Below are 54,519 nucleotides of genomic sequence, written 5' to 3'. Positions count from 1 at the left end.
TTCGGGGCTGGCGTCGGCGGTGGGGGTCAGTTCGCTCATGGGCGCTCCTCAATAGGGGGGGTCAGGCTTGGACGTTGGGGCTGATGGCTTGGACAATCTTGACCGCCACCTGGCTGCCCATGGCACCCACTTCAACGTCATAGACAGGCATGTCTTCAATCAGTGCTCGGGCTGATTCGGGTTTTTTGAAAGGCAAGACATCGCCCGGTTGCATGGTTTGCAGCTGCTGGAGCGACAAATGGAGCTTGCCCAGCAGGATCTGGATTTCCAGATCGGCGTCCTTGACGGCGTCGGCCAGCTGACTGCGCCAGACTTTGTCGGACTCCTCGTTACCGTCGCCGGTTTGCACTCGGCTGCGCAGCAAGTCCCGCACGGGCTTGAGTGCCACATAGGGAATCACCATGTCGATGAAGCCAGCACCTTGATTGGAGGCATCGGACTCGAAGCGGCTGAGTACCACGAGGTCGTTTTCGTCGGCAATCTGGGCGAATTGGGGGTTGATTTCCGAGCTCACGTGCTCGAAATCGATGGGGGCAACCGGTGACCAAGCCTCTTTGAATGAGCGAAAGAAAACTTGCAGGATGATCTTGATGATGCGTGTTTCTGTCGGTGTGAACAGCCGACCCGGTGGCAATTGGCCCACGCCTCGGCCGAACCCGCCAAAGAAACTGTCCAGTGAGCTGAAGACCACGGTGGGTTCGATCACCACCATGGCATAGCCACGCAAAGGCGCCATGCGGATGATGTTCACCGACAAGGGGGCTTTGAGGTCTTTGATGTAATCGCTGAAGCGAACGATCTGGGCGCGGCTGGGGTTGATCCGGGGGCTGGTACGCAACACCTCCAGCATGCCCAAGCGGAACATCCGGATGAATCGTTCGTTGATCATGTCCAGCGAGGAGACATTCACCCCGAGGCTGCTGTCTTCGGCCGCCAAATCGTGTTTGCGCACCTGGGCGTCCAGGTTGTAGCCGGTGTCGACGTCCAGACTGCCGTCACTGATGCCGGCCGACAAGGCGGCCAGTTCATCCGGGGACAACAAGGGTTGGTTTTCAGCCATAGTCAGAGTTTCTTTTCAAGGACTTGCAGACTCACTGCACCACAAAACTGGTGAAGAAAACCTCTTCGATGCCGCCGAAGTCTTCGTATTTCTGCAAGACCGCGTTCATTTCTTCGCGGATTTTGGCGGCCAGGTCCTTGCGGAACTCGGGCTTGGCCAGGTCGGCTTCGGTCATCTGGCGCATCGCATCGAGGGCGACCGAGCGCAGCGCGAACTCATGTTTTTTGGCATTCTTGAACACGCGCTCGTCGTAGTGCGTCATGATGGCCAGGTTCAACTGGATGACTTTGCGTGTGTTGGTCAGGTTGGAGACCAAGGGCTTTTCCAGCTCCATGTAGCTGTTTTCAAAGCGCTGGAGCTCGGGCGACTCCTTGGCTTTCTTTTGAGGGGAAGCGTCGCTAGCCGCTGCCTTGCTGTCGGCGGCGCCTTCTTCCAGATTTTTAAGGGCCAGTTCGGCGGCAGCGGTGTCTTTCTTATCAAAGAAACCGGTCACGAACATCGTGCCCACGGCTGTGCCGACCAGCAGCAAAATGGCCACCAGCGCGATCACCACGATTTTGATCAGAGGCGATTTCTTCTTGCCTTCAACTTCGATTTCTTCGTCTGCCATGTTGATTCCTTGATTGATTGCGCGTCAAACCAGCACATCCCAGCCGTCTTCGCCCATTTTCATGGGTGAGGCGCTGACGGTGGGTGCGGGTGCTGATTCTGAACCTTCCACTCCGGTATTTGTCGATTTTGACATTTGTCCGGGTGTCGACTCTCCGCCACGTTGTCGGGTTTGCCCGTCACCTACCTGCATGGAAGCAACATCCATGCCCATTTGGCTCAGGGTGTCTTTGAGTTTGCTCATGCCGTCTTGGAGAAGTTCCCGGGTCATGGCCTGGGGGGCCGTGAAAACGGCATCCAGCTGACCGCTGAGCATCTTCATCTCCACCTCGATATGGCCGAGGGTGGCCGGCCTCAGGGAGATTTTGAGGTGCCACTGGCCTTTTTCAATTTCGGACAGTATGCGCTGCCCCACCGCTTGTCCCATTTTTTCAGCCAGGTTCTGCACGTTTTCACTGCGTTGTGTCAGTGCCGCGTCGGGGGCTGCTGCATTGGCTTCTGCGTTTTGCGCTTGTTGGCGGCTTGCAGCAGCGAGGTCGTGGCGGTGTGTGCCGTTGCTGGGTGTGGGTCCAGCACCCGAGGGGGCAGAGGAGCCCGCTTCGGCCATGGCTTGGCTGAGACTTTCCAGCAGTTCAGGCGTGGCTTCTTCGCTCAGGTCCAGATCGCTCAAAGCCATACCCGTCTTGGCTGCCTCTGTCTCCTTGAGGGCGGTCGCACTGAGTGTGTTGCGCAGCATCCAGACAGCTGCTGGAGCCGCTGGGGGCATCATGTGGATCTGTATATCAGAGACGTCTGACGAGCCGTCAGGTTTAGGGACGTTGATGCGGGCTTGTTCTGTATGCAGGCTCATGGCCCACAGGGCGGCATTGTTCAAACCGCTGTTGAGCACGGGCATATCGGGCTTGAGCGCTGTGCCTGTTTTCATGGCCTCACCGTTTGGGCTGGCGGCAGAGGCTGCCGCAAGAGGCTCTGATAATACATCCGAAGTACTCATATTTGTGATCGGAATCAAGGGGGCAACCGCTGCGACCAGGCTGGTGTGGTCGCCTGCTTGGGTCAGTCCACCGACCGGGCTTTGAAGTGGGGTAGCCAAGCCGGGGGTTGTGCCCATCAGCCACTGAACCGCGGTTTCGTCGAGGCCTTGCGAGCGGGCGAAGGCTTCAAGGCTTTGCTCATCCGGGGCTGTGATTTCAGCGGTGATGACATTGAGGTGTGGGCCCAAGTGGACGGCTTTGAGTGTGTCGCTCCCGAGGACCGCCTCGAAGCCAGTCAGCATCACCGGCCCATCGGCCAAGGCTTGCCCTGACAAATCAACGCCTGATTCTTTAAGAGGGCCCATGGCCTCTGTCATCACTTGGCCAAACTCGGTGGCTTCCTGACGCGTGCCAAGTTCATTTTTGAGTTCCAAAGAATTATTTGGGAGGCTGCTCGTGGCTCGGTTGGGGGTTTCTATCAGTGCGAAGGTCATCGGTATGGCGTCTTGTGAGAGGTTTGGGCGAAGTCAAACAGGTCAAACGCAGCGGCTATTTTTTGCCGCTTGCGTCCGTGATCACCTGATTGAGCAAGTTGCGCACCAGCTTTGCGGGCTGGGAGTCGGGACCATGGGTCAGGGGTGTCGATCGGTGTGGCATGTACCTTGCTTCAAGGTGTTGAAACATTTACACCTCGACTCTCTTTTCACTCTGTCAGCAGCCACTTCCACATGACCACATTGACCCTGTCAGCCATCCGACAGAACTTTGCCCGCTACGACCTGGCTGGTTTGGGTTTGCCTGTTCTGGTCCTGTTGATCATGGCGATGTTGGTGGTGCCACTGCCGCCCTTGCTGCTGGACATCTTGTTCACATTCAACATCATGATCAGCTTGGTGGTGATCATGATCGCGATTGGCACCCGCAAACCATTGGAATTTTCGTCTTTCCCCTCGGTTTTGCTGTTTGCCACCATGCTGCGGCTGGCCTTGAACGTGGCCTCCACCCGCGTGGTGCTGGTTCACGGCCATGAGGGGCCTGATGCCGCAGGTAAAGTGATTGCGGCGTTCGGCGAATTCGTCATCGGTGGCAACTATGTGGTGGGTTTCATCATCTTCGTGATCTTGATGATCGTGAACTTCTTTGTGGTGACCAAGGGTGCAGGCCGCGTCTCAGAGGTCAATGCCCGCTTCACCCTGGATGCGATGCCCGGCAAGCAGATGTCGATCGATGCCGACTTGAACGCCGGTGTCATCGATCAGGAAACCGCCAAAAAACGCCGGGAAGAATTAGCGCAGGAATCTGACTTCTTTGGCTCTATGGACGGTGCCTCCAAATTCGTGAGTGGCGATGCAATTGCGGGTCTGTTGATTTTGATCATCAACATCGTCGGCGGCTTGGCCATTGGCATTGGCCAGCACAACTTGGCCGTGGGCGAGGCGACCAAGTTGTATGTCCTGTTGACCATCGGTGATGGTTTGGTTGCTCAGATTCCTTCTCTGTTTCTGTCGCTGGCTACCGCCATCATCGTGACCCGGGTGACGACTTCCGAGTCGATGACCGAGCAGGCAGGCAGCCAATTCTCGAATGTGCCGGCCTTGTTCATTTCGGCCGGCATTTTGACCATCATGGGTTTGGTGCCAGGTATGCCTCACCTGGTGTTCCTGACGCTGGCCGCCGCCACGGCTGGGATGGGCTTCATGGTCATGCGCAAACAAATGGTGCTCGAACAAAGCACGGCCACACCCGCATTGCCTGTGAGTGATGCGCCCAAAGAGTTGGACTGGGATGATGTCGAGCAAGTTGACTTGATCGGTTTGGAAATTGGCTATGGCTTGATCCCCTTGGTCAACGTCGAGTCTGGCGGCCAGTTGATGACGCGTGTCAAAGGCGTGCGCAAAAAGCTCTCGGCGGAATTGGGCTTTTTGGTACAGCCTGTGCGCATCCGCGATGCGCTCAATCTGGAGCCCGACGCCTACCACATTGTTTTGAACGGCGTGGTGCGTGGCCGAGGCGAAGTCAAGGTGGGTCGCGAACTGGCGATCAATCCGGGCAAGGTGTACGGCAAAGTCGAAGGTCAGGCCACCAAAGAGCCAGCCTTCGGTCTGGAAGCAGTCTGGATCGAGCCCGCCTGGCGTGACCAAGCCCGCGCTCTGGGTTACACCGTGGTGGATCCGAGCACAGCCATCGCCACCCACATGAACAAGGTTCTGCGTGATAACGCCTCGGAATTGATGAGTCACGACGAAGCGCAGAAACTGCTCGACAAGTTGGCTGCGAAATCGCCCAAGTTGGTTGAAGAATTGGTGCCTGGTAAGTTGTCCTTGGGTGTGGTGACCCGTACGCTGCAAAATCTGCTGCAAGAGTCGGTGCCGATCCGCGACATGCGCACAGTCGTCGAAGCCCTGACTGAAGTCTGTGGTCGCACACAAGACCCTGACCAATTGACCCAGTTGGTTCGACCCAAGCTGGGCCGCATGATCGTGCAAAGCCTGACCGAGAACCGCGAGACCTTGTCGGTTCTGACCCTCGATCCTCAGCTGGAACAGTTGTTGCACAACGTCTTGCAACAAAACACCAACTCGGCCGGCATGGTGCTCGAGCCTGGTTTGGCTGAAAGCCTTTTTTCCGCACTGCGCGAGAGCGCCCGAGCCACCGAAGAGCAGGGCCTGCCCGCCGTGCTGGTGGTTTCGCCAGCCATTCGACCCTGGATGTCCAGAGCCGTGCGTTACCGAGTCAATGACCTCACGGTCTTGTCCTACAGCGAAATTCCGGATGACCAGGCTGTCAAGGTGATCAACACCGTTCAAGCCGATCCACGCAACAACCCCACTGTGACCAAAGCCTGATAAATCATGGAACTCAAACGCATCATTGCCCGAGACAGCCGCTCAGCCAACGAGAAAGCCATCCAGATGTATGGCCCCGACGTCCTGATCATCTCCAGCCAAAGGGTGGACCAGCAAACCGAACTGATCGTGGCGGTCGATGTCGGTAGTGAGCCTGTGCAGGCCGCAGCGCCCGCGCTGTCGGAGGTTAACGCCACGGCTGCTGCACAAGACGCCGCTTTCTTGGCCGACAAAGATGCGTCTTTGCCTTTTGCTCAGGTATTTCAAAACGCAAATGCCCAAGCTGCAGCAGACCTGCAGGAAGAGGAGGCAGCCACTCTGGATTTTCAGACGGCTGAGGCCGGTTTGCGTGCACGCGGTCTGCCTGTGCAGCCTCAAACCATGGTCGCAGAGAATCCCTTGGCGCCTACCCGCGCCCCCATCGACGCCGCCTTGCAAGAGGCAGCAGCCCAGGCAGCACACTATGAGCGGCAACGCAGCCAGGAAATCGTCGAGATGCTGCGCCAGGAAATGTCGGCTTTGCGCAAAGAGTTTGCGCTGTCCCGTCAAATGCAGCCTTGGCAGGCCGCCCAAGGCTTGTCGCCCGATGTCCAGAAGCTGACCATGGCCATGCAGGAGGTGGGCATGCCGGTGGCTTTGCGCAGTTTGCTGACCGACAGCATTCAGGGCCTGGACACGCTGGGCGAGGCTTGGCCTGTGATTGAAGGTCTGTTGACCGACGCCATCAGCCGCCCAGCGACCCAGGTGCCCGATGTGGGAATGCATGCTTTGTGCGGGCCTTCAGGTGCGGGTAAAACCTCGATGCTGGGGCGCTTGGCCTACGCAGCAGCTCAGGCGCACGGTGCTGAAAAGCAGGTCATGATCAGCTATGGCGATCAGCGCCCCGGTGCGTGGTCGCAAATCCAGTTGTTGGCTTCGCAAGCAGGCGCATCGTGCTTTCGCGCTGCCGACTTGGCCATGCTGCAAACCTTGCTCGACGAGTTGCAGGGCAAAACGATTTGGATTGATACCCCGGGCACCGATTTCGCAGCCCATGCGCAGCAGTTGAAACAGTCCTTTTCAGTGCTTGGCATTCACGCGGTGTTGCCCGTTGATGCTACAGTGACCAGTGTGCAAAAAATCCTCCAAAATTCTGAAATTCGATGGTCATCCTTGATGTTGACCAAAGTGGACGAAGCCGCCTACCCATGGCCTTTGATCAAGGGTCTGTGCGACCAGCCGCTGGCCGTTTCTTGCATGGCCGGGGACAGCAAGATCAATGTGCCCCCGCTGCGTTTTGGTCCCGAGCGCTTGATTGAGCTGGCGATGACGCCCCTGCAGGCGCTGCTGCCAGAGATCGCACATGTGCATGCCGATGCGAAGCCTGCCAAGGCGGCCCGCAAGCCCCGTGCCAAAAAAGAGGTGGCATTGGCCCCTGAAGTTCTACCTAAAACCCGTGCCCTCAGGGCGCGGGCTGTGACGGCCAAGTCGTCTGCCAAGGCTGTTCATGGATAAAAAAAGTTTTCCCCAAGTCATCGGTGTAGCCAGCGGCAAAGGGGGGGCCGGTAAAACAACCGTCTCCATCAATTTGGCGGTGGCATTGGCCATGCGGGGCCAGAAGGTGATGCTGCTGGACGCAGACTTGGGCATGGCGAATGCGCAAATTGCCTTGGGCGCACATGCACCTTTCAACATCAGCCATGTGCTCAACGGCAGCAAAACCTTGCAAGAGGTGTTGATCACCACTGCTCAGGGCGTCAGGCTGGTGCCTGGGGCCTCTGGTTTGCGCGATATTGCTGCACTCGATTCGGCGCAAATCGCCAGCATGATCCATGCGTTTGACACCCTCGATGAGCCCGTGGATTATTTGGTGGTCGATGTGGCTGCGGGCATTGCCCCTGCCGTCCTCGAGTTCATGGCCGCTTGCCAGCGTCGCTTTGTGGTGGTGTGCGACCAGCCCTCTTCGATTGCCGACGCGTACGGCTTGATCAAGGTCATGGCCACCGAGCAATCGCTGGACGAGATTTACCTGATTCCCAATATGGTGGGCAATGCCCACGAAGGTCGGCAGTTGTACCGACGCCTGAACGATGTGTGCACCCGTTTTCTCGGGGTGTCGATCCGTTACTTGAACGCCATCGAGGGCGATGAGTTGGTGCTGCAGGCCTTGCGCAAATACCAGTCGGTGCTGGATTACGCCCCCGGCAGCGCCGCAGCCAGAGATTTCCGTGCCTTGGCCGAAGCCGTGACCCAATTGCCCCCGGTCCAGTCGGCTTCTGGTCGCATGCAATTTTTCATGGAGCGGATGCTCCATGTCCCCACGGGCGAGTGAGCGCATGAACAGCAATGTCTCCCTGTACGAAGAAGTCGGCAACCGGCACGAATCGCTGATCCTGGCGCACATGCCCATGGTCAAGCGGGTCGCCGTGCACCTGAAGGCACGTCTCCCGCCTTTCATGGAGCTGGACGAGCTGGTTCAGGTGGGGATGGTGGGCTTGATTGAGGCCGCACGCTCATTTGATCCGACCAAAGGTTTTGAATTCGAGCATTTTGCGCTCAGTCGCGTGCGCGGAGCCATCTTGGACGAAGTGCGCAGGCAGTCTTTCTTGCCACGCTCGGCTGTGGCCTTCAACAAAAACGAAAACGAAGCCGTGCATGTCTTGGCTGCCGAGCTCGGCCGTGCGCCGACCCAAGCCGAATTGGCCTTGTATATGGGCAAGGAAATTGAGGAGTTCCATAAAGAGCGGGGACAAGCCAAGCGTTTTGAAACCTTCTCCATGGAGGTCGTCAACGACGAGGTGATGAGCATGCCTGGCGACAGCGCCATGCAGCCCGAGGTCATCGTCGAGGAGGCGGAGTTTATGGAAGCGGTGGTCCAGGCCATTGACCAATTGCCCGAGCGGGAGAGGATGGTCATGTCGCTGTACTACGTTGAAGAACTCAATTTGAAGGAGATTGGCGAGGTTTTGGGGGTCAGCGAATCAAGGGTGAGTCAAATTCTTTCGACAGTGGTGAAGAAGTTGCGGCAAAATCTGCAAATCTCTTAAAACTAATTGAATTTTCAATGCTCAGTATTTTCAATCGCAACAATCCTGCCGACGAGATGAAACGCGCTGTGGCAGCGTTTGAAAAAGTGGTGTCTTTGGATTCTGACTCACGCGAAGCACGGAGTTTACGCATGCGCATGGGCATGCTTTGTCGTGCGCATCTGGACAAGACATTCATTGCCGGGGCTGAACAAACGGCGGCTTGGCAGGAGTTGGCTACCTTGTCGATTGCGGCTGGTAAGCCTGTACCTGACCTACCAGTTGCTTCTAAATTTCAAAAAATACGCGCAGGTGAGTCTGATATTTATGCTTACTTGCCCGAAGAGTATGTGAATGAGGTTTTCGGTATGGGTGTGCGGTACCAAAAAATGGAATTGTCTGCACAAAAAGCCATTGAAGCCATGCAGGCCTTGGCCAATCAAATCAGTTATTACGATCTGCGTTTGCAAGAACCCTTTCAGGTCTTGAGTTTCTTGCGTGACGAGTTGGCGGCGGAAGAGGGCTCGCAAGCCAATGCGGATGGCACAGATCAAAACGAATCTCCTTCAGGCAGCCCTGGCTCCCCTTAATCCCCATGGAAGCCTTGGTCAACGCTCTGATGGCGATCGGCCTGCTGCTGATCTTGATATTGGTCATTTACCTGATTGACCGTGTCAATGCGATCGAAAAAGAAACGCGTAAGGTGATGACGTCCATCAGCGAAAAGTCGGCAACTGCATCGACCCCATTCATGGGCTTGTCCTCCAAAAGGCTGTGGGATACCATGACAGGCCGGGCAGCCGAAGGACTGGACGCACAAGCCATCGCAGAACTAAGAAGCCAGTACCAAGTGGTGCTTTCCAAGCACATAGAGGCGCTTTACCAGGAGGGCTTCAAAGACGGGCAGCGGGGCATGTCGGGTGAGACCAAAAACACCAAACAAATTTCCACATCCAAAGGGCTGGTGGAGTCTTGGATTCCCTCGGCGCAGGCCAACGCCTTGTACCAATGCGGCCTCAACGCTTCGCAAACGCCTGAGGCGGAATGGGGCCCTATTCGGGCCTCCATGGATGAAGCGGGTCAATTCTTGATGGGTAAAACCCAACTCGATGCCAGCAGCCCTTTATCTGACTGGCTGATGCCTGTTCTCAATCCCACCGCTTCTCCCGGTGCAGCGCAGGGTCCTCAGGCGGTTTTGGCTCCAGCGGTAGAACCCGCGGGCACGCCTGGCTCCGTGGCGAGCTGAAAGATATTTGGCCGATGGGCTGGTACCGGACTCAAGTTTTCCGGGATCCCGCCGATTCCTCTGTTACTGAAGTAGTAAAGGGGTTTTTTCAATGCGTGCCTATTCCAAGTTTGCTGAAAGTTACGGTTCTGTCCAGGTCTCTACAGGTGTGGCGACAGCAGACAATGTTCAGCTGATCCAGATGCTGTTTGATGGTTTGCTGGAGAGTTTGGCGACCGCATCGGGCCACATTCAGAACAATGCCATTGAGGAAAAATCCAAAGCGCTGGCTCGTGCAGGCCGCATTGTGGTGGGTTTGCAAGGTGCGCTGGATTTTGAGCGCGGCGGCGAGTTGGCTCAAAATCTGAACGAGTTGTACGCCTACATCACGCGTCGACTGTTCCACATCAACGCCTACAACGATTTGACGGCGCTGGAAGAAGTCAAAACCCTGATCAAGGACATTTCGCAAGCTTGGCAGACACTGCCCAGCCTGTTGGCCGATACCGGTCGCAAGACACACTACGCCAACTGATGGGGATTCCCTGTGAACGGGTTGGCCGATTGGTCTGCCCGACAGGGATCGAACCTGTGACCCACAGCTTAGAAGGCTGTTGCTCTATCCAACTGAGCTACGGGCAGAAAGTGCAAGATCTACAGAAACACAAAAGGCCCTGACGGGCCTTTGTTGTTTGTGTGTCTGTGGCCAGACTATTGGCATTTTCTTGGGGTTTGAATATCAAGAAATGGTCGGAGCGGCGGGATTCGAACTCGCGACCCTCTGCTCCCAAAGCAGATGCGCTACCAGGCTGCGCTACGCTCCGACAAGCGATATTCTAACCCTCAAAAACCCTGTTCTTGGCCTCGCGGCCAAAAAAGTCAGCTTCCCCGTGTGATCGGCATGCCCAAATCACCGGGCAGTGCCAGTTGTTTGGCCAGTTCCAGCTTGGCCAGCGAGTTGCGGTGCACCTCGTCCGGACCATCTGCCAGGCGCAGGGTGCGCTGGTGGGCGTAGGCATAGGCCAGCGGGAAGTCTTGCGACACACCGCCACCGCCGTGGGCCTGAATCGCCCAGTCGATGATCTGGCAAGCCATGTTGGGGGCCACGATCTTGATCATGGCGATCTCGGCCTTGGCCACCTTGTTGCCGACGGTGTCCATCATGTATGCGGCTTTGAGCGTGAGCAGGCGGGCCTGTTCAATCATGCAGCGCGACTCGGCGATGCGCTCTTGCCACACGGTCTGGCGAGCCACTTCGCGGCCAAAGGCCACGCGCTCGTTCAGGCGCTTGCACATCAGCTCGAGGGCGCGTTCGGCGATGCCGATGGTGCGCATGCAGTGGTGGATGCGGCCAGGTCCGAGGCGGCCTTGGGCGATTTCAAAGCCACGGCCTTCGCCTAGTAAGATGTTCTCAGCCGGTACGCGCACGTCTTTGAGCAACACTTCCATGTGGCCGTGTGGCGCATCGTCGTAACCGAACACCGACAAGGCGCGGACAACCGTGATGCCTTTGCTGTTGGCGGGCACCACGATCATGGACTGCTGCTCATGTCGGCCTGCGTCGGGGTTGGTCTTGCCCATGACGATGTAGACCGCGCAGCGTGGGTCGCCTGCACCAGACGACCACCACTTGCGGCCGTTGATGACATATTCGTTACCTTCGCGGCGAATTTCACATTCGATATTGGTGGCATCCGACGAGGCCACATCGGGCTCGGTCATCAAGAAGGCAGAGCGGATTTCGCCGCGCAGAAGGGGTTCGAGCCATTCGTCCTTGAGGCTTTCGCTGGCGTAACGCTCCAGCGTTTCCATGTTGCCGGTGTCTGGGGCTGAGCAGTTGAACACTTCTGCCGCAAAGGGCACTCGGCCCATGATCTCGCACAGAGGTGCGTATTCGAGGTTGGACAAGCCTTGCGGTGCGCGTGTCGACTTGGGCAAAAACAGGTTCCACAAACCGGCGGCCAGGGCTTTGGGCTTGAGCTCCTCAACGATTTTGGTGGGGACCCAAGCATTGCCTTTGGCGCGGTTCTCAGCGATTTCAGCGAAAAAGCGTGCCTCATTGGGGTAAATGTGCTCGTCCATGAAGGCCAGCAAGCGCGCTTGCATGTCTTTGACCTTGGGGGTGTATTGGAAATCCATGGTCTCTCTCCTGAGGGTTGGGTGGTGGTTTTGTAAAAGTGATCAGGCTTGGCGGGCAAAACGCCAGGCCAACTCGGCCATGGGGCGGGCACCCGCACCCGAAGTTTTGGCTTGGTCGCTGGATGCGGTGCCATCTTCGACGCGTTTGGCAATGCCTTGCAAGATGGCCGCGATGCGGAACATGTTGTAGGCGAGGTAAAAGTTCCAGTCTTTCGCCAGCGCTTCAGGGGTGGTGAAGCCGGTGCGTTCGCAATAGCGGCGGATGTATTCGGCTTCGGATGGAATGCCCAAAGCAGCCAAATCAAGCCCGCCAATACCTCGGAAGGTGCCGGGACTGATGTGCCAAGCCATGCAGTGGTAACTGAAATCGGCCAGCGGGTGACCCAGCGTGGACAGCTCCCAATCCAGAACCGCCAGCACGCGGGCCTCGGAGGGGTGGAACATCAGGTTGTCCAGCCGGTAGTCGCCGTGCACGACGCCGACCAGGGATTCGTCTTTGGCGCTGTCCGGGATGTTTTTCGGCAGCCACTCGATCAACTGGTCCATCTCTGGGATGGGCTGGGTGATGGATGCGGCGTACTGTTTGCTCCAGCGGCCGATTTGGCGCTCGATGTAGTTGCCCGGTTTGCCGTAGCTGGACAGGCCTTGTTTGGCCACATCGACCTTGTGCAACGCCGCCAGCACGCGGTTCATTTCGTCGTAAATGGCACCGCGCTCGGCAGGTGTCATGCCAGGCAGGGACTGGTCCCACAGCACGCGGCCTTGCACGAACTCCATGACGTAAAAGGCGCGGCCGATGACGGATTCGTCGTCACACAGCACATGCATTTGGGCCACGGGCACATCGGTGCCGTGCAGGCCTTTCATCACGGCAAATTCGCGCTCGATGGCGTGGGCCGATGGCAGCAACTTGGCCACTGGGCCGGGTTTGGCCCGCATCACGTATTGGCGCGAGGGGGTGATGAGCTTGTAGGTGGGGTTGGATTGCCCGCCCTTGAACATTTCCACGCTCAAGGGGCCCACAAAACCGGGCAGTCTGGCGCTGAGCCAGGCTTCCAGGGCTGGGATGTCGAAGGCATGGGTGCCCGTGACAGGCCGGGTCCCCACGAAATGGTCAAAAGCACTCATGGGGTTACCCGTCGAAAATCAGTGATCGCCGCATTCAGCGGCGAGAGGGTGGAAGTGGGGCGTGTCAGTGGTCCGCGTTGACGATCAGCAGCAGCGCATCGCGGTCCAGCACCACCAAGCCGCCCGGCTCGATGCGGATGATCTGCTCGCGCTCCATTTGTTTGAGTTCCTGGTTCACGCGTTGGCGCGATGCCCCCAACAGTTGCGCCAGTTCCTCTTGCGCCAGCTGCAAGCTGATGCGGATCGCTTTGGCGTCCGACAAGCTCGGCACGCCGTAGCTGCGCAGCAAGTGGTTGAGTTGCTTGGCCAAGCGAGCACGCAGCGGTAGGGTGTTGAGGTCTTCCACCAAGCCGTAGAGCTGTCGAATGCGGCGCGACTGCAGGCGCAACATGGCTTCGTAAAACTCGACGTGCTGCGACAAAATCTTCTTGAAGTCGGCCTTGGCCACGTTGAGCGTCGTCGTGTCGCCGTGTGCGTAGCAGTCGTGCGTGCGGCGATCCCCATCGAATATCGACACATCGCCGAACCAGATGCCCGGCTCCACATAGGTCAAGGTGATCTGCTTGCCCGATACCGAGGTCGAGCTCACGCGCACAGCGCCCTTGGCACAGGCGATCCACTGCTCGGGCGGGTCTCCCCGTGCCGCGAGCATGTCGCCGTCCTTGAAACGTTTGACGTAAGCGCATCGAAGTATGTCGTGACGAAGTGAAGGGGAAAGGGTTGAGAACCAGCGACCACCATTGATCGCTTCTCTTTCCTCCATTGTCAGAATCGGTTCGTCCATGCTCTGTCCTTTGAGTGACTGTGAATCGTTTTTTTGTCGCCTGGGGGACCAGTCGCTTTATTCGTATTCGGGTTTTTGCTTGTTTAAAAACGCACCGATGCCGATGCCGGCGTTGGGGTGGTGCAGGTTTTTGACAAAGTGATCGCGCTCTCGCGCCAGTTGCGCATTGAGGCTGCTGCCGTCGGCATCGCCGAGCAGCTCCTTGATGCTGGCCAGCGCGTTGGGTGCGCGGGCGTTGAGTTGTTCGCTCAGCTGCATGGCGATGTTCAGCGACTGACCTGCATCGGCCAGCCGGTTGACCACGCCCAGTTGTTGCAAGCGCTCGGCCCCAATGCGCTCACCACACATCAGCAGTTCGGTGGCCAGCTGGCGCGGCACCGCGCGAGACAGGCTCCAGCTGCCGCCACCGTCGGGCGACAAAGCAATCGAGCTGTAGGCCATCACGAACACGCTGTTGCGGGCCGCGACGATCAGGTCGCAAGCCAGCGCCAATGAAAAACCGGCACCGGCCGCTGGCCCTTCGACGGCGGCAATTACCGGTTTTGGGAAGGTGCGGATGGCTTCGATCCAGTTGTGCAGGCCTTCGATGCTTTGCGCTTGGTGCTCGGGCGGCAGCTGACGGTTGTTTTGCAGGCGCTGCAAATTGCCGCCTGCGCTGAAGATGCCGTTGGCCCCGGTGATGACCACGCTACGGACATCGGCGCTCGATTCGGCCACGCTCAGGGCTTCGACCCCGGCGGCGTACATCTCGGGCCCGAGGGCGTTGCGAAACTCCGGGTTGCTGAGGGTCAGGATAAGGGTCTGACCTTCGCTGGTGCTGAGAAGTTGTGCAGTCATTTTTTTCTCAATCAGTTGGGTACAGAGCTAAAGATCGGTCCCGCACAGTCATTATTCTTCGGTGTGCATCAAGGACAGGCCAATCGCACCACGGCGGCGCAACCAGGGGCTGGGGCGGTAACGCATATCGCCATAGACGGTCTGCATGTTGAATAGCACTTCAAGGATGCTGTCCGGGCCAAAGCGGTTGCCCATGGCCAATGGCCCCAGCGGATAGGCCAGGCCCAGCGTGACCGCGGTTTCCAGGTCTTGTGGGGTGCAGATGCGCTGCTGGCAGATGTCGGACGCGATGTTCACGATGGTGGCCACCACGCGCTGGGTGACAAAGCCGCCGCTGTCGCGGATGACCGAGACCGCTTTGCCGTCGCGGGCAAACAGGGCGTGTGCGGCGTCGCGCATGTCGGCGCGGGTGGCGGGGTTGGTGGCCAGCACGCGGCGCTTGGTGGCCCCGTCGTTGACCAGCATGTCGATGCCCACGGTGCGGGCTGGGTCCAGGCGCTCGACCACGGCCACGGTGGTGATGTCAAAGCCCAGTGGGGCGACGATGGTCAGCGCTTCAGGCGAGGGCGATGCGCCGGTTTCGACTTTGGCACCCAGATCCTTGAGCAGTTGCAGCAGTTCCATGCGGCGCGCCGCACGCGGCGAGACCCACACGGGCGGGATGGTGTCCACCACGGGCACGGGCGGCTCGGCAGGCACTTGGGCTGCGCCGTCCACGTATTTGTAGAAGCCTTCGCCCACTTTTTTACCGACCACGCCTGCGGCCAAGCGCTGGGCAGTGATCACGTTGGGGCGGTAGCGCGGCTCTTCGTAATACTGGTGGTAAATGGCTTCAATGACGTGGTGCGACACATCAAGCGCCGTCAGGTCAAACAACTCGAAGGGGCCGAGTTTGAAGCCGACCTGATCGCGCAAGATGCGGTCGATGGTGGCGAAATCGGCGATGCCTTCGCTCACGATGCGCAGGGCTTCGGTGCTGTAACCGCGCCCGGCGTGGTTGACGATGAAGCCGGGCGTGTCTTGCGCCTGCACGGGCGTGTGGCCCATTTGGCGGGCAAACTCCGACAAGCGCTCGCAGACGGCCGCGTCGGTCTTGAGGCCGGCGATGACCTCGACCACCTTCATCAGGGGTACGGGGTTGAAGAAGTGGTAACCGGCAAACAGGCCGGGACGCTGCAAAGCGGCGGCAATGGCGGTCACCGACAGCGAGGAGGTGTTGGTCACCAGCACGGCGGTGGGGGTCAGCACTTTTTCCAGCTCAGAGAACAGACTTTTCTTGATGTCGATTTTTTCGACAATGGCTTCGACCACCAACTCGCATTCAGCCAAATCTTGCAGTGTGGCTGCACCAAGCAGGCGGCTTTTGTGACCGGCCACGGCTTCGGCCGTCAGGCGGCCTTTTTCCTGCAACTTGTCCCATTGCTGGAACACCGCATCGCGGGCTTTGGCGATGGCTTCGGGTTGGGTGTCATACAGCCAGACCTGGCTGCCTGCCTGGGCGGCGATTTGGGCAATGCCCCGGCCCATGGCGCCTGCGCCGATGATGGCGACTTTGGAGAATGCGAGAGTCATAAAAGAGAGGAGGTCTTAAGGAGGGGCTCGTCAAAAACCCGCTGTGCCAAGGGCTAGGGCCGATAGCTTGCGGACAGGCACGCAGCGGAGCAACAAAGATTATCGCTTCAGTTCAGAGGCAAAACCCTGCTGGAGGCTCAGCGGCGCACTTGCAGGGCGCCGGGGTTGACGATGTTGGTGGGGGTGCCTTTGATGAAATTCACCACGTTGTCGAAAGCAGCACCGAAATACAGTTCATAACTGTTCTTTTCGACATATCCGATGTGCGGCGTACAGATGCAGTTTTCCAAGCGGAGCAAGGCCGAGCCTTGCATGATGGGCTCGGACTCGAAGACGTCGATGGCTGCCAAGCCTGGTCGGCCTCGGTTCAAGGCGCTGATCAAGGCGTTGGGCTCGATCAACTCGGCGCGAGAGGTGTTCACGAACAAGGCTGTGGGTTTCATACGGCCTAAATCCTCACCGGTGACCATGCCCTGGATGGCTTCGTTGAAGCGCAAATGGATCGACACCACATCGGACTCTTCAAAAAATGCCACCCTGCTGCTGGCAGCGCGCAGGCCCTGCTGGACGGCCAGGGTGCGGGATTCGTTGCTTCCCCAAACCACGACGTCCATGCCAAATGCTTTGCCGTACCCCGCGACCAGCTGACCAATTTGGCCATAACCCCAAATGCCGAGCGTCTTGCCGCGCAGCACGGTGCCCAGTCCGAAATTGGCCGGCATGGAGCCGGCTTTCAGGCCCGACTGCTGCCAGGCACCGTGTTTGAGGTTGCCAATGTATTGAGGGAGACGACGTGCCGCAGCCATGATCAAAGCCCAGGTCAGCTCGGCTGGCGCTATCGGAGAGCCGACACCTTCGGCCACGGCCACCCCGCGCTCCGTGCAGGCGGCCAAATCAATGTGCCCACCCACGCGGCCTGTTTGGGCAATCAGCTTCAAGCGGGGCAATTTCTCGATCACAGCCCGTGTCAGATGGGTGCGTTCACGGATCAGCACGATGATGTCTGCGTCCTTCAGCCGCACAGACAACTGCCCAATGCCTTTGACAGTGTTGGTGTAGACCTTGGCCGGGAAGTTTTCGAGTTTGACTGCGCAGTCGAGCTTGCGCACTGCATCTTGGTAGTCGTCAAGGATCACAATGTTCATCCCTCCATTGTGCCCTGACGAGGCGACCTGTTCAGGTCAGCGGGGTGGCATTTCGGATCAAATTCGGGCTTGAGCGGCCTCGAGAGCTGCCAGGCGGTCCAGTTCGGCGCAGACATCGGCCATGCGCCCCGAAATCACCATGCGACCGGCACCCTTGACCCGTTGATCGCTTTCGGTCACCCGCAAGACACGCAGTGCGGGTGTGGCCACAGGCTGAACGCGTTGCTGAGGCGTAATCCTCGATGCCAGAGCACTGCACGATGGTTGGCGCGTGGCCCAGACGGGCCGCAAATAGGCTTTCCCGCGCTGGGATAGGGCCGCAACGGGGGCTGCACGGTGGAGACGGGAGAGGCCTTGAAAAAGACCCGAAAAAGCAAGCAGAGCGATTCCCATGTGAAACCTTTCAAAAGCATGTAGGTTGGACACAGGCAGGATTGCTGAAGGAGCCTGTTGCATCAGGGCTGACAGAACCATGCCGTCAGCGCCCGCCACCTGTTGCAACAAGCAGGTTGTTTACATCAGAAGGGTGTTGCGGATCAGGCCCACGGCCAAGCCTTCGATGTCGAATGGCTCTTCGGGGTTGACCACAATGGTTGGGTAGTCGGGGTTTTCGGGCAAGAGCTCGATGCCACCGCTTGTTTTGCGCAGCCGCTTGACGGTGACTTCATCGCCCAGCCGAGCCACCACAATCTGGCCGTTTCGCACTTCTTTGGTGGATTTCACGGCCAGCAGGTCACCGTCCATGATGCCTGCGTCGCGCATGGACATGCCGCGAACGCGCAGCAGGTAGTCGGGTTGCTCGGTAAACAAGCTGCTTTCGATCTGATAGGTTCGGTCCACATGCTCTTGAGCCAAAATGGGCGACCCAGCAGCCACACGACCGACCAGAGGCAAACTCAATTGACCCAAGCCAGGCAGGGTGAGGCTGAACAGATCGGAGGGTGCGCGCAGAGTGTTGCGGTTGCTTCCTTTGAGGCGAATGCCGCGAGAAGTGCCACTGACCAGCTCGATGGCGCCTTTGCGGGCCAAGGCCTTGAGGTGTTCTTCTGCCGCATTGGCCGACTTGAAGCCCAACACGCTGGCGATTTCGGCACGCGTGGGTGGGGCACCGGTGTTGGCGATGGTGTTCTGGATCAGTTCCAGAATTTCCTGCTGCCGGGCGGTGAGTTTGGGGCTGTCGGTCATGTCGGTCTCCTTGGGGGACTGGTTGAACTGTTGTTCCATCCAGTGACTGTATTTTTAACCAGTTTTTAAGGCTGTGCAAGTGGTTGACGCAAAAAAAATTCAGAAAGTCGTGGTTTTGGGCACAGGCGGCACCATTGCTGGCACGTCCGCCAGCGCGGCTGACCACACGGCTTACAGCGCTGCACAGCTGGGGGTGCAGCAATTGCTGGACGCGGTGCCAGGGTTGGACGCAGTCTTGCAGGGTGGTTTGCTGGTGTGCGAGCAAGTGGCCCAACTGGACAGCAAAGACATGGACCATGCCACTTGGCAGGCCCTCGCGCAGCGTTGTGTTTATTGGCTCGCACAGTCTGACGTGGAGGGCATCGTGATCACGCATGGCACCGACACGCTTGAAGAGACCGCTTGGTTCTTGCAAATGCTGCTGCAAACCCACAAACCTGTGGTGCTGACTTGTGCGATGCGGCCGGCAACCGCTCTCGCGCCCGACGGTCCGCAAAATTTGCTGGATGCGATGGCCGTGGTGCGCGACCCGATGGCGCGGGGGGTTCTGGTCGTTTGTGCTGGCCGTATCCACAGTGCCCGTGATATTCAAAAAGTCCACCCCTACCGTTTGGATGCTTTCAGCTCGGGTGAGGCAGGCCCGCGAGGCTGGGTGGAGCAAGGCATCGTGCGCTGGACCGACCCAGGCAGTTGGCCTGTGGCGCATGCCCATGCCTCCATGGCCTTGCAAATGCCAGCTGCCGATTGGCCCTGGGTCGAGGTGTTGTTCAGCCATGCCGGTGCCGATGCCCGTCAGGTGCGTGCCTTGGTGGCTGCAGGTGTGAAGGGTCTGGTGGTGGCGGGCACCGGCAATGGCACGGTGCATGACAGCCTGTCGACCGCGCTGGCGCAAGCGCAGGCTCAAGGCATTGTTGTACGTCTGTCCACCCGCTGCGCCGAAGGTCAGATCGTGGGTCAACCCGCTTTGCAGATGGCCCCCAAAGGACTCAATGCCTTCAAGGCTCGGGTGAGTTTGATGCTGGATTTGATGGGCCAGGGCTGATCTGACCTTGAAAGCAAAAAGCCCCGCAGGGCGAGGCTTTGTGGGGGTGGTTGAACTGAAGAATCAGCTGGCCAACGCCTCGAATGCTCGGGATGTGATGTCTTCCACACTGCCCGTACCACTGATGGCGCAGTATTTGGGAGCGGCCGCGGGCTCTTGTTGGGCCCAACCTGAGTAGTAGTCCACCAGTGGGCGGGTTTGGGCGCTGTAAACATCCAGACGCTTCTTGACGGTTTCTTCCTGGTCGTCAGCGCGTTGCACCAGTGGTTCGCCCGTCAGGTCGTCCATGCCAGCCACTTTGGGTGGGTTGAATTTGACATGGTAAGTGCGACCCGAGGCTGGGTGGGAGCGGCGGCCGCTCATGCGGTCGATGATGGCATCAAAGGGCACGTCGATTTCGAGCACATAGTCGAGCTTGACGCCGGCAGCCTTCATGGCATCGGCTTGGGGGATGGTGCGGGGGAAGCCGTCAAACAAGAACCCATTAGCGCAGTCCGCTTGGGCAATGCGTTCCTTGACCAGGTTGATGATCAGGTCGTCGCTGACCAGACCGCCCGATTCCATGACGGCTTTGGCTTGCAGGCCCAGTGGGGTGCCTGCCTTGACGGCAGCGCGCAGCATGTCGCCGGTGGAGATTTGGGGGATGTTGTATTTCTGGCAAATGAAAGTGGCTTGTGTGCCTTTGCCGGCGCCGGGTGCGCCCAACAGAATCAGTCTCATGGGAAGGTCCTTATCGTTTGAAATTGTTTCGGCGTGTCGGGTTCCATGACCGATGCCAGATTGTTTTTAAGAATATCACGCCAGCCTCAAAGTTGGCTTACGGCGTCAAGCCCGGTGTCCCGTTCAGCGGATCAGGCTGCGCACACGCGCCAGGTCTTCGGGGGTGTCGACGCCAGGGCCGGGAGCCTCCGTTGTCACATGGACCGCGATGCGGTGGCCATGCCACAGGGCCCGTAGTTGCTCCAGCGACTCCATGGTTTCAAGGGGGGCGGGCTTCAAGGTTGGAAACAGGGACAGAAAACCAACCCGGTAACCATAAATACCAATGTGGCGCAGCGGCGCAGGGTTGGGCAGGGCCTTGAAACCAGAATCCGACTGACCATCTCGCCACCAAGGAATGGGCGCTCTGCTGAAATAAAGCGCCATCTGGCGGGCATCCATGACCACTTTGACCACGTTGGGGTTGGTGAATTCCTCCAGCGAGCCGATCTCATGGGCTGCCGTGCTCATGCTGGCGTCGGGCCGCTCGCGCAGCACGCGGGCCACTTCGTTGATCAGTGCAGGCGGTATCAGCGGCTCATCCCCTTGCACATTGACCACCACCGCGTTGTCGGGCAGGGCCAGCAATTGGCAGGCTTCGGCCAGCCGGTCGCTGCCACTGAGGTGGTCTTGGCGCGTCAACAAGACCTGCACACCGTGAGCCTGACACGCGGCCACGATGCGTTCGTCATCGGCGGCGACCACGACTTGGCTCGCCTGTGACTGCAGCGCCCGCTGCGCGACGCGCACGACCATCGGCAATCCGCCAATGTCGGCCAAGGGTTTGTCGGGCAGGCGGCTGGACGCCATGCGGGCAGGAATCACCACGGTGAAGCCCCGTGGCACTTGGACATCGTTCATGGGCAGGTGTTAAAGCGCCGGACGCAGGGCGGCCAGTTGGTCAATTTCTTCGTCACTCAGGGGGCGGGCTTCGTTTTCCAGCAGGATGGGAATGCCCTTGCGTACCGGGTAAGCCAAGCGGGCGCTGCGCGAAAGCAGCTCCTGATGTTCGCGGTCAAAGTTGAGCGGGCCTTTGGTGACCGGGCAAACCAGCAATTCAAGCAATTTGGTGTCCATGCCGCCAATGATAACGGGACCCCAGACTGGCGGATGGCCTCAGATGGCCTGCAAGGTGCTGTTGGGGTGGTCAGCGCTGCAAAAAGGCATCGAGGCGCGCATCCAGGGCCGCCCAGAAACCGTTTTCGGGCGTGAGCACCAAAGGAACGGCCAGCGCGCCCGGTTCGTGTGGCCAGATTTTGGCCGCGTCCTTTTCGGTGCACAGCCAAGTGAGGTCTGGGCGCGCTTGCCAGTCCTGGTAGTCATGGTGATCGGGCAGGGCGGTGGTGCTGGCAAGGCTCAGACCCGATTGGCGCAGCATCTGGAAAAAAGCTTCTGGTCGCGCCAGCCCGGCCACTGCATGCAATGGCCGCTGCCTCAGTTCGCTCAGTGCAATGCGCTGGCCCGTTGCGGTGATGGCGTGGTCTGCCAGTCGGCGTGTGGCCAAGTATTGAGCCGTGAGCGGGTCGCCTGTACCACTTGCCAAGGGGCTTGGCCCTGTGTGCAGCACCCAATCGACCTGGCGTGGCCAGGCCTCGCGCAGGGGACCTGCCGGCAACAACCAGCCGTTGCCCGTGCCGCGTTCGTCCATCACGCAAATCTCCAGGTCGCGGGCCAAGGCCAGGTGCTGCAAACCATCGTCACAAATCAGAACTTGCACCTGCGGGTGCGCATGGAGTAGACCGAGTGCCGCATCGGCACGGGCATTGGCCACCCACACGGGCACGCCAGTGGCTTGGTGAATCAGCAAAGGTTCGTCGCCCACATCCAGCGGGTGGCTGTTGAGCGTCACGGCACGGGCATCACGGGTTTTGCGTCCGTGGCCGCGTGAGATCACCCCGACCTTCAACCCCTTTGAGTTCAAGTGCTTGGCCAAGGCAATGGTCACGGGGGTTTTGCCTGCTCCCCCCGCCACCACATTGCCCACCACAATGACCAAGGCGGGGACACGACGGGTTTTGAACAGGCCGGAGGCATAGGCCATCCGTCGCAGCACCACCAGGGCGCCATATATGGCCGCCATTGGGCGCAATGCCCAAGCGATCGGGCCACGGCGTTGCCACACTCGAGGCAGCGCTTCGTGAAAAAACTTGGACAAACCCATGCCGATCAAGAGCCCGGCACTTCGGCCGATTGGGCCGCGAAAGTGATTTTGGACAAGCCGCTGCGGCGTGCCGCCTCCATGGCATGGATGACGCTTTGGTGCGAGGCGGAGGCGTCGGCACTGATGATCAGCATCGCGTCTTTGTCGGCCAGGGGGGTGAGTACCGCCACCAAGGCGCCCACCGAGCTGGCACCGACAGGGGATTTGTTGATGGCGTACTGACCTTGCGAGGTGATGGTCAGGACAATTTGGCGAGGCCGTGGGTTGGATGCGTTGGCATCGGCCACCGGCAAATTCAGCTGAATTTCGGTCAGGCGCGACCATGTGGTGGTGAGCATCAAAAAGATCAGCACCACCAAGAGCACGTCAATGAAAGGGATCAGATTGATCTCTGGCTCGGGCGTGGTACGCGAGGTTTTGAAGTTCACAAGCAACTTTCAGGTTCCGGCACGGCTGAGGTGCCTGGCAAATTGCTCAGCTGCCACTTCCATGGCCAGCACATGGCGGTCCACCACAGTGCGAAAGTAGCGCCAAAACATCAAGGCGGGAATGGCCACGATCAGACCAAAAGCCGTGTTGTAAAGCGCGACCGAAATGCCGTGAGCCAACAAGGCCGGTTGGTTGTTGGCGGCCGTGTGGGCACCAAAAATCTCGATCATGCCGACCACCGTACCCAGCAAGCCCAAAAGGGGTGCTGCAGAGGCGATGGTGGCCAGCGCTGGCAAGTAGCGCTCCAGACCTTGGGCTGCCAAGCGTCCCGCCATTTGCATATGGCCCTGGATGTCTTCCATTGACGCTTGCGGGTTGACTTGCAAACAGCGCAGCCCGCTGGCCAACACCGGGCCCACGGTCCCTGCCTTGTCCAATGTCTGGATCATCTCGGCAAGGGGCACGCCGCGTTGCGTGGCTTCGATGGTTTGCGTCAGGAGATTGGCGGGCATGACCTTGGTGTCTTGCAGCTGCAAGGTGCGCTCCAAAATCAGGGCTACAGCCAGAACGGAACACAAAATCAGGGGCCAGATGGGCCAGCCGGCGGCTTGTATGATGGACAGCAAGAAAAGTCCTTCCCGGTTTTTTCGGTAGCAAAGTGGCTGATTATCGGTGAATGACCTGGCCTTGCGGCAGCGCGCTCATTTCTGTGGATAACTTTGTGAAGAACTTTGGATATTTCGATTTTCAGCATACTCCGGTACATAGAAATTTTTCAAAACTTGACCGCTGATTTTGAAAATACCTCATGAAATCAAAGACTTGCAAGATTTTTCTGTTGCGGCGTGCAGGGGCTTCTCCCCAAGCAGCCACAAGCTTCGCTTGTGGAGTACTTGACCGCCACAGCGTTGGGATTGCCGCCTGAAATGCCTTTGCAACCCCCATAAAACCTCAATCCAATGCCATTGAATGACGATTTGAAGCCTCGTGCGTGGACAGTTTCTGCGCTGTGCCGCGCCATGGCTGACACGCTCGATGCCCAGTTCAATCCAGTCACGGTGCGCGGGGAGATTTCGGGTTTTTCTCGGGCTGCCAGTGGGCACTGTTATTTTTCGATCAAGGACGACACGGGCCAGATCCGCTGCGCCATGTTCCGGCGTGCCGCCAGTTTGATGGACTTTGCACCGCGCGACGGCGAACTGGTCGAAGTTCGGGGTCGTTTGGGCGTGTACGAAGCCCGGGGGGATTTGCAGCTCATTGTCGAATCCATGGAGCGCGCAGGCCAAGGCGCGCTGTTTGAGCAGTTTTTGCGCCTCAAGGCCAAGCTCGAAGCCGAGGGCCTGTTCGACCCCGCGCACAAACGCGTTTTGCCCGACCAGCCCCGTGCCATTGGCGTGGTGACTTCGTTGGGCGCGGCCGCTTGGCACGACGTGATGACCGCCTTGCAACGGCGCGTGCCGCACATCCCGGTGGTGATGGCGCCGGCCTTGGTGCAGGGCGCTGGCGCTGCGGCCACGCTGGTGCAGGCATTGCAAAATATCTACGCCCTCACGGCAGAGGACAACCCTCTGTGTCCGCCCGTGGACGTGATTTTGCTGGTGCGCGGTGGCGGCTCGATGGAGGACCTGTGGTCGTTCAACGACGAAAACCTGGCCCGGCTCATGGCCCAAAGTCCGGTGCCGCTGATTTGCGGCGTGGGCCACGAGACGGATTTCACCATTGCCGATTTTGTGGCCGATGTGCGTGCCCCCACACCCACAGCCGCCGCCGAGATGGCCGCGACCGATCGGGGCGTGGGCCTTGAAGCACTGTCGGTGCTGGAGCATCGCTTGAGCCGGGGTTTGCTGCAACAGCAAGACCGCCAAGCGCAACGGCTGGACGCGGTGGCCGCTCGTTTGGGCGTGGGTTTGGTCCGTCAGCAAGAGCGCCAGAGTCAACGCTTGAACGCCATCGCGAACCGCTTGAGCCGTCCCCAAGCCTTGCTGGGTCAGCACAGCCAGTGGTTGGACCGCCTGGGCAGTCGTTTGCAGACAGGGGTGCGCAGTCAGTTCATGGCGCAGGGCCACCAATTGGAGCGCTTGAGCGACCGTATGAGTTTTAACCGGGCTCAGCAGGTGCCGCAACGCGCCCAGCGTTTGGAGCGTGCCGCTTTGCGGTTGTCGTCGGTGGACCCGCACAGGGTGCTGGAGCGCGGGTATGCATGGCTGAGCGACGACAAGGGTCAGGCGTTGACCCATGCTGACCAGTTTCAACCCGGGCAAAGCGTTCAGGCGACCTTGTCTGACGGTGTTGTTCCATTGACCGTCTCGCTTTGAGGGCTCACTTCGGGTAAGCCTTGACGGGGTGGGGCCAGGGCTCTTCCGCTTTACAGGTAGGCTGCCCGTGCAGCCAAAGGCAGGCACCGCCGTCATGGCCTGTGGCCCGTGCACCTCATGAGGGAGTACCCAAAATCGGTGCCCAGTCCACAGCCCATGACGGCAATGCTTTTGAGAGCTTGCAGTGACCTGCAGCACTCAAGGGCGATCAGGCTGCCCCTAAAATGCACCCGTTGAGCTTTTTTCCTAACCACCTAAGGACACCCTCATGGAACACACCTTGCCCGCACTGCCTTACGCGATCGACGCTCTGGCCCCTCACTACAGCCAAGAAACTCTGGAGTTTCACCACGGCAAGCACCACAACGCTTACGTTGTGAACCTGAACAACCTGCAAAAAGGCACTGAATTCGAGAGCATGTCCCTCGAAGAGATCATCAAAAAATCCAGCGGTGGCGTGTACAACAACTCGGCCCAGATCTGGAACCACACCTTCTTCTGGAACTGCATGAAGCCCAACGGTGGTGGCGAGCCCACAGGAGCGTTGGCCACAGCCATCAACGCCAAGTTCGGCAGCTACGCCGCTTTCAAAGAAGCCTTCGTCAAGAGCGCCGTGGGCAACTTCGGCTCCGGTTGGACATGGCTGGTCAAGAAAGCCGACGGCTCGGTTGACATTGTCAACATGGGCGCCGCTGGCACCCCTCTGACGACTGGCGACACTGCCTTGTTGACTGTGGACGTGTGGGAACACGCTTACTACATCGACTACCGCAACATGCGCCCCAAGTTCGTTGAGACTTTCCTCGACAAGCTGGTGAACTGGTCGTTTGCTGAGAAGAACTTCGGCTGATCGAGGTTTTCTCCAAGTCAAAAAGCCCGCTGTTGCGGGCTTTTTGCTTTCTGGGCTAATGGTGAATGCCCCTCAGAAAAATGGCCTGATCCTAGCCAACAGCCACCGGCTTGGTTCAACTGTCGATCGACCACTGAGCTGAGCATAGGCTGGGGCCGGGCGCCGATTTTGGGTACTCCCTCATGAGGCGCCCGGCCCCAGCCCATGCTCAGCGGCACAAGCAGCACCGAAATCTCAACAGAGTCAGCGAATCATCATCCCCCCATCCGCCACGATGGTCTGACCCGTCACGTACTGCCCAGCCGGGCTCGCCAAAAACACCGCCACACCACCAATGTCATCCGGCTCGCCCATGCGGCGCAGCGGCGTTTCGCTGTTGTACTTGGCGCTCATCACCGGGTCCTCGTGCAAGGCCTTGGCAAAGTCGGTCTTGATCAAACCCGGCGCGATGCAGTTCACCCGGATGTTGTCCGGACCCCATTCCACCGCCAGGTTGCGCGCCAGCTGCATGTCTGCCGCTTTGGATATGTTGTAGGCCCCGATGATGGCCGAGCCGTGCAGGCCGCCAATCGACGACACGATCACGATCGCGCCGTCCTTCTTGGCCTTCATGTCCGGGTAGACCATGGTGCAAAGCCAGGTGTTGGACAGCACGTTGTTGCGCATCACCTTGTCAAACACCTCGTCGCTCATGCCCGTGGTGGGGCCGTAATAAGGGTTGGTGGCCGCATTGCACACCAGGATATCGATCGGGCCCCAAGCCGCGCGAGTCTGCTCGATCAGGTTTTGCAGCTGCTCCTTGCTGGAGATGCTGGCGGCAATCGCCATGGCTTCGCCGCCTGCGGCCTGGATTTCCTTGACCACCACTTCGCAGGCGTCTTGCTTGCGGCTGGATACCACCACTTTGGCGCCTTGCTTGGCCAGCTGGTGCGCAATCGATCGGCCAATGCCCCGGCTGGAGCCCGTGACGACGGCGACTTTGCCTTTGAGATTGAACAACGACATGAAACGGTCTCCTTGTTTGAATGGTTGGCAGTCTGCCTGTGCGCGGTGCCCGTGTCTGTCCTAAGGGCGTCACCACTGCAGGACCCAGCCTGAGCCACAATGCTGCCCATGGAACAAGTTGATGCTGTTGTGATCGGGGCCGGCGTGGTTGGCCTGGCTGTGGGGCGGGCGCTCGCGCTCTCGGGCCGTGAGGTGCTGGTGCTCGAATCGGAAAACGCCATCGGCACGGGCACCAGCTCGCGCAACAGCGAGGTCATCCACGCGGGCATTTATTACCCCGCGGGTTCGCTCAAGGCGCGGCTGTGTGTGCAAGGCAAGCAAATGCTCTATGCCTATTGCTCCGAGCGCGGCGTGGCGCACCAAAGGCTGGGCAAGTTGATCGTGGCGACCAGCCCGGAGCAAGTGCTGGCGCTTGACGGCATCATGGCCAAGGCCGCGGCCAATGGCGTGCACGATTTGCAAAAACTCACGGCGGCGCAGGCCCAGGCGCTGGAGCCCGCGCTGGCTTGCGAAGCGGCGCTGCTCTCGCCCAGCACCGGTGTGATTGACAGTCACGGCTTCATGCTCGCCTTGCAAGGGGACATGGAAAACGCTGGCGGTTTGCTGGCGCTGGTCTCGCCTGTGCAGCACATCGGCGTGCGGCAGGGCACCCCCACACATCCGATTCGTGTGACCACACAAGACGGCACCGAGCTGGCGTGCAAGGTGCTGGTCAACGCCGCTGGGCTGAGCGCTGTGGCAATCGCACAGCGCATGGACGGGCTGGACAAAAGCCTCTTGCCTCAAGCCCATTACGCCAAAGGCAACTATTTCACCCTGGCGGGCAAGGCACCGTTTTCCCGCCTGATTTACCCCGTGCCCGAAAAAGCCGGTTTGGGTGTTCACCTCACGCTCGATCTGGGCGGGCAAGCCAAGTTCGGGCCTGACGTGCAATGGGTCGAGGACCCCACGGACTTGCAAGTAGACCCGCGCCGGGGCGATGCCTTTTATGCCGAGGTGCGCAAATATTGGCCGGGTTTGGCCGATGGCGCTTTGCAGGCAGGTTATGCGGGCATGCGACCCAAGATCAACGCCCCGCACGAAGCGGCAGCCGACTTCATGATCCAAGGCCCCGCCGAGCACGGTGTGCCCGGTCTGGTGAATCTGCTGGGCATCGAGTCGCCGGGCTTGACCAGCTCACTGGCCATTGCGGACGAGGTCTGTGCTCGGTTGGCCTGAGGCCATCATGACCCACCGCTAGCCCTTCATGCACGCTTCGCCAACATTTTTTCAGCGTTTGTTTCAACGGGTAGAAACCGCGCTTTTGCGCCATGGCTCTGAGCCCAAAACCATCTTTTTGCTGGCGGTTTTTTCTGTTTTGGATGGGTTTTTGCCCATGTTGCCCGCAGAAATGTTTGTGCTGGCCTTGTGTGTTCTTCAGCCGAAAAAGGGCACAGTCATTGTGGTGGTCTTTGCGCTGGCTTCTGCATTGAGTGCTTTTTTGTTGGCCTTGGGCATGGGGACGCTGACCGAGTCTGCCGAATCGTTGAGCCAAAAGCTGATGGGGTCTCAAGGCCCGCAAGTATTGGCCATGTTGCGAGACTCGGGACCGGTCAGCATGCTGTTTTTCTCGGTATTCCCAGACTCTCCGCGTTCCGCCATCGCGCTGTTCGCCTTGAGTGGGGTGTCGCCTGAGTCGATCGGCACGATGGTGTTCATTGGCAAACTGATGCTCTACACCGCGCTGTTGCTGTTGATCCATCACTTGCCATCCAGGGTGGGCAGGTGGCGTGGCGCTGGGCCATTCGGGGTGAGGTGGCTGCAGCGCCGTGCAAGCCGCTTTGTCGCCTATTGCCGCCGAATCCGATGGCGTGCGAGGTCACTCAACCAGGGCACTTGAACAGCCATAGGGAATTCGTGATGCGCATTTCTTGGCTGTTTATCGCTAGAGAGACAGCGCAGGACAGCAGGTCGGACCTATCATGACCCGCATGCATCCTTTTGACGAAGCCATTGACCTGAAAGCCTCAGAGCGTCAGGACTTGCCCCACGAATTCATCGGCGCGACCCATCCGGCCTACGCCAACATGGTCGGGCCGTTTGGTGGCACCACTTCCGCGCAGTTGCTGCAGTCGGCCCTGTTGCACCCCGAGCGCCTGGGCGAACCCGTGGCTCTGACGGTCAACTTTGCGGCCCCGGTGGCCGATGGCGAGATCCGTTTTGTGGCCCGCCCTGTGCGCACCAACCGATCGACCCAGCACTGGATCATCGAAGCGCATCAGACCCAAAATGACATAAGTGGCGTGGTGGCGACCGCCACGGCGGTGTTTGCCGTGCGGCGCGAGACCTGGTCAGACGTGGAGGCCCTGATGCCTGCCGACGTGCCTGCGCCTGACGACTTGACGCGCATGCCCGTCAAAGGCATGCCCGCTTGGCCGCAACGCTACGACATGCGTTTTGTCGAAGGCGCTTTTCCTGTTGCCTTTGATGAGCAAGAACAAGCCCATTCCCGTTCGACCTTGTGGGTGCGCGACGAGCCCGAGCGGGCGCTGGACTTTGCCTCTTTGGCGGCCTTGAGCGACAGCTTTTTCCCACGCATCTTCATCCGCCGCCGCCGCCGAGCCCTGATCGGCACGGTGTCATTGACCACGTACTTCCATGCCGACAGCGCCTTGTTGGCGCAGGTGGGCTCGCGCCATCTGCTGGGCGTGGCCAAGGCGCTGAATTACCGCCACGGCTATTTTGACCAGACCGGCGAGCTGTGGAGCCCCGAAGGCCAGCTGCTGGCGAGCACGCACCAGCTGGTGTACTTCAAGGATTAAGCGCTCAGCGCTTCATCTGCTGCAGCGCACTCGCTACTTCCGTCACCAGCGCCGGGCCTTTGTAGATGAGGCCGGTGTATATCTGCACCACGTCGGCTCCGGCTTCGATTTTAGAGATCGCGTCATGCCCGCTCAGGATGCCGCCCACGCCGATGATGGGGAAATCTTTGCCCAAGGCGACGCGCAGACCGCGGATCACGCGGTTGCTGCCTTCGAGCACGGGCGAACCTGACAGGCCGCCCATTTCTTCGGCATGCGCCAAGCCGCTCACTGCGTCGCGGGCCAGCGTGGTGTTGGTGGCGATCACGCCATCCATGCCGTGTTTTTGTAAGGTGGCGGCGATGACGCCCACTTGTGTTTCGTCCAAATCGGGGGCGATTTTCAGGAACATGGGCACGCGGCGGCCGTGTTCGGCGGTCAGTTCTTCGCGCCGCGCTACCAGGGCGCCCAGCAGGCCGTCGAGCGCCTCGTCGCTTTGCAGGGCGCGCAGGTTTTTGGTGTTGGGGCTGGAGATGTTCACCGTCACGTAGTCGGCATGCGGGTAGACGCCAGCCAGGGCGATCAGATAGTCGTCGGTGGCGTTTTCGATGGGGGTGGCGGCGTTTTTACCGATGTTCAGGCCCAACAGGCGACCTTGCTGGCGGAACTTGGAGCGCTTGACGTTGGCGATGAAGGCGTCCAACCCGTCGTTGTTGAAGCCCAGGCGGTTGATCAGGGCGTTGGCCTCGGGCAGGCGGAACATGCGGGGTTTGGGGTTGCCGGCTTGCGCCTTGGGCGTGACGGTGCCGACTTCGACGAAGCCAAAGCCCATCGCGCCCAGGCCGTCGATGCAGCGGGCGTTTTTGTCGAGGCCTGCGGCCAGGCCGACGCGGTTGGGGAACTGCAGACCCGCCAGCGTGATGGGTTGCGCCACAAAGGGCTGGCGGTAGACGCGGTCGAGCGGGGTGTTTTGGGTGCGGGCCAGGCCCTCGATGGTCAGGTCGTGGGCCTCTTCGGGGTCCATCTTGAACAAAAAGGGGCGGGCGAAGGCGTAGGGGATCAGGGACATTGGATAATTCCGGGCAGCAAAGGCATTGATGGCAATTCACCCGATTGTCTCAAACCCCGGCCTTCCTCCAGTTTTTATCCAGACCCAACCCCATGACCCAAGACGAACTCAAAGCCCTGGTGGGCCAAGCCGCCCTGAAATACGTTGTTCCCGGCGACATCGTCGGCGTGGGGACCGGCTCCACCGTCAATAAATTCATCGACGTCTTGGCCACGATGAAAGACCAGATCAAGGGCGCGGTGTCCAGCTCCGAAGCCTCCACCGTGCGCCTGAAGGCCCTGGGCATCCCGGTGTTTGACAGCAACGAGGTTGAGAGCTTGTCGGTCTACATCGACGGCGCCGACGAGATCGACCACCAAGGCCACATGGTCAAGGGTGGCGGCGCGGCCCTCACCCGCGAAAAAATCGTGGCCGCTCAGTCCAAGCAGTTTGTTTGCATCGCCGACGAAAGCAAGCTGGTCAATGTGTTGGGCAACTTCCCTTTGCCGGTTGAAGTCATCCCCATGGCGACTGCCCGCGTGATGCGGCAGTTTGCAGCCATGGGTGGCAGCGCCGTGGTGCGCCAAAAAGACGGCCAGCCGCTGGTGACCGACAACGGCCAGCACATTGTGGATGTGAAGGGTTTGAAGATCACCGACCCGGTGGCGTTTGAAACCGAAGTCAGCCAGTGGCCTGGCGTGGTCACGGTGGGTGTGTTTGCGCTGCAAAAAGCGCAGGTGTGTTTGCTGGGTACAGCTCAAGGCGTGAAGACGCTGAGCTTTTAAATGGCCTTGGGGCTGTGCCAGTGATGTCGGAGCTGAAGCTGCCGACCTACGGGGTCCAGCGCATGGGTAGGTCGGTGGCTTCAGCCCCGACATGGTGCGATTTTGCGCAGCAGCAGGCGCAAATCAGGCCCAATGCGGTCCACCGTCTGAAAGGCCAGTTGAACGGCACCGCTCAGTTCGGTGAGCGCAGGCAAGTTGGCCAGTCCCTGGCCTGGGCCCAGCAGCTGTGGGGCCAGGTAAACCAGAAATTCGTCCACCAGCCCTTCGCGGATGAACGAGCCGTTGAGCTTGTGCCCGGCTTCCACATGCAGCTCGTTGATCTCGCGTCGGGCCAGGTCGCGCAGCATGGCGGACAGATCGACCTTGCCGCCGGGGCCGGGCATGTCGATCACGGTGACGCCGCGCGCGCTCAGGGCGGATCGTTTTTCGGCCTGTTCTGGGTTGGCAGGGTCCACAGCCGTGTAAACCCAGATTTGCCGGGCCTGATCGCCTGTGCCTTGCGTGTCGAGCAGCTTGGCATTGAGGGGCATGTCCAGGCGGCTGTCCACCACCACCAAGTGCGGCTGGCGCGGGGTGTCCATGCCGCGCACATTGAGCAAAGGGTCGTCTTCGAGCACGGTGCCGATGCCGGTCAGGACGGCGCAGGCACGGGCGCGCCAGGCGTGCCCATCGGCGCGGGCTTCGGGGCCGGTGATCCACTGGCTTTGGCCGTTTTGCAAGGCGGTTTGGCCGTCCAGCGAGGCCGCCACTTTCATGCGCACCCAAGGCTGGCCTCGTTCCATGCGGCTGAAAAAGCCAATGTTCAATTCACGGGCCTGAACGGCGATGTCATCCGTCGCAGCCAAAATCTGTGTCTGCACACCCGCTGCTGCCAGCCGCGCCATGCCTTGTCCTGCCACTTTGGGGTTCGGGTCGGTCAGCGCCGCGACCACGCGCCCGATGCCCGCTGCCGCCAGCGCATCGCAGCATGGCCCGGTGCGGCCGTGGTGGGCACAGGGCTCCAGCGTCACCCAAGCGGTGGCGCCTTGCACGCTGAGCCCGCGTGCAGCGGCATCGCGCAGCGCCATGATTTCGGCATGCGGGCCGCCTGCTCGCTGGGTGTGGCCTTGGCCGAGCACCGTGCCGTCGGCCGCGGTGATGACACAACCCACGCGCGGGTTGGGCGAGGTCAGCCACAGGGCCTGGCGTGAAAGGTTCAGGGCCATGCCCAGGGCTTGGGGCAAGGGTTGTGGGTGTTCGGTCAAAAGTGGCACGGCAGGCAAGAGTTCAGAAGTTCAGGAGCATTCAGAAGGTGCAAGGCGAAGCGTACACCCACTAGGGCGAGGATACGCCAAGCCAGCCAGGCAAAGTCGAGGCGCTGCTGTGCCAGTCGATGCGGTGTTCTGAGGCCACGCCCTTGCTTGCGCCCGTGGCGGCCCACTGCACTTGCACATGCAAGTCGATCAGCGCTCCATCGCCGAGGGGTGTGCTGCGCGCCTGTCTTTGGTAGCGCACGCCTTGCAGCTGCACGGTTTCTTGCGGCGGGCACAAAGCGGTGCCTGTTCTGGCTTGGACGTGCAGGCAATCCATGGCGTCTTGCGCCAGGTGTTGGGCCACTGTGTGTTGGCGGTTTTGACTGGCAGTGTTCAGGGTCTTGAGGGTCAACTGCGTAGCCCCCACCAGGCCAATGCCCAAGACCGCCGAGGCGATCAGTGCCTCAAGCAGGGCCATACCTTGCTGGGGTTTTGCTGAGCGTTTCACGGCGCGCCCTCGCTCCAGCTGCCATGGATGCGTTGTAGACGCGTGGTGTCGATGCCCTGCGGCCAGTTGAGGATGTAGGCGTTGCGCCCATCGGGCCTTGCCAGCACAGTGCCCGAACGCCATTCGGGCAGGCCCGACTCGATCACCAACTGACCTTCGATGGTGCCAGCCTGCCAGCCTCGCATCTTGTCGTCGTTGCAGCCCGAATCGAGCAGGACACTGCCTTGAATGCGCACACCCACGCCGATGCGCGGACAGCGCTGGGCGCAGGCTTTGGCAGAAAAAACCAGCAGGGCCGGGTGGTCCACCGTGCCCACGTTGTCTTGCCAGTCGGCGGGGCTGTCGATCCAATAAATTGTGCGCGGCGGGTTGCTTTGTGCGGTCAGGCCATTGCGCTCTTGCGCGGTGGACCAAGCCTGCAGTTGTGCGTCGGTGATGTCGCCCAACACACTTCGCCAAGCGGCGCGTGTGCAAGGGCTGCGCGGGCTGGCCGCGCTGGGCCCATTTTTGCTGCCCCCGCCGGGCAAGCTGGCAGCGTTCAGGGCCAGGCAATCATTTTTTTCGGCCGCAGAAATGCTGCCATTGCGGTCGCTGTCCTCTGCCCAATACGTGATCACCGCAGGGCCTTTGGCGCTGCTAACGCAGGCTTGGCCTTGGCTGTTCAAAGGGCAGACCTTGAGCTTGGCTGCTGCGTCTTCGCTGACGCAGCCATTGAGCACGAGCGCAGCAGGCGCTGCCACGCTGGTGGCTGGGGCCACCGTGGGTGCGAACACGCTTTCTCGCACCAGCGCTTGGCTGTGTTGTGCGTCGATGCGCGCGCTGGCGTGCAGTGTGAGCACATGCGGCGACATGAGGAGGTCGCGCACCGCGATGGCGCTCAGCTTCGTTTGCGGCAGCGCCGGGTGCGGCTTGAGCCCCAACTCACTGCATTGCCACTGCAAGCCGTTCAAGCCTTGGGGACAGAGGCTTGGGGAGTTCATCAGATCTTGAGTCGGTGTGACATTGAGCAAAGCCTGAGCACTGGCCAAAGCCGCATCGGCTGCCAATCGCGCTTGCTTGGCGCTGGCGAGGTTCTGGCTGGCCAGTTGGTCCATCAACACGCTGCGTGTGCTGTAAAAACTGGTCAGACTGGCCAGGATCACCAGTCCGATGGCGACCAGCAAGGTGATGGCGCCCCCTTGCTGCCTCAAGTCGCGAAGGCCGGTCATGGGCAAAACAGCGCTTGCTGGCTGCCCGGTAAGTCGTTGCGCAGATGCACGGTTTGCGTGAGGCTGACCTGGCGCGATGCGTCATGGGGCCATTGCGCGGTCAAGGCCATCTGAACACTGCGGCGCAGCCAACCCCGGTCCAATTCACAGTGCAGTTGCCAGCGCAAATCGGTGATCTGCAAGTTGGCGCTGTCGGTGATGGCCAGCCAGTCGCCACTGGCGCTGCACGATCTTTTGGCCAGCAGCGCTTTGCCTGCCAGCCGAAATCCCATGCATTCGTTGTTGTCTTGCTTGCCGTTGTGGTTGCGGTCGTGGCTGAAGTCAATCCAGTCGCCTTCGATGCTGAAGTCTTCCGGCCCATCGCAAAAAGCGTCATCGCAGGCGGTGGGTGAGCGGGTTTCCCATGCGTTGGCACTGTACTGGGCTTTGCGCAGCTCTCGGGCCATCCAGTCCATGGCTGTGCGCAGGTCGTGGTGCAGATGACTGTCTTGCAAGGCCATGCGGTGGCCGCGCAGCTGGTTGGAAAGCAGGGCGCTGCCAGCTGCCAATACGATCAAACCGACCGACAAGCCCACCAGCAGCCCCATCAAGGTTTCCCCCCGTTCGTGCACACCGGTCATGTGTTTGGAGGTCATGGCATCACCGACGCCAGCAGCGATGGGGGTCGCTGTCTGGGTGTTCGCCCGCGCCGAACACGGCGGTGGCGCTGCCTTGCCAACTCAGGCGCATTGGCGTGCAGTCCCGGTCCACAGCCTGATTGTTCAGTGCGATGGCTTGCGCTGCATAGCCTTCGGCGCTGACCTCGGTCAGCGTGATTTGGTAGTGCCCCAGGGGGGAGCGATCAGTGGTCCAGCCCAACGCGCTCAAGTTGTCGGCGTGGCTGTCGTGGGTGCTGCGCCAACGGGCCTGGTCCAGTTGGAGTTGGAGCAGCGCAGCTTGCCCATCGCTGCGTCTGGCCTGGCGCTGCTGCTGTTGGTAAGTGGGCAGGGCCAGGGCCCCGAGCAGGCCCATCAGGGCGACCACGATCAACAGTTCGGCCAAGGTCCATCCGCGGCTGTTTTGGGGGTGTTGGCTGGTCGTTGGCCCCTTGACTCGGGTGACGGTATCCATAGGCAATCTCCTGTGGCTTGTTTTATTGTGGCCTTATGTATTCATCTTGTACAGTGCAAGGACCCGCTCACCCAACCATGCGCCATCCAAGCCCTCAACCCCAAAAGACCCGTCTGAGCGTCTGTGCACCAGGATTTACCTTGCTGGAAGCCTTGGTGGTGATGGCTTTGCTGGGCATTCTGGTGGGCATGGCCGCTCCCGCCATGTCGGACTTGCGGTCCAAACACCAACTGCAGGCTCAAGCCGAGAGTTTTTTGGACAGCTTGGTGTTAGCGCGCTCGGAGGCCTTGCGCCGCCAACAGCGCATCAGCTTGTGTGCTCAAGCCAGTGGCGGCGGCTGTGACACCGATGGCCAGTGGCAGCAAGGCTGGCTGGTCTTTGTGGATGGGAACGACAACGGCCGGTTGGATACCGACGAAGCGTTGCTAGAGTCACATGAAGGCCTGCCTGCGGGGATAACGCTGCGCGCGACCAGTACGGTGAAAACCTATTTTTCTTATGGGCCCGAGGGTCGCAGCGCAACCAGCAATGGGGCATTCATGGCCGGGACATGGCGCTTTTGCCGGGCCTCAGCTGACGTGGGCTGGCAGGTGGTCAGCAATGCTTTGGGCAGGCCCAGAATTGAAAAGTACACACCGCAGAAGTGCCCCTGAAAACCCCGCTTTGGGCTCATCACCCTAACCGGATCAGCTTTGGACTTCGTCCACCAGAGTTTTGAACTCGTCGATGTCTTCAAAGTTGCGGTACACGCTGGCAAAACGGACATAGGCCACTTTGTCGAGCTTTTTGAGCTCGCGCATGACCAACTCGCCAATGCGGTGCGAGGCGACTTCGCGGCTGGGCATGGCCAGCAGTTTTTCTTCGATGCGCTCGATCGCACCGTCCACCTGTTCGGTGCTCACAGGGCGTTTGCGCAGGGCCAGGTTCAGGCTGGCGCGCAGTTTGTCGCGTTGGTATTCGATGCGGCGACCGTCTTTTTTAACGATGGCCGGGAAACTCACTTCGGGCTTTTCGTAAGTGGTGAAGCGCTTTTCACAAGCGCCACATTGACGACGGCGGCGGATGAAATCCCCGTCTTCGGCCAGCCGTGTCTCCACCACTTGGGTTTCGAGGTGACCACAAAACGGGCATTTCATCGTGAAGTCCGATCAGCCGTAAACCGGGAAGCGGCTGGTCAGGGCGTGCACTTTGGCGCGCACCGCAGCCAGGTTGGCTTCGTCCAGCGGGTTGTCCAACACATCGGCAATCAGGTGGGCCGTGGCGCGGGCTTCTTCGTCCTTGAAACCACGGGTGGTCATGGCCGGGGTGCCGATGCGCACGCCACTGGTCACAAACGGCTTTTCGGGGTCGTTCGGGATGGCGTTTTTGTTGATGGTCATGTGGGCGTTGCCCAAAGCGGCCTCGGCCACTTTGCCGGTGATGCCTTTGGCGCGCAGGTCGACCAGCATGACGTGGCTTTGGGTGCCGCCGCTGACGATGCGCAGGCCGCGAGCGGTCAAGGTCTCGGCAATGATCTGTGCGTTCTTGATCACTTGGGCTTGGTAAGCCTTGAACTCGGGCTGCAGCGCTTCTTTGAAAGCCACGGCTTTGGCCGCGATGACGTGCATCAGCGGTCCGCCTTGCAGGCCGGGGAAGATGGCGCTGTTGATGGCTTTTTCGTGTTCGGCCTTCATCAAGATGATGCCGCCACGGGGGCCGCGCAAGCTCTTGTGGGTGGTGGAGGTGACCACATCGGCATGCGGCACAGGGTTGGGGTAGACGCCTGCGGCAATCAGACCCGCGTAGTGGGCCATGTCCACCAAAAAGATGGCGCCGACTTCCTTGGCCACTTTGGCAAAGCGGGCAAAGTCGATGTGCAGCGAATAGGCCGAAGCGCCAGCAATGATCAGTTTGGGTTTGGTTTCGCGGGCCTTGGCTTCCATGGCGTCGTAGTCGATGGCTTCGTTGGCGTCCAAGCCATAGCTCACCACGTTGAACCACTTGCCCGACATGTTCAGCGGCATACCGTGGGTCAGGTGACCGCCTTCGGCCAGGCTCATGCCCATGATGGTGTCACCAGGCTTCAAGAAAGCCAAAAAGACCGCTTCGTTGGCCGATGCACCGCAGTGCGGTTGCACGTTGGCGGCTTCTGCGCCAAAAATTTGCTTGATGCGGTCAATGGCCAGTTGCTCGGCCACATCCACATGCTCACAGCCACCGTAGTAGCGCTTGCCCGGATAGCCTTCTGCGTATTTGTTGGTGAGCTGGCTGCCTTGGGCGGCCATGACGGCAGGCGACGCGTAGTTTTCGCTGGCAATCAGCTCGATGTGGTGCTCTTGACGGGCGTTCTCGGCCTGGATGGCGGCGAACAGCTCGGGGTCGGTTTGTTCAATCAGAATATTGCGGTGGTACATGGCAGTCCTTCAGATGATGGAACCTTGACAGGCAACTTGTGAAAAGTTCCCGACAAGGGCTGCCCAGGCGAACGGCTGATAACCCGAGGCTGGGTTTCATGGCCAGTTCCGGGCTGTGCGCTTCCCAGTGGTTCTGGGGTAGCCCAACGGCCACCGCGCTCCACGTCAGAGTGATCCCGACTTGTCTGTGAAAAGAAGGGGCTCCTATCGCCAGTCGCGCACTTCGTTAGTGTAGCCGAGCGCTGCAGCCTTTCGGCCCCACCTGCCTCAAAGCTGTGCCGGTCCGTTCTTGGGCAACAATGCAGCGGTATTTTGCTTGTCTGTGACTTGGTCCAGCTGCCGTTGCTCGGCCCGGACCCGGTCGACGTATTGGCTTTCTATGGCCTGGCCGGAGGACGCGCCATAGAGCGCCAAGGCTTCCTCCAGCGAGCTGGTTTGCTGGAGCAGACTTTGCAAATGCCGAACCCCCACGCGCACATTGGTCAGAGGGTCGAACGCCGACAAGGGGCCGCCAAACTGGCCCAACGTTTCGGCATGGGCCTTGATTTCCAGTTGCATCAGGCCCACGTTCCCCTGGCTGCCCGAGGCGAACGGATTGAAGCGTGACTCGACCGCCATGATGGCCAGGATCAGGCTGGGGGGCAGTTGGCTGCGTTCGCCCAAGCGCCAGGCTTCGGCGACCATCGCCCCCATGGGCTCACTCGACACGCGGTATTTGCGGCTGAGCCATCGGGTCACGGCCGCCTGGTCTGGCGTCAAATCGTCCAGACTTTGTGTCGTCGAGCGGGTGGCCGCATTGTTCACAACAGGGGGCTCCAAGGCCACGCTCTGGCGAATTTCGAGCCAACCCAGCAGCACTTCGCTGGCGGCTGTTTGCAGATTGGGACGAGCCAAAAAGCCCAGACCCACGATCACCACCACCAAGCCGAACAGGGCCAGACCATGGCGGGTGATTTCAACAAAACCTTCTCGGACATCGGTCGCCCAAGTCTTCAGACACAGGCTCAAGCGGGACATGTTCATTGGCGCTGTCATAGCACTTCCTCTCGTAGCTCGCGATGGTGATGGACATCAGCCAAGGCGGGTGGGTGGGGTGGGGAGCGGGGCCAGTAATGCATCGGTGTGCAGTGACCGAGCCCGTTCAAGTTGGCAGCGGTATCGGGTTATCCCTGATCTTTGGGTGTGCGAATTCTAGAAATATTTAATATCTAGTCAATACTATCAATCCTAATAATTATTCCATAAATGCATATAAAGGGCCTTGCGCGATGGAAATCACAAGAGATTGGCCCGTATTCCATGCAAGGGGCCGGTCCGGCCCAAATACCAGCGAAAATACAGCTTTGTCGCCCGTTGTGCTGCCCAGTTTGTCGGCAAGCCCGGCCCGACACTGATGCCGTATTTGGCATGGACCGTGTTTTAAAGTTTTTACCGTGACTTCATCCTCAAAGCCTCTAGACCTCGCCGCGCTTGACTCCTTGACCGGTGGGGCTTTTCATGCCGCCACTTCGGGTGAACGCGGTGCCCGCTTGCGCGAATGGCTCTCGACCGAACCTGCAGCCGAGATCTTGGCCGAGGTGTACCGCGAGATGGCCTCGCGCGACAAGGGGGCGGCCAAGCTCCTGAAGGAAAAGCTCGATGAGCTCAAGCGACAGCACGGTCAGGAAGCATTGGCCAGCGACTGGGCGCAAAAAGCAGAGCAGATGCTGCAAGCCCCGCGCCTGAATATCGGTGACGCCATGGCCTGGCAGCGTGACGCAGCCAAAGCTGGCGCGCCTCTCTCGCGTGAGCCTTTGGCGAGTTTGAAGCTGCGTTTGGCCGAAGTGGTCAAAGGCGTGGAAGACCTCCAGCACCAGGTGATGGTGCAACGCGAAGCCGCCGTTTTGCTGGCGCAACGCATCGAAGTGCTCTCCACCAAGCCCATGGCCGAGGCCCAAGCCGGTTTGGGTGGGGTTGAGGCCGATGTGGCCCAGTGGCAAGCCCAAGCCGGTCAGCTCGGCAACAACCCCGTTTGGCCCAGCGTGGACTTGAAATTCCCGGCCCAGCTCGACGCCGCTCAAAGCCAGTTGAATGCGGTCTGGCAAGGTTTTTCAGCCGCTTTGGAGATCGCCCAGCAAGCCCAAGCTAATGCGACAGCCGCCTTGCCTTCTGTGCCCGTGTGGGCCGATGAAATCCGCCGTTTGCGCGGCGAGGTCGTGGCCGAAGTTCAATCTGCAGCTGCAGGGGCTGCCAACAGCGATGCTCCCAAGGAGCCCAAGCCTGCCAAACCCAAAATGGATGCAGCCCAACGCCAGGCTCTGCGCGAGCAAGCGCTCAAAGCCGTGACAGAAGTGCTGGAAGCCCTTGAAAAACATATCACCGAGAGCGCGGGGGCACCCTTGCCCGAGGCGGCCGCCGCTTTGCGCGCAGCCCTCAAAACCCACGCCAAGAACCTGGATACCTCGCTGGACGAGCGTGTGCACTTGGCTCTGACGGCTGCTGGCGACACTGAAGGCTGGCAGCGTTGGCTGGCTGATCAGGTGCGCCAAACTTTGGTGGCGCAAGCCGAAGGCCTGCTGGACGCCGAAAAGGTGCCCACCGTAGGCGGCCGCAAAATGCAGGACAAGCTGCGCCAATTGCGTGACAGCTGGAAACAAACCGACCAAGGTGGTTTGCCTAACCATGCCCTGTGGAAGCGCTTCGATGCCGCTTGCAACGAAGCCTACAAAGCGGTTTTGGCTTGGCTCGAGCAGATGAAAAAAGAGTCTGCAGACCACCGCGCCCAACGTGTGGCTTTGATGGACGAGGTCAAAGCCTGGACGGCTGCCAACGCCGAGAGCGAGGACTGGCGGGCTCAGTTGCGAGCTTTGCACCAGTTTGCCGACCGCTGGCGCAATGCGGGCCACCTGAGCGAAAAATCTTTTGGCGAAATGCAGTCGCAGTGGAAGGCGATCTTCAAAGCTGCGGCTGCCCGATTGGAATCAGCGCAAAAAGCCAGCGTCGAACGCCGTCAGGCCCTGATCAATGAAGCGCGTGAGTTGGGCGCTGCCCCTGCTTTGCGTGTGGATGCCGTCAAAGCATTGCAGCAACGCTGGCAAGTGGAAGCCCAAGCCGTGCCGCTGGACCGCAAGACCGAACAAAAACTCTGGGAAGTGTTCCGCGCGCCGCTGGACGAAGCATTCCAGCGCAAAGGCACCGAGCGCCACGCTTCGGCTGCCCCTTTGACTGCCCGCGACCGCGCCGTGATCGACGCATCCAAAGCCCTGGACGAAGCCAATGCCGGCGGCGATGCCAGCCAAATCCGCGCAGCCATGGCCGCGCTCGACGCCGCTTTGCGTGGCCAAGCGCTGGAGGCACAGGCTGCACAAGCGGCACCCGCCCCAACGCCAGTGACCGCTCCTTCGGATGCCCTTGGCGAACCCGCTGCGCCCTTGGCAGAAACGGACGCTGCAGCAGATGCGCCAGTCGATGCCGCTGAAGTCAGCGCTGAAAGCGCCGATGCAGCCCCGGCCGAAGCGCCTGCGGCCCCCGTGGCCCCGCCCAAACCCGCCAAGCCTGTTGTGGCGGTGCGTGGTGATGACCGTCCTGGCCAAAAGAAAACAGAAGCTGCTGCAGGTCGGGATGGCCGCCGTGATGGCCGACCCGGTGAGCGCGGCGCGCGTCCCGGTGGGGACCGTGGTCCCGGTCGCCCGGGTGATCGAGGCGGTGACCGTTTTGGTGACCGCGGTGCACGCGGTGAAGGCCGTGATGTTCGCGAAGACCGCGGGCCACGCTTGGGCGATGCCGCTTTCCGCGCCCAGCGCGAAGCCATGGAGCGCGCCGAAATGTCGCTGCGCAAACTGGCCGCACAAGCGCACGGCGAAACACTGACCCGTTTGATGGGTGCTTGGCAAGAGCGTCAGGCTGATGCCTTGCCGAGCGCACAAGAACTGGGCCGTGCCATCAACGCCGCAACCCGTCAGTCTTGGGCGCAAGCGGTCACTGCGCCCGCCAAAGCGCCCGCTGCCACGGCTTTGTTGCGCTTGGAAATGGCCGCCGAAGTGCCCACACCCGCCGACAGTTTGAGCGAGCGCCGCATGCTGCAACTGCAACTGCTGACCCAACGCAACCAGCCCGGCCCCCGCGAAACTTGGGGCCAAGATGTGGCGCAGGTCTTGTCTGGCCCGCACGAAGAGGCCACCGCACGCCGTTTGCAAAACGTCTTGAAGAACCTGCTGCGCGGCTGATCGGTCTGTCTCATGCAAAACGGCCGCTTTTGAGCGGCCGTTTTTTTAGGGTGATGGGTATTAAAAGACAGCCGCTTTACAGCCAATCGATGCGCTGTGAAGCGCCATCGCGCTGCAGCCTGAACACCTGCGCACGCACAGGGGCGTGGTCCAGTGACCAATCGCTGAGCACATGGCGCTGTGCTTGGCCCAAGGCATGGTCTGCAGGTCGGTGGGTGTGGCCATGGACCAAGCGATCGGCCTTTGCCTCGGCCAGCCAGAAAAGACCCATCTCCAAGTCGGCATCTGCAAAGGTCATGCCTTCGTGCTTTTGTGACTCGCTGAGCGCCCGCAAACTTCGGGCAAATTCTTGTCGTTCGGCCAAAGGTTTGGCCAAAAAGGCCTGCTGCCATTGGGGGCTGCGCGCCTGCAGCCTGAAGGCTTGGTAAGGCTGATCGTCCAAGCACAGGGCGTCGCCGTGGGTGAGCAAGATGCGCTGGGTGCCCAGTTCGAGCAAGGTGGGGTCGGTCAGCGCTTGAACACCACAGGCCCCCAGGTAATCCGGTCCGACCAGAAAATCGCGGTTACCAGGCATGAAAGCGACCTGGGCGCGTTGCGCGGTTTGGCGCAAAACCTCGGCGCAGCTTTGCAAAAACGGGTCTTGGGCAGAGGCATCGTCGCCCACCCAAACTTCAAATAAGTCACCCAAAATCAGCACGGCATCCGCTGGGGTGCGGGCCATGTAGTCGCGCCAGGCTTCAAACGTGGCGGTCTCGGAGGCCTGCAAATGCAGGTCCGAGATCAGATCCACGGTTTGCCATGTCGCAGGCGCTGACAGCAAGCCGATGCACGGCCGGGTGGTGCGCGGGTCAGACATGGCGGGTCACGCTCAGATGGCGATGGCTTTTTCGATCACGACGTCCTCTTTGGGCACGTCACCGTGGCCGCCGCGGTTGCCGGTTTTAACGCCTTCGATCTGGTCGACCACTTCAGAGCCCTTGACCACTTTGCCGAACACGGCATAGCCCCAGCCTTGCATGGAGGGTGCGGTGTGGTTCAAAAAGTCGTTTTTGGCGACGTTGATGAAGAACTGCGACGAAGCGGAGTGGGGCGCCGAGGTACGGGCCATGGCCACGGTGTACTTGTCGTTTTTCAGGCCGTTGTTGGCTTCGTTTTCGATGGTCGCATCGGTAGGCTTTTGGCCCATGCCGGGCTCAAAACCGCCGCCTTGGACCATGAAGCCGGGGATCACACGGTGAAAAATCGTGTTGTTGTAGTGGCCCTTGTTCACATAGGCCAAGAAGTTTTCGGTCGACTTGGGAGCTTTTTCAGCGTCCAGTTCGAGGGTGATGACGCCGTAGCCGGTGATGTGCAGTTCGACTTGTGGGTTGCTCATGGTGTTACTTCAACAAAGTGATGGATTGGATGACAACCGGCGTCCGAGGAACATCGGTCGGGAAGGGGCCGCCTGCGCCCGTGGGCGTATTGCGGATTTTTTGGACCACGTCCATGCCGGACGTGACTTTGCCAAAAACGGTGTAGCCGAACAGTTGAGGGGCGTTCAGCAGTTGGGCACGGGCCACATTCTCGTAAACACGGCCTTGGTATTGAAATTTGGCAACCGGGTCACCGTCGGGGATCGGGGTGGGATCCAGAAAAGCGTTGTCCACCACGTTGATGAAAAACTGCGATGTGGCCGATTGCGGGTCGTTGGTGCGGGCCATGGCCAGCGTGCCGGTGGTGTTTTTCAGGCCCCCAGCCAGTGCCTGCCGTCCTTCGTGTGGGACCGGTGCGCGGGTTTTCTTCTCTTTGTATTGGGCATCAAAGCCGCCGCCTTGCACCATGAAGCCCGCAATCACCCGGTGGAAAATCGTGCCGTCGTAGTGCTTGTCGTTCACATATTGCAAAAAGTTGGCCACGGTTTTCGGGGCTTTGTCGTCGTACAACTCGGCTTCGATGTCACCCATCGTGGTGCTGATGCGCACTTTGCTCACGCCACCCGTCTGTGCCTGGCTGGCCATGGGCAGAGCCAAAGCCAGCGTCATGGCCAAAGAGATTAAAAAACGGGAGCGTTGCATGGGGTTTTTCCAGCAGGTAGGAGTTGAGGCGGCAGATGGTGTGCGGTATGGCGTGTGTTCTGGCGTGTCGCTGCCAGCTTCAAGGCGCCGATGACTTGAGCAGATTTTCAGCCGCCAGGCGTTTGCTGGTCACGCGGGGCTGCGGGGCGGGTGCTCGGCTGGCATTTTGGTAGGCCTGAATGGCGAGTGCAATGTAAACATCACCCAGATTTTCAAGCGCCGTGCCGTAATCGGGTCGTGCACGCACAGCGTCTTGCAATTGGACCAGCGCCTCGGCATAGCGGTTTTGGCGGGCCAGCAGAGCGGCCAAGTTGTTGTGCGGTTCGGGCAATTCAGGGAACGACTGGGTTAAGGCTTGCAGGGTTTCCATCGCCTCGGCGGTGCGGCCTTGGCCATCCTGAATGCGGCTGAGCAACAGGCGCATTTGCGGATCGGTCGGACGGGTTTTGAGGTGTTCTTGAGCCTGTGTTTGGGCTTTGGACCACTCTGCTGCCCCAATCAGCCGGTTCACGTCTTGGTAAGCGTCTGCTTGGGCGCCCACGCTGGAGAGCAGCAAAAGACTGGTCAATACGAACGAAAGTAGATTTTGCATGCGCGCCAAAAGTGTTGAATTCGGGCTGCCAGGAACTGGGAGCAGGGTTCCCGTCGGGGATATACTGAAGGGTCATTGTAGCGGAGGGCACGCGGCCATCAGGCCGTTGGCAGGGGCAGATGCCCAGCCGGGAAGCAGCGTTTTGGACGCTTTTTCTTTGTGTTGAATTTCCTGAATTTCCCTGAGCCGATCAGATGCCGATGCCGGACACTGTCGAGTGGGTGGTTGTACTAAAAAAACTTTGATCTGACATGAGTCTGCGCATCTTCAACACGCTGAGCCGTGCTGTTTCCGACTTCTCTCCTGCCGAGCCGGGCCATGTGCGCATGTATGTCTGCGGCATGACGGTCTATGACCTGTGCCACTTGGGCCATGCCCGATCGATGATCGCCTTTGATGTGGTGCAGCGCTGGCTCAAAGCCAGTGGCTACAAGGTCACGTATGTGCGCAACGTGACCGATATTGACGACAAGATCATCAAGCGCGCCTTGGAAAACGGTGAAACCATCCGCGGCTTGACCGACCGCATGATCGACGCGCTGCACCAGGACGCCGATGCGCTGGGCATTGAGCGCCCCCAACACGAGCCCCGCGCCACCGATTACGTGCCACAGATGCTGAACATGATTGGCACGCTGGAGCAAAAAGGCCTGGCTTACCGTGCCGGCAACGGCGATGTGAACTATTCGGTGCGCAAGTTTGCGGGTTACGGCAAGTTGTCCGGGAAGTCGCTCGACGAATTGAATGCCGGTGAGCGTGTGGCCGTGGAGACGGACAAGCAAGACCCGCTGGACTTTGTGCTGTGGAAGAGTGCCAAGCCCACCGAGCCTGAAGACGTGAAATGGGCCAGCCCCTTTGGCACCGGGCGGCCCGGCTGGCACATCGAGTGCTCGGCCATGGCCTGCGAGCTGCTGGGCCAGACGTTTGACATCCATGGTGGCGGCGCTGACCTGCAGTTCCCACACCACGAAAACGAAATTGCCCAAAGCGAAGGCGCCAACGGTCAACCTCTGTCGCGCTTTTGGATGCACAACGGTTTCATCAATGTGGACAACGAAAAGATGTCCAAGAGCCTGGGAAATTTCTTCACCATCCGCGATGTGCTCAAAGAGTTTGACGCCGAGACGGTGCGCTTTTTCATCGTGCGCAGCCACTACCGCAGCTCGCTCAATTACAGCGATGTGCACCTGAACGACGCCAAGGGCGCCTTGAAGCGCTTGTACACAGCCCTGCAAGCCGTGACGCCAGCAGACGTGCAAATCGACTGGGCCGACCCTTTGGCCGCCCGTTTCAAAGCCGCCATGGACGAAGACTTTGGCACGCCCGAGGCGGTCGCTGTGTTGTTTGAGCTGGCGGGCGAGGTCAACCGCAGCGCATCGGCCGAGCGCGCAGGTCTTCTCAAAGCCTTGGGTGGTTTGCTGGGTTTGTTGCAAACCGACCCCACGGTGTACCTGCAAGCGGGTGCAGGTCTGGATGAAGCCGCCATTCAGGCCCAAATTCAAGCCCGAGCCGACGCCAAAAAAGCCAAAAACTTTGCCGAGGCCGACCGCATTCGCAACGACCTGTTGGCCCAAGGCATTGTGCTCAAAGACTCGGCCACCGGCACGACCTGGGAGGCGGCTCAGTGAGCGCAGCAACGCCTGCGGTCACCCCCGTGACGCCCGCCTATTGGGCCGAGGCCTGTGCGCACTTGGCCAAAAAAGACCGGGTCATGAAAAAGCTCATTCCCCAGTTTGGCAATGCCATTTTGGAAACCCGGGGTGATGCGTTCGTCACCTTGGCGCGCTCCATCGTGGGCCAGCAAATTTCGGTCAAAGCGGCCCAATCGGTTTGGGACCGCTTTTCGGTCTTGACCAAGCGCCTCACACCTTCTGCCGTGCTCAAGCTCAAGGTGGACGACATGCGGGCGGCCGGTTTGTCGGCCCGCAAGGTGGAATATTTGGTCGACTTGGCCATGCATTTCAGCTCTGGCACGGTTCATGTCAAGGCCTGGCAAGAGATGGACGACGAGGCCATCATTGATGAATTGGTGGCCATTCGGGGCATTGGCCGCTGGACGGCCGAGATGTTCCTGATCTTCCACCTCATGCGCCCCAACGTGCTGCCGCTCGATGATGTGGGTCTCATCAACGGCATCAGCCGCAACTATTTTTCGGGCGAACCGGTCAGCCGCAGCGACGCCCGAGAGGTGGCGCAGGCCTGGAGTCCCTATGCCACGGTGGCAACTTGGTATATTTGGCGCTCGCTGGATCCGGTTCCGGTGGCGTATTGAGGGTTGGACGAGGCGTCCACCCGGTTATGAAAAGAGGAGTCCAACTTGGCCAAAAAAACATTTCTCGACTTTGAGCAACCTGTTGCCGAACTCGAAGCCAAGATCGAAGAGTTGCGTTACGTGCAGACCGAGTCGGCGGTGGACATCACCCTCGAAATCGACCAACTGAGCAAAAAAAGCCAGCAGCTGACGAAAGACATTTACAGCGATCTGACCCCCTGGCAGATCACCAAAATTGCCCGTCACCCCGAGCGTCCCTATACGCTGGATTACATCCACGGCATCTTCACCGACTTTGTCGAGATGCACGGCGACCGCCACTTTGCCGATGACTTGTCGATTGTGGGTGGTTTGGCCCGCTTCAACGGTCAGGCTTGTATGGTGCTGGGCCAGCAAAAAGGTCGCGACACCAAAGAGCGCACCCTGCGCAACTTTGGCATGAGCAAGCCCGAGGGCTACCGCAAAGCGCTGCGCCTCATGAAGACCGCCGAAAAATTCAAGCTGCCCGTCTTCACCTTTGTGGACACGCCCGGCGCCTACCCAGGCATTGACGCCGAAGAGCGCGGTCAGTCCGAAGCCATTGGACGCAACATTTTCGAGATGGCCCAACTGGAAGTGCCGATCATCACCACCATCATTGGCGAAGGCGGCTCCGGCGGCGCGTTGGCCATTTCAGTGGCCGACCAAGTTCTCATGCTGCAGTATTCGGTGTACTCGGTGATCAGCCCCGAAGGTTGCGCCTCCATCTTGTGGAAGACCAGCGAAAAAGCCGAAGTCGCGGCCGATGCGCTGGGCATCACGGCCCACCGCCTGAAAGCCTTGAACCTGGTGGACAAGATCGTCAACGAACCCGTGGGCGGTGCGCACCGCGATACCGAGCAAATGGTGTCCTTCCTCAAGCGCGCCTTGGGCGACGCTTGGCGTCAGGTGGCTGACCTCAAGCCCAAAGAGCTGTTGGAGCGCCGCTACGAACGCCTGAACAGCTACGGTCGTTTCACCGACACCAAAGCGAGCAAGTAAAGCTTCTGGTGAGCCGTCAGGTTTCCCCTATGGCGCTGACCCTCGAACAGGCCCTGGCTGATTTCAGCCCGGGCCTTCCTTTTGCAGTGGCCTTCAGCGGAGGTGCCGATTCAACCGCCTTGCTGCTGGCGTGCGCGCAGCGTTGGCCGGGGCAGGTGAGGGCGGTGCACATTCACCACGGCTTGCAAGATGCGGCCGATGCTTTTGAGGCGCATTGCCGTGATCTGTGCCAACAACTGAACGTGCCTTTGGCCGTGCGCCGGGTGCAAGCTGGTCATGCCTCCGGTCAAAGCCCCGAAGACGCCGCCCGCAAAGCGCGTTATGCGGCGCTGGCCGAAGCGGTGCAAAGTGAGTGGCCCGACGTGCACGATATTGCGCTGGCCCAACATGCCGACGACCAGGTAGAAACTTTACTCATCGCCTTGTCGCGTGGTGCAGGCTTGCCCGGCTTGGCCAGCATGCCAGCCCACTGGACGCGCCTGGACCTGAATTGGCACCGCCCCTGCTTGGCATTGCCGGGTGCAGCTTTGCGCGAGTGGCTGAAAGAACAAGGCCCAGCTCAAGGCCAAAGCTGGGTGGATGACCCCAGCAACTCCGACGAGCGCTTCACCCGCAACCGCATCCGCGCCAAAGTGTTGCCCGCCTTGGCCGAGGCTTTGCCCGCTTTTCGCGAGACCTTTGCCCGCAGTGCTGCGCATGCCGCCCAAGCGCAAGAGGTTTTGACCGAGGTGGCTGCGCATGACCTGGAAAAGATCGGCGTGCCGCCGCGCATCCAGGCCCTGCAGCAACTGAGCCGCGCGCGCCAAGCACTGGTGTTGCGTCACTGGCTTCGGCAACACCATGCCACCACGCCCAGCACGGCGCAGCTGCATGAATTGCTCGACCAAGTGGCGGCTTGCACCACCCGGGGGCATCGACTGCACCTGAAGGTGGGGCAGGGCTTTGTCGAACGAGAAGCGCTGCATTTGGCTTGGAAGGGTCAAGAAAGCGTCAGGTCGATGGGTACAATCTAGGGTTTTTCCGGGGCTGGCGGCAAGGACTCTTGCAGTTGGATTGCCGGTTTCATCTTCACTTGAACCTGACACATGGCTTTGATCGTTCACAAATACGGCGGCACCTCGATGGGCTCGACCGAGCGCATCCGCAATGTCGCCAAGCGCGTGGCCAAATGGGCGCGCGCTGGCCACCAGATCGTGGTGGTTCCCAGCGCCATGAGCGGCGAGACCAACCGCCTGCTGGGTCTGGCCAAAGAACTGGCCCCCGCCAAACCCGGCGATGCCTACAGCCGCGAACTCGACATGCTGGCCTCGACAGGCGAGCAAGCATCGTCGGCCTTGCTGGCGATTGCCCTGCAATCCGAAGGCCAGCCTTCGGTCAGCTATGCAGGCTGGCAAGTGGCCATCAAAACCAACAGCGCTTTCACCAAAGCGCGTATCGAATCGATTGACGATGCCCGTGTCCGCGCGGACCTGAATGCTGGCAAAGTGGTCATCATCACCGGCTTCCAAGGTGTGGACGATAACGGCAACATCACCACACTGGGACGTGGCGGCTCTGACACTTCGGCCGTGGCCGTGGCGGCTGCACTCAAAGCCGACGAATGCCTGATCTACACCGATGTGGACGGCGTCTACACCACCGACCCCCGCGTGGTGCCTGAAGCACGCCGCCTGCAAACCGTGAGCTTTGAAGAGATGCTCGAAATGGCATCGCTGGGCTCCAAAGTCCTGCAAATCCGCTCGGTCGAGTTTGCGGGCAAATACAAAGTGCCTATGCGCGTGCTCTCGAGCTTCACGCCTTGGGACATCGACATCAACGAAGAAGCCGCATCCGGCACCCTGATCACTTTTGAGGAAGACGAACAAATGGAACAAGCCGTCGTTTCCGGCATCGCATTCAACCGCGACGAAGCCAAAATCTCCGTGTTGGGCGTGCCCGACAAGCCCGGCATTGCCTACCAAATCCTGGGCGCTGTGGCCGATGCCAACATCGAAGTCGACGTCATCATCCAGAACCTGAGCAAAGACGGCAAGACCGACTTCAGCTTCACCGTGCACCGCAACGACTACGCCAAGACCATCGACCTGCTCAAGGAAAAAGTGCTGCCCGCACTGGGTGCGGCCGAAGTCTCTGGCGACGCCAAGATCTGCAAAGTGTCCATCGTGGGCATCGGCATGCGCAGCCATGTGGGCGTGGCCAGCAAGATGTTCCGCAGCTTGAGCGAAGAGGGCATCAACATCCAGATGATCTCCACCTCCGAAATCAAGACCTCGGTCGTGATCGATGAAAAATACATGGAATTGGCTGTGCGTGCCTTGCACAAAGCCTTCGATCTGGACCAAGCCTAAGTTATAATCTGACCCACTGGAAACGTGACCGAGTGGCCGAAGGTGCTCCCCTGCTAAGGGAGTATGGGGTGTAGAGCCTCATCGAGGGTTCGAATCCCTCCGTTTCCGCCAAGCTATATAAATCAAGGACTTAGATAAGTTTTTAACAAATTCTGACTTGTACCTTGACGCACTCAACTGCTTACAAATACCCATCAAAACTCACTTCCCTGTGGGTTTTTGGTGGGTTTTTTGTTTGGGGGCTTTTCTGTGGAGCTTGATGACTATTTAAAAGAGTTGCGCACCCAGTTTCCGGGGCAGTCTGTGTTGTTCACAGGCGACATTGTAAAAATTTTGGGAAAAACAAAAAGATCTATCGAAGGTCTGATTGCCCGCGGTGCTTTGCCGTTCAAGATCCAAAAACTTGGCGGTCGTTGGTGTGTTGCTTTGCTTGATGTCGCCCACTGGTTGTATTCGGGTGAGCAAGTCTCAAAAGAATCAATCTCAGTTCAGCCTGAGGCAAGTTCAAAACTACGCAAGCAGCCTGCTAGTACTAGACTCAGTAGGCGATTAAGTGTCAGGGCCGAGCTTGCAAAATTAGAAAGAGCCAGAACTTTCCAAGCCATGTGCAATCGCCTTTCGCTGCTCAGCAGTACCGATGAGCGGGAATTCGTTGCTGAGATGCTCAGTGATGCATATCCAAGAGAAGTTTTGAACCCGCCTTACGTCAGCGATCATGATTATTGGTACAGAGTGGAAGAGGCTGAATCGATTGATGATCAGCTTCTTGTCATGCGAACTAGCCACTTTCTTGGCGTACCTGCTAGCCCAAATGCCGCGGCATTCATGAACACAAGCACCGCTGTTTTGATAACTTTCAATCTCGGTAGCAAAGTCATCGCACATGCGTATCGACTGGGCAAAATGAAGTGGAAGTTTTCTACAAACTTCCCCAACGCTTCGCTGCACAACGAATGATTCAAGGCCTTAGTCAGCCAGGAGCGGCCCGCTTGATAAACCACTGGGAGCTTAGGATAGTTCTCATTGCAATGACTTGCAGCAGATGTTCGAGGCTGCTGCTGCATTCCTTATCCTAAAAGCTCGGCAATGCCCTCGTCCGTTGGCTTGTAAATTCCTTGATGTACCTCAATCCATTTTGAACTCTTAATAGTTGCTAGCAATCGTCTTGCTGACATGTCGCGTGCTGAGTCTGTCTTCCCTGTCAATAAGCCTGCATCTAAAGCCTTGACCTTCCATGTCGCAAACGAAAGAGATATCGGGCTGAGTTCGCCAGTCTCTGGATTAGCTTCGAAAAAAAGTTCAAGTGCGGATCGCGGCCTTGTAACAGTCGCAGGTTTCAAACTTGAGAGTGTCAACGCTCCGCCGTTAACTCTCTCAAGCCAGACGGGGTGCATTAAGTCTGGTGGAAGCGAGTTAGCTTTCGTCACTTGCATTCGCACAAAACGGTGTCGTTGCAGATCATCTATTCGAAAATCTTTAGCCTCCCTGGGAGTCATTACTCGCATTAAGACTTCTAATCTGAAGGCGTCGGTGATAGCGCCGCTACCTCTGCTGGCGTGAGAGCCAACTTCTTGCTGATATTGGACTGACTTAGCCGCATGACTTATGACGATAACCGCTGCACCTGTTTCAAACGCAATTCTTTCTATAGTGTTTGCAAGGTCCCGCTGTGCAAGCTCATCTAATTCGCGACCCCTAGTTAGTGCAATCGCTGGATCTAATCCGACAAGGCGAACATCTCCCAGTTCTTGTACAAAGTTAATTAGTTGATCAAGTCGAAGCGACGACTTATCCCCTTCGCTTGAGACGATCACGCAATCTGAACCTGCCGCCGCAAAAATGATCAGGCGCTTGTGTACGAGCGCGACATCGTCATCACTCAAGTTCATAGCTTGAAATATCGCATTAAGACTTCGGTGCGCATCTTCACCAGTGTCTTCAGCGAGAATCAAAACTGCTTTACCAGGTTTAGGAACGTTCATTCCCAGTGCACTTTTTCCTGTGGTGACCGCGATCGCAAGTTCTTTTAGAAGAGTGGATTTAGAGGAGGCTCCAAGCCCCGTTATCAAGGCGGCTCTGCCAGCTCTAAAAATGGGAGAGATGGCGTAGTCAATTTTTTCGTTTGCCACACGAACGGTGTCGCGAAGATCAATCGGTGACTCTAACCACTCCAAAGGAGGTGTTTTCAACCGTGCTTCAGTTTTGATACTGCGCGCGGCCCCGAACGGGCTTTGATCTGGTAACCCCGAAAATGAACTGAGCAGCCCAAGTGTTGTTTTCTCTGCTTTCATTTTTTTCTCCTCGCTTGATGCAAAGCTTCACGCAAGCGGGAAAAGTTTGTGTCCCCCAACATTGCAACAAAATCTTCATTGAAATCTTCTAAAGTAGAAGTCAAGACATATCCCGGAGGGTTTAGCAAGCTCGCTGCGTGCTTGGCTGCAGCCACTCCTGTTTTATCGTTGTCCGCAAAAAACCATACAGCTTGTCCTTGTCGTGCGAAGTTTTTTGCTGCACTTAGATTCGCAGCACCAAACGTTACTAGGACCGGTAATCCCCCCAACGCTATATGAATCGAAACAGCGGTGGACCATCCTTCTGCTACTCCGAGCACTGGACTCGCGTCAGGATTCCCGATCATGAGACCGTTCCCCGTTTTCTTTGTGCCGTCTACACAAAACTTGTTGTTTTGGCGGTCGATGTACTCGATGCCTTGAAGGTTGTATTCGTTATCGTGAATTGCCAGAACTAGATTTTTGAGAATCGGTTCGAATCGAGCGCCAACAGGCAAGATGCCTTTTTTCACCACATATGGATGAAATAGAGGGACGTCGACGCAGCGCGCTAGAACTCGCAAGATGTCGTCCCTATCTGAGCAATCTTTTTTGCTGCCGTGCTCTGGAATGAAGTTGTCGTGAACTTTGATCTTCTCGATTTGTGGCGTGTGACCAAGAAGATTTTTTCTAAGCCATCTTGCAGCATCAGAGAAGTTTTTTGCGCGTTCCATCTTGATGACGAGGTCAATCATTGATCCTCCTCTCATGTAGCACGAACAATTAAACCTGTCATCATCTTTGTACACACGAAAAGATGGTTTTTCGTCCGCGTGACTTGGAATAGGGCAATGTACTTTTCGCTGCATTGCTCGTTCATCCACTCCGAGTAGTTCGAGAATTTCTGGAGTGCGACCAATGATCTCTTTGGTGATGTCAAACTTTCTCATCGCAGCAATCCCATTTCTTTGGCGTAGATACACTGAAGTCTGTAGCTCGTTACGTGCAATTCACTCAGCAGCGGCATTACCTTGCGAACCTCTAATTGCCAAAAATTGCTAACTGGCTCAAGTATTCTGTGAGTGCGATAGTCGTCGAACCAGCCAATTGCAGCTGTGAATTGCTCATCTTCACAACGATAAACATCAAGGTAACCAATTCGAGCGCTGGCTCGCGCAGTAAAAAATCGTCTGGTTATTTCGTCTTTCAATGGCATCAAGGCTGCTGATAAATGCTTGGACTCATGTTCGTCTGCTAAAAGTCCAAGGTCCTCTGGGTATATGACTTCGCTATCTCGTGTGTGACGGCTTAAGTCCCACCCATGTGCATACCAGCGCACTGCAACTTGAGCGATTTGCCTAACTGGTACGTGCGTTCCACCGCCGACTTGCCAGCACGAATGTTGCTCATTCCATCCGACGACACCTCGAAAGTCGTCATCGGAAAATTCGTACATGTTTTTGAAAAAATAGTAATTTTCGTTTTGTTGGGTTCGGTTCTGAAATGTCCGAGCAAGTGCTTGTAGTGCGTAAGCGGGCGAGCGCGGATTAGGACTTTCTGCATTCAGCGCCCCGCTGATCGCCATGTTTTCTAAGCCTCGACCAAAGCCCCAGTCGTAATC

At 59.1% G+C, this 54,519-nt stretch carries 57 protein-coding genes, 3 tRNA genes and 1 riboswitch (2 of these 61 running past the window's edge); of the genes, 23 read left to right on the top strand and 37 right to left on the bottom strand.

Annotated elements, in window-relative coordinates:
• The 4 genes in view from fliN to ACZ5SR_RS10535 are tightly spaced (at most 31 nt apart) and all read right to left on the bottom strand, a layout consistent with a single transcriptional unit that may run on beyond the window.
• On the bottom strand, positions 1-39 hold the 5' end (the start) of the coding sequence (fliN, locus tag ACZ5SR_RS10550; RefSeq protein ID WP_464448636.1) for a flagellar motor switch protein FliN. 273 nt of this gene lie to the left of the window's left edge; the window shows 39 of its 312 coding nt (coding positions 1-39); its start codon is at positions 37-39; the stop codon falls past the left edge of the window.
• Between the two features lie 22 nt (positions 40-61).
• Entirely contained in the window at positions 62-1,060 is a 999-nt protein-coding gene (gene fliM, locus ACZ5SR_RS10545) for a flagellar motor switch protein FliM (protein ID WP_464448635.1), read from the bottom strand.
• Between the two features lie 31 nt (positions 1,061-1,091).
• Positions 1,092-1,670 carry a flagellar basal body-associated FliL family protein gene (locus ACZ5SR_RS10540; protein WP_464448634.1) on the bottom strand — a complete coding sequence of 193 codons (579 nt, stop codon included), beginning with the start codon at positions 1,668-1,670 and terminating at the stop codon, positions 1,092-1,094.
• Between the two features lie 24 nt (positions 1,671-1,694).
• Positions 1,695-3,077, bottom strand: a complete 1,383-nt coding sequence (locus ACZ5SR_RS10535) for a flagellar hook-length control protein FliK (protein ID WP_464451119.1) — start codon at positions 3,075-3,077, stop codon at positions 1,695-1,697.
• A 294-nt stretch (positions 3,078-3,371) separates the two neighbouring features.
• Here ACZ5SR_RS10535 and flhA point away from each other — a divergent pair, with 294 nt between their 5' ends.
• The 7 genes from flhA (at position 3,372) to fliS (ending at position 10,254) form a co-directional block, all read left to right on the top strand.
• Positions 3,372-5,489: a flagellar biosynthesis protein FlhA gene (gene flhA, locus ACZ5SR_RS10530; RefSeq protein WP_464448632.1), complete on the top strand. Its 2,118-nt coding sequence runs from the start codon at positions 3,372-3,374 to the stop codon at positions 5,487-5,489.
• 6 nt (positions 5,490-5,495) lie between these two features.
• A complete protein-coding gene (locus ACZ5SR_RS10525; protein ID WP_464448631.1) occupies positions 5,496-6,983 on the top strand; it encodes a hypothetical protein in 1,488 nt (495 codons plus the stop codon).
• On the top strand, positions 6,976-7,800 hold the full coding sequence (locus ACZ5SR_RS10520; protein WP_464448630.1) for a MinD/ParA family protein: 825 nt from the start codon (positions 6,976-6,978) through the stop codon (positions 7,798-7,800). The genes ACZ5SR_RS10525 and ACZ5SR_RS10520 overlap by 8 nt, the downstream gene beginning before the upstream one ends.
• Before the next feature lie 4 nt (positions 7,801-7,804).
• Complete coding sequence (fliA, locus tag ACZ5SR_RS10515; RefSeq protein WP_464448629.1) at positions 7,805-8,515, top strand: RNA polymerase sigma factor FliA; 711 nt, start codon at positions 7,805-7,807, stop codon at positions 8,513-8,515.
• A gap of 17 nt (positions 8,516-8,532) precedes the next feature.
• Entirely contained in the window at positions 8,533-9,084 is a 552-nt protein-coding gene (locus tag ACZ5SR_RS10510) for a hypothetical protein (protein ID WP_464448628.1), read from the top strand.
• 5 nt (positions 9,085-9,089) lie between these two features.
• On the top strand, positions 9,090-9,740 hold the full coding sequence (locus ACZ5SR_RS10505; protein ID WP_464448627.1) for a hypothetical protein: 651 nt from the start codon (positions 9,090-9,092) through the stop codon (positions 9,738-9,740).
• A 91-nt stretch (positions 9,741-9,831) separates the two neighbouring features.
• A complete protein-coding gene (fliS, locus tag ACZ5SR_RS10500) occupies positions 9,832-10,254 on the top strand; it encodes a flagellar export chaperone FliS (protein WP_464448626.1) in 423 nt (140 codons plus the stop codon).
• 30 nt (positions 10,255-10,284) lie between these two features.
• Here fliS and ACZ5SR_RS10495 read toward each other — a convergent pair.
• The 10 genes from ACZ5SR_RS10495 to lexA all read right to left on the bottom strand — a co-directional run bounded on the left by ACZ5SR_RS10495 (position 10,285) and on the right by lexA (position 18,509).
• Positions 10,285-10,361: transfer RNA gene (locus ACZ5SR_RS10495), tRNA-Arg, on the bottom strand.
• Positions 10,362-10,466: 105 nt separating this feature from the next.
• Positions 10,467-10,543: transfer RNA gene (locus ACZ5SR_RS10490), tRNA-Pro, on the bottom strand.
• A gap of 55 nt (positions 10,544-10,598) precedes the next feature.
• On the bottom strand, positions 10,599-11,858 hold the full coding sequence (locus ACZ5SR_RS10485) for an acyl-CoA dehydrogenase family protein (protein ID WP_464448625.1): 1,260 nt from the start codon (positions 11,856-11,858) through the stop codon (positions 10,599-10,601).
• A gap of 42 nt (positions 11,859-11,900) precedes the next feature.
• Positions 11,901-12,986 carry a phosphotransferase gene (locus ACZ5SR_RS10480; protein WP_464448624.1) on the bottom strand — a complete coding sequence of 362 codons (1,086 nt, stop codon included), beginning with the start codon at positions 12,984-12,986 and terminating at the stop codon, positions 11,901-11,903.
• Between the two features lie 64 nt (positions 12,987-13,050).
• Complete coding sequence (locus ACZ5SR_RS10475) at positions 13,051-13,770, bottom strand: Crp/Fnr family transcriptional regulator (RefSeq protein ID WP_108426112.1); 720 nt, start codon at positions 13,768-13,770, stop codon at positions 13,051-13,053.
• A gap of 57 nt (positions 13,771-13,827) precedes the next feature.
• Entirely contained in the window at positions 13,828-14,607 is a 780-nt protein-coding gene (locus ACZ5SR_RS10470; protein WP_464448623.1) for an oxepin-CoA hydrolase, alternative type, read from the bottom strand.
• A gap of 51 nt (positions 14,608-14,658) precedes the next feature.
• The gene (locus tag ACZ5SR_RS10465) at positions 14,659-16,179 is read right to left on the bottom strand and encodes a 3-hydroxyacyl-CoA dehydrogenase (protein WP_464448622.1); all 1,521 of its coding nucleotides are present in this window, start codon (positions 16,177-16,179) and stop codon (positions 14,659-14,661) included.
• Positions 16,180-16,316: 137 nt separating this feature from the next.
• The gene (locus ACZ5SR_RS10460; RefSeq protein ID WP_464448621.1) at positions 16,317-17,324 is read right to left on the bottom strand and encodes a D-2-hydroxyacid dehydrogenase family protein; all 1,008 of its coding nucleotides are present in this window, start codon (positions 17,322-17,324) and stop codon (positions 16,317-16,319) included.
• Between the two features lie 57 nt (positions 17,325-17,381).
• Positions 17,382-17,534 carry a hypothetical protein gene (locus ACZ5SR_RS10455; RefSeq protein ID WP_464448620.1) on the bottom strand — a complete coding sequence of 51 codons (153 nt, stop codon included), beginning with the start codon at positions 17,532-17,534 and terminating at the stop codon, positions 17,382-17,384.
• A 303-nt stretch (positions 17,535-17,837) separates the two neighbouring features.
• Complete coding sequence (lexA, locus tag ACZ5SR_RS10450) at positions 17,838-18,509, bottom strand: transcriptional repressor LexA (protein WP_464448619.1); 672 nt, start codon at positions 18,507-18,509, stop codon at positions 17,838-17,840.
• A gap of 73 nt (positions 18,510-18,582) precedes the next feature.
• On the opposite strand from lexA, the gene ACZ5SR_RS10445 reads away from it, so the two are divergent.
• On the top strand, positions 18,583-19,551 hold the full coding sequence (locus ACZ5SR_RS10445; protein WP_464448618.1) for an asparaginase: 969 nt from the start codon (positions 18,583-18,585) through the stop codon (positions 19,549-19,551).
• 63 nt (positions 19,552-19,614) lie between these two features.
• Here ACZ5SR_RS10445 and adk read toward each other — a convergent pair whose 3' ends face one another.
• From adk to ACZ5SR_RS10415, 6 genes are all read right to left on the bottom strand, one after another.
• Complete coding sequence (adk, locus tag ACZ5SR_RS10440) at positions 19,615-20,271, bottom strand: adenylate kinase (RefSeq protein ID WP_464448617.1); 657 nt, start codon at positions 20,269-20,271, stop codon at positions 19,615-19,617.
• A gap of 123 nt (positions 20,272-20,394) precedes the next feature.
• Positions 20,395-21,171 (bottom strand): 3-deoxy-manno-octulosonate cytidylyltransferase, encoded by a 777-nt coding sequence (gene kdsB, locus ACZ5SR_RS10435; protein WP_464448616.1) that lies wholly within the window; start codon positions 21,169-21,171, stop codon positions 20,395-20,397.
• A gap of 9 nt (positions 21,172-21,180) precedes the next feature.
• Positions 21,181-21,387: a Trm112 family protein gene (locus tag ACZ5SR_RS10430; protein WP_464448615.1), complete on the bottom strand. Its 207-nt coding sequence runs from the start codon at positions 21,385-21,387 to the stop codon at positions 21,181-21,183.
• 70 nt (positions 21,388-21,457) lie between these two features.
• On the bottom strand, positions 21,458-22,471 hold the full coding sequence (gene lpxK / locus ACZ5SR_RS10425; protein WP_464448614.1) for a tetraacyldisaccharide 4'-kinase: 1,014 nt from the start codon (positions 22,469-22,471) through the stop codon (positions 21,458-21,460).
• A gap of 5 nt (positions 22,472-22,476) precedes the next feature.
• The gene (locus ACZ5SR_RS10420) at positions 22,477-22,899 is read right to left on the bottom strand and encodes an ExbD/TolR family protein (protein WP_464448613.1); all 423 of its coding nucleotides are present in this window, start codon (positions 22,897-22,899) and stop codon (positions 22,477-22,479) included.
• Positions 22,900-22,908: 9 nt separating this feature from the next.
• Positions 22,909-23,526 carry a MotA/TolQ/ExbB proton channel family protein gene (locus ACZ5SR_RS10415; RefSeq protein ID WP_464448612.1) on the bottom strand — a complete coding sequence of 206 codons (618 nt, stop codon included), beginning with the start codon at positions 23,524-23,526 and terminating at the stop codon, positions 22,909-22,911.
• A gap of 333 nt (positions 23,527-23,859) precedes the next feature.
• Here ACZ5SR_RS10415 and xseA point away from each other — a divergent pair, with 333 nt between their 5' ends.
• Both xseA and ACZ5SR_RS10405 read left to right on the top strand, forming a co-directional pair.
• Positions 23,860-25,215 (top strand): exodeoxyribonuclease VII large subunit, encoded by a 1,356-nt coding sequence (gene xseA / locus ACZ5SR_RS10410; protein WP_464448611.1) that lies wholly within the window; start codon positions 23,860-23,862, stop codon positions 25,213-25,215.
• Positions 25,216-25,483: 268 nt separating this feature from the next.
• Positions 25,484-26,065: a superoxide dismutase gene (locus tag ACZ5SR_RS10405; protein ID WP_019431287.1), complete on the top strand. Its 582-nt coding sequence runs from the start codon at positions 25,484-25,486 to the stop codon at positions 26,063-26,065.
• A gap of 243 nt (positions 26,066-26,308) precedes the next feature.
• On the opposite strand, the gene ACZ5SR_RS10400 is transcribed toward ACZ5SR_RS10405, so the two are convergent.
• Complete coding sequence (locus ACZ5SR_RS10400; protein ID WP_464448610.1) at positions 26,309-27,070, bottom strand: SDR family NAD(P)-dependent oxidoreductase; 762 nt, start codon at positions 27,068-27,070, stop codon at positions 26,309-26,311.
• Positions 27,071-27,178: 108 nt separating this feature from the next.
• On the opposite strand from ACZ5SR_RS10400, the gene ACZ5SR_RS10395 reads away from it, so the two are divergent.
• The 3 genes from ACZ5SR_RS10395 to ACZ5SR_RS10385 all read left to right on the top strand — a co-directional run bounded on the left by ACZ5SR_RS10395 (position 27,179) and on the right by ACZ5SR_RS10385 (position 29,871).
• Entirely contained in the window at positions 27,179-28,288 is a 1,110-nt protein-coding gene (locus tag ACZ5SR_RS10395; RefSeq protein WP_464448609.1) for an NAD(P)/FAD-dependent oxidoreductase, read from the top strand.
• Between the two features lie 28 nt (positions 28,289-28,316).
• Entirely contained in the window at positions 28,317-28,949 is a 633-nt protein-coding gene (locus tag ACZ5SR_RS10390; RefSeq protein ID WP_464448608.1) for a hypothetical protein, read from the top strand.
• An 82-nt stretch (positions 28,950-29,031) separates the two neighbouring features.
• On the top strand, positions 29,032-29,871 hold the full coding sequence (locus ACZ5SR_RS10385) for an acyl-CoA thioesterase (RefSeq protein ID WP_464448607.1): 840 nt from the start codon (positions 29,032-29,034) through the stop codon (positions 29,869-29,871).
• 4 nt (positions 29,872-29,875) lie between these two features.
• Here ACZ5SR_RS10385 and ACZ5SR_RS10380 read toward each other — a convergent pair whose 3' ends face one another.
• Positions 29,876-30,919, bottom strand: coding sequence for a quinone-dependent dihydroorotate dehydrogenase (locus ACZ5SR_RS10380; RefSeq protein ID WP_464448606.1), 1,044 nt, complete (start codon positions 30,917-30,919; stop codon positions 29,876-29,878).
• Positions 30,920-31,011: 92 nt separating this feature from the next.
• On the opposite strand from ACZ5SR_RS10380, the gene rpiA reads away from it, so the two are divergent.
• The gene (rpiA, locus tag ACZ5SR_RS10375) at positions 31,012-31,683 is read left to right on the top strand and encodes a ribose-5-phosphate isomerase RpiA (protein WP_464448605.1); all 672 of its coding nucleotides are present in this window, start codon (positions 31,012-31,014) and stop codon (positions 31,681-31,683) included.
• An 80-nt stretch (positions 31,684-31,763) separates the two neighbouring features.
• Here the strand turns inward: rpiA and ribD are convergent, their stop codons facing one another.
• The 5 genes from ribD to ACZ5SR_RS10350 all read right to left on the bottom strand — a co-directional run bounded on the left by ribD (position 31,764) and on the right by ACZ5SR_RS10350 (position 35,741).
• On the bottom strand, positions 31,764-32,888 hold the full coding sequence (gene ribD, locus ACZ5SR_RS10370) for a bifunctional diaminohydroxyphosphoribosylaminopyrimidine deaminase/5-amino-6-(5-phosphoribosylamino)uracil reductase RibD (RefSeq protein WP_464451042.1): 1,125 nt from the start codon (positions 32,886-32,888) through the stop codon (positions 31,764-31,766).
• A gap of 109 nt (positions 32,889-32,997) precedes the next feature.
• On the bottom strand, positions 32,998-33,423 hold the full coding sequence (locus tag ACZ5SR_RS10365) for a type IV pilus modification PilV family protein (protein WP_464448604.1): 426 nt from the start codon (positions 33,421-33,423) through the stop codon (positions 32,998-33,000).
• Positions 33,420-34,631, bottom strand: a complete 1,212-nt coding sequence (locus ACZ5SR_RS10360) for a hypothetical protein (protein ID WP_464448603.1) — start codon at positions 34,629-34,631, stop codon at positions 33,420-33,422. The genes ACZ5SR_RS10365 and ACZ5SR_RS10360 overlap by 4 nt, the downstream gene beginning before the upstream one ends.
• On the bottom strand, positions 34,628-35,266 hold the full coding sequence (locus ACZ5SR_RS10355) for a PilW family protein (protein WP_464448602.1): 639 nt from the start codon (positions 35,264-35,266) through the stop codon (positions 34,628-34,630). The genes ACZ5SR_RS10360 and ACZ5SR_RS10355 overlap by 4 nt, the downstream gene beginning before the upstream one ends.
• Before the next feature lie 4 nt (positions 35,267-35,270).
• The gene (locus ACZ5SR_RS10350; protein ID WP_464448601.1) at positions 35,271-35,741 is read right to left on the bottom strand and encodes a type IV pilin protein; all 471 of its coding nucleotides are present in this window, start codon (positions 35,739-35,741) and stop codon (positions 35,271-35,273) included.
• A gap of 77 nt (positions 35,742-35,818) precedes the next feature.
• Here ACZ5SR_RS10350 and ACZ5SR_RS10345 point away from each other — a divergent pair, with 77 nt between their 5' ends.
• A complete protein-coding gene (locus tag ACZ5SR_RS10345) occupies positions 35,819-36,394 on the top strand; it encodes a GspH/FimT family pseudopilin (RefSeq protein WP_464448600.1) in 576 nt (191 codons plus the stop codon).
• A gap of 33 nt (positions 36,395-36,427) precedes the next feature.
• Here ACZ5SR_RS10345 and nrdR read toward each other — a convergent pair whose 3' ends face one another.
• The 3 genes from nrdR to ACZ5SR_RS10330 form a co-directional block, all read right to left on the bottom strand.
• On the bottom strand, positions 36,428-36,877 hold the full coding sequence (gene nrdR / locus ACZ5SR_RS10340; protein WP_322992302.1) for a transcriptional regulator NrdR: 450 nt from the start codon (positions 36,875-36,877) through the stop codon (positions 36,428-36,430).
• 12 nt (positions 36,878-36,889) lie between these two features.
• Positions 36,890-38,134 carry a serine hydroxymethyltransferase gene (glyA, locus tag ACZ5SR_RS10335; RefSeq protein ID WP_464448599.1) on the bottom strand — a complete coding sequence of 415 codons (1,245 nt, stop codon included), beginning with the start codon at positions 38,132-38,134 and terminating at the stop codon, positions 36,890-36,892.
• A gap of 54 nt (positions 38,135-38,188) precedes the next feature.
• A riboswitch (ZMP/ZTP riboswitch) is annotated at positions 38,189-38,362 on the bottom strand.
• Between the two features lie 39 nt (positions 38,363-38,401).
• On the bottom strand, positions 38,402-39,169 hold the full coding sequence (locus ACZ5SR_RS10330; RefSeq protein WP_464448598.1) for a transglycosylase SLT domain-containing protein: 768 nt from the start codon (positions 39,167-39,169) through the stop codon (positions 38,402-38,404).
• Positions 39,170-39,567: 398 nt separating this feature from the next.
• On the opposite strand from ACZ5SR_RS10330, the gene ACZ5SR_RS10325 reads away from it, so the two are divergent.
• Positions 39,568-42,339 (top strand): DUF349 domain-containing protein, encoded by a 2,772-nt coding sequence (locus ACZ5SR_RS10325; protein ID WP_464448597.1) that lies wholly within the window; start codon positions 39,568-39,570, stop codon positions 42,337-42,339.
• A 76-nt stretch (positions 42,340-42,415) separates the two neighbouring features.
• Here the strand turns inward: ACZ5SR_RS10325 and ACZ5SR_RS10320 are convergent, their stop codons facing one another.
• From ACZ5SR_RS10320 to ACZ5SR_RS10305, 4 genes are all read right to left on the bottom strand, one after another.
• Complete coding sequence (locus tag ACZ5SR_RS10320) at positions 42,416-43,195, bottom strand: UDP-2,3-diacylglucosamine diphosphatase (RefSeq protein WP_464448596.1); 780 nt, start codon at positions 43,193-43,195, stop codon at positions 42,416-42,418.
• 12 nt (positions 43,196-43,207) lie between these two features.
• Positions 43,208-43,714, bottom strand: coding sequence for a peptidylprolyl isomerase (locus tag ACZ5SR_RS10315; RefSeq protein WP_464448595.1), 507 nt, complete (start codon positions 43,712-43,714; stop codon positions 43,208-43,210).
• Positions 43,715-43,718: 4 nt separating this feature from the next.
• Entirely contained in the window at positions 43,719-44,396 is a 678-nt protein-coding gene (locus ACZ5SR_RS10310; protein ID WP_464448594.1) for a peptidylprolyl isomerase, read from the bottom strand.
• 79 nt (positions 44,397-44,475) lie between these two features.
• A complete protein-coding gene (locus tag ACZ5SR_RS10305) occupies positions 44,476-44,988 on the bottom strand; it encodes a tetratricopeptide repeat protein (protein ID WP_464448593.1) in 513 nt (170 codons plus the stop codon).
• A 251-nt stretch (positions 44,989-45,239) separates the two neighbouring features.
• Between ACZ5SR_RS10305 and cysS the strand changes: the two genes are divergently transcribed.
• The 7 genes from cysS to ACZ5SR_RS10270 all read left to right on the top strand — a co-directional run bounded on the left by cysS (position 45,240) and on the right by ACZ5SR_RS10270 (position 51,585).
• The gene (gene cysS, locus ACZ5SR_RS10300) at positions 45,240-46,616 is read left to right on the top strand and encodes a cysteine--tRNA ligase (protein ID WP_464448592.1); all 1,377 of its coding nucleotides are present in this window, start codon (positions 45,240-45,242) and stop codon (positions 46,614-46,616) included.
• Entirely contained in the window at positions 46,613-47,260 is a 648-nt protein-coding gene (locus ACZ5SR_RS10295) for a DNA-3-methyladenine glycosylase family protein (RefSeq protein WP_464448591.1), read from the top strand. The genes cysS and ACZ5SR_RS10295 overlap by 4 nt, the downstream gene beginning before the upstream one ends.
• A 45-nt stretch (positions 47,261-47,305) precedes the next feature.
• Positions 47,306-48,280 (top strand): acetyl-CoA carboxylase carboxyltransferase subunit alpha, encoded by a 975-nt coding sequence (locus ACZ5SR_RS10290; protein WP_464448590.1) that lies wholly within the window; start codon positions 47,306-47,308, stop codon positions 48,278-48,280.
• A gap of 29 nt (positions 48,281-48,309) precedes the next feature.
• Positions 48,310-49,293 carry a tRNA lysidine(34) synthetase TilS gene (gene tilS / locus ACZ5SR_RS10285; protein ID WP_464448589.1) on the top strand — a complete coding sequence of 328 codons (984 nt, stop codon included), beginning with the start codon at positions 48,310-48,312 and terminating at the stop codon, positions 49,291-49,293.
• 72 nt (positions 49,294-49,365) lie between these two features.
• Entirely contained in the window at positions 49,366-50,628 is a 1,263-nt protein-coding gene (locus ACZ5SR_RS10280; protein WP_464448588.1) for an aspartate kinase, read from the top strand.
• 18 nt (positions 50,629-50,646) lie between these two features.
• A tRNA-Ser gene (locus ACZ5SR_RS10275) sits at positions 50,647-50,739 on the top strand.
• Between the two features lie 111 nt (positions 50,740-50,850).
• Positions 50,851-51,585, top strand: a complete 735-nt coding sequence (locus tag ACZ5SR_RS10270) for a hypothetical protein (RefSeq protein WP_315229781.1) — start codon at positions 50,851-50,853, stop codon at positions 51,583-51,585.
• Between the two features lie 110 nt (positions 51,586-51,695).
• Here ACZ5SR_RS10270 and ACZ5SR_RS10265 read toward each other — a convergent pair whose 3' ends face one another.
• The 3 genes in view from ACZ5SR_RS10265 to ACZ5SR_RS10255 are tightly spaced (each overlapping or abutting the next) and all read right to left on the bottom strand, a layout consistent with a single transcriptional unit that may run on beyond the window.
• Positions 51,696-52,919 (bottom strand): AAA family ATPase, encoded by a 1,224-nt coding sequence (locus ACZ5SR_RS10265; protein WP_315229783.1) that lies wholly within the window; start codon positions 52,917-52,919, stop codon positions 51,696-51,698.
• Complete coding sequence (locus ACZ5SR_RS10260; protein ID WP_464448587.1) at positions 52,916-53,848, bottom strand: toprim domain-containing protein; 933 nt, start codon at positions 53,846-53,848, stop codon at positions 52,916-52,918. Before ACZ5SR_RS10260 ends, ACZ5SR_RS10265 begins: the two co-directional genes overlap by 4 nt.
• On the bottom strand, positions 53,845-54,519 hold the 3' portion of the coding sequence (locus tag ACZ5SR_RS10255) for a hypothetical protein (RefSeq protein ID WP_315235352.1). Its footprint extends 12 nt past the window's final position; 675 of the gene's 687 nt are visible here — the last part of the coding sequence; its start codon lies off the right edge, out of view — the gene reads right to left on this strand; its stop codon occupies positions 53,845-53,847. Before ACZ5SR_RS10255 ends, ACZ5SR_RS10260 begins: the two co-directional genes overlap by 4 nt.

The organism is Limnohabitans sp. TEGF002 (genome assembly GCF_055395845.1).
Note: the sequence above shows the minus strand (reverse complement) of the source record. Positions and strands in the feature narration are given on the sequence as shown.

Bases quoted from the DNA above. Each gene is read 5' to 3' on its own strand.
- ACZ5SR_RS10280 (WP_464448588.1), top strand. From the start codon at position 49,366: ATGGCTTTGATCGTTCACAAATACGGCGGCACCTCGATGGGCTCGACC.
- ACZ5SR_RS10310 (WP_464448594.1), bottom strand. From the start codon at position 44,396: ATGCAACGCTCCCGTTTTTTAATCTCTTTGGCCATGACGCTGGCTTTG.
- ACZ5SR_RS10470 (WP_464448623.1), bottom strand. From the start codon at position 14,607: ATGACTGCACAACTTCTCAGCACCAGCGAAGGTCAGACCCTTATCCTG.
- lexA (WP_464448619.1), bottom strand. From the start codon at position 18,509: ATGACCGACAGCCCCAAACTCACCGCCCGGCAGCAGGAAATTCTGGAA.
- ACZ5SR_RS10465 (WP_464448622.1), bottom strand. From the start codon at position 16,179: ATGACTCTCGCATTCTCCAAAGTCGCCATCATCGGCGCAGGCGCCATG.
- ACZ5SR_RS10510 (WP_464448628.1), top strand. From the start codon at position 8,533: ATGCTCAGTATTTTCAATCGCAACAATCCTGCCGACGAGATGAAACGC.
- ACZ5SR_RS10330 (WP_464448598.1), bottom strand. From the start codon at position 39,169: ATGACAGCGCCAATGAACATGTCCCGCTTGAGCCTGTGTCTGAAGACT.
- ACZ5SR_RS10385 (WP_464448607.1), top strand. From the start codon at position 29,032: ATGACCCGCATGCATCCTTTTGACGAAGCCATTGACCTGAAAGCCTCA.
- nrdR (WP_322992302.1), bottom strand. From the start codon at position 36,877: ATGAAATGCCCGTTTTGTGGTCACCTCGAAACCCAAGTGGTGGAGACA.
- rpiA (WP_464448605.1), top strand. From the start codon at position 31,012: ATGACCCAAGACGAACTCAAAGCCCTGGTGGGCCAAGCCGCCCTGAAA.
- ACZ5SR_RS10405 (WP_019431287.1), top strand. From the start codon at position 25,484: ATGGAACACACCTTGCCCGCACTGCCTTACGCGATCGACGCTCTGGCC.
- ACZ5SR_RS10480 (WP_464448624.1), bottom strand. From the start codon at position 12,986: ATGAGTGCTTTTGACCATTTCGTGGGGACCCGGCCTGTCACGGGCACC.
- ACZ5SR_RS10350 (WP_464448601.1), bottom strand. From the start codon at position 35,741: ATGGATACCGTCACCCGAGTCAAGGGGCCAACGACCAGCCAACACCCC.
- ACZ5SR_RS10525 (WP_464448631.1), top strand. From the start codon at position 5,496: ATGGAACTCAAACGCATCATTGCCCGAGACAGCCGCTCAGCCAACGAG.
- ACZ5SR_RS10260 (WP_464448587.1), bottom strand. From the start codon at position 53,848: ATGAGAAAGTTTGACATCACCAAAGAGATCATTGGTCGCACTCCAGAA.
- ACZ5SR_RS10475 (WP_108426112.1), bottom strand. From the start codon at position 13,770: ATGGACGAACCGATTCTGACAATGGAGGAAAGAGAAGCGATCAATGGT.
- ACZ5SR_RS10485 (WP_464448625.1), bottom strand. From the start codon at position 11,858: ATGGATTTCCAATACACCCCCAAGGTCAAAGACATGCAAGCGCGCTTG.
- glyA (WP_464448599.1), bottom strand. From the start codon at position 38,134: ATGTACCACCGCAATATTCTGATTGAACAAACCGACCCCGAGCTGTTC.
- ACZ5SR_RS10390 (WP_464448608.1), top strand. From the start codon at position 28,317: ATGCACGCTTCGCCAACATTTTTTCAGCGTTTGTTTCAACGGGTAGAA.
- lpxK (WP_464448614.1), bottom strand. From the start codon at position 22,471: ATGGGTTTGTCCAAGTTTTTTCACGAAGCGCTGCCTCGAGTGTGGCAA.
- ACZ5SR_RS10460 (WP_464448621.1), bottom strand. From the start codon at position 17,324: ATGAACATTGTGATCCTTGACGACTACCAAGATGCAGTGCGCAAGCTC.
- ribD (WP_464451042.1), bottom strand. From the start codon at position 32,888: ATGGCCCTGAACCTTTCACGCCAGGCCCTGTGGCTGACCTCGCCCAAC.
- ACZ5SR_RS10400 (WP_464448610.1), bottom strand. From the start codon at position 27,070: ATGTCGTTGTTCAATCTCAAAGGCAAAGTCGCCGTCGTCACGGGCTCC.
- fliS (WP_464448626.1), top strand. From the start codon at position 9,832: ATGCGTGCCTATTCCAAGTTTGCTGAAAGTTACGGTTCTGTCCAGGTC.
- ACZ5SR_RS10395 (WP_464448609.1), top strand. From the start codon at position 27,179: ATGGAACAAGTTGATGCTGTTGTGATCGGGGCCGGCGTGGTTGGCCTG.
- ACZ5SR_RS10320 (WP_464448596.1), bottom strand. From the start codon at position 43,195: ATGTCTGACCCGCGCACCACCCGGCCGTGCATCGGCTTGCTGTCAGCG.
- ACZ5SR_RS10380 (WP_464448606.1), bottom strand. From the start codon at position 30,919: ATGTCCCTGATCCCCTACGCCTTCGCCCGCCCCTTTTTGTTCAAGATG.
- ACZ5SR_RS10345 (WP_464448600.1), top strand. From the start codon at position 35,819: ATGCGCCATCCAAGCCCTCAACCCCAAAAGACCCGTCTGAGCGTCTGT.
- ACZ5SR_RS10265 (WP_315229783.1), bottom strand. From the start codon at position 52,919: ATGAAAGCAGAGAAAACAACACTTGGGCTGCTCAGTTCATTTTCGGGG.
- xseA (WP_464448611.1), top strand. From the start codon at position 23,860: ATGCCATTGAATGACGATTTGAAGCCTCGTGCGTGGACAGTTTCTGCG.
- cysS (WP_464448592.1), top strand. From the start codon at position 45,240: ATGAGTCTGCGCATCTTCAACACGCTGAGCCGTGCTGTTTCCGACTTC.
- ACZ5SR_RS10540 (WP_464448634.1), bottom strand. From the start codon at position 1,670: ATGGCAGACGAAGAAATCGAAGTTGAAGGCAAGAAGAAATCGCCTCTG.
- fliA (WP_464448629.1), top strand. From the start codon at position 7,805: ATGAACAGCAATGTCTCCCTGTACGAAGAAGTCGGCAACCGGCACGAA.
- ACZ5SR_RS10315 (WP_464448595.1), bottom strand. From the start codon at position 43,714: ATGAGCAACCCACAAGTCGAACTGCACATCACCGGCTACGGCGTCATC.
- ACZ5SR_RS10505 (WP_464448627.1), top strand. From the start codon at position 9,090: ATGGAAGCCTTGGTCAACGCTCTGATGGCGATCGGCCTGCTGCTGATC.
- kdsB (WP_464448616.1), bottom strand. From the start codon at position 21,171: ATGAACGATGTCCAAGTGCCACGGGGCTTCACCGTGGTGATTCCTGCC.
- tilS (WP_464448589.1), top strand. From the start codon at position 48,310: ATGGCGCTGACCCTCGAACAGGCCCTGGCTGATTTCAGCCCGGGCCTT.
- ACZ5SR_RS10520 (WP_464448630.1), top strand. From the start codon at position 6,976: ATGGATAAAAAAAGTTTTCCCCAAGTCATCGGTGTAGCCAGCGGCAAA.
- ACZ5SR_RS10430 (WP_464448615.1), bottom strand. From the start codon at position 21,387: ATGGACACCAAATTGCTTGAATTGCTGGTTTGCCCGGTCACCAAAGGC.
- flhA (WP_464448632.1), top strand. From the start codon at position 3,372: ATGACCACATTGACCCTGTCAGCCATCCGACAGAACTTTGCCCGCTAC.
- ACZ5SR_RS10355 (WP_464448602.1), bottom strand. From the start codon at position 35,266: ATGACCTCCAAACACATGACCGGTGTGCACGAACGGGGGGAAACCTTG.
- ACZ5SR_RS10305 (WP_464448593.1), bottom strand. From the start codon at position 44,988: ATGCAAAATCTACTTTCGTTCGTATTGACCAGTCTTTTGCTGCTCTCC.
- ACZ5SR_RS10360 (WP_464448603.1), bottom strand. From the start codon at position 34,631: ATGACCGGCCTTCGCGACTTGAGGCAGCAAGGGGGCGCCATCACCTTG.
- adk (WP_464448617.1), bottom strand. From the start codon at position 20,271: ATGAGACTGATTCTGTTGGGCGCACCCGGCGCCGGCAAAGGCACACAA.
- fliM (WP_464448635.1), bottom strand. From the start codon at position 1,060: ATGGCTGAAAACCAACCCTTGTTGTCCCCGGATGAACTGGCCGCCTTG.